This window comes from Prosthecobacter sp. (assembly GCF_044222345.1).
In the GTDB taxonomy this organism is placed as follows: Bacteria; Verrucomicrobiota; Verrucomicrobiia; order Verrucomicrobiales; family Verrucomicrobiaceae; genus Prosthecobacter.
Genome location: NZ_JBGANL010000031.1, coordinates 28,721 through 74,802, shown reverse-complemented (window position 1 = coordinate 74,802; position 46,082 = coordinate 28,721). Strand labels below are relative to the sequence as shown.

The following is a 46,082-nucleotide window of genomic DNA, read 5'->3' as shown; positions in this document are numbered from 1 at the left end:
AATATTTTTCGCCGAGGAGGTTTTCGACGCGGGCGAAGAGCTCGACGTTGGGATTGAGCTGATAGCTGGCAGTGAGGCGGAGACGCAGGTAATCTTCGACATCGGCCTGGGCGGCACCGAAGCCGTCTTCGCGATCGATGAGATAGATGGCACCGATGCCGAGACGGAATTTTTCGACCGGTTTGACCCAGGCGTCGCCGGAGAGCGTGTGACGGGGACGGCGGACGAGACGAACGCCGGCGGTCAGGTCATTGGCATCAAGGTAGGTGTACTGGGCGGTGAAGCCGTAGCGGGTGCTGGGCTGATAGCTGAAGGCTGCCTCAAGGCCTGAGGTGCGGGCGTTGTTGATCTGCTGAAGTGGGCCGAAGGGTGGGAGGAAGACGATGAGGTTCTCGATGCTGTTGCGGAAGTAGGTGAGGCTGACGCTGCCTTTCTTGTTGGCGAAGGGCTGCTCGATGCCGAATTCCAGGCCCTTGCTTTTTTCAGGCCTGATGAAGGTGGGATCGCCAAAGAGGGCTGCCTCGCGGTTTTGGGGGCTGGCAGGTGCGAAGGCGGTGCCGTAGTTGGCATGAAGGACGGTCTGGGTCCAAGGCACGAGCCAGCTGGTGCCCACGCGCCAGGTGGTGGCGTCCTGGAAGTCGGAATAAGTGTCGCGACGGATGCCTGTGTTGATGTTCCAGCCGGTAAGAATTTCGGCCTGAGACTGGAGATAAAGCGCCCAGTTGGTCTCGGCTTGATCCACGTCATAGCTTTGGCCGCCGGGATTGAAGAGGCCTGGAGCGTCATCGTTGTAGCGGGAGTAGCCGATGTCCTGGAGCCACGCACCTGCGGTGATTGTCCACTTGTCCGTGGCCTTGAAGACGCTCTGGTATTCGAAGAAGTGATTGCGGGAGGTGATGCGGTTGTTGCCGCCGCCAAAGTTGAAGTTGGTGGAGGCCTGGCGGAAGTTTCCGAACTGGTAGGTGAGAGTCTGGGTCCAGCGGTCATTGGTTTCCCAGACGATGCGAGGGGAGATGCTCCAGTATTCGCTGAGGACGTGGGCATCGGGATCATTGGCACCAAAGCCAGTGGTGGCACCGGGGGCACCGACGTCTGCATTGTAGTAGCGAAGGTCGACATCAAAGCGGAGTGTGTCAGCTAGCTGGGCACCAAACTTGGCGGCGACGTTGCTGAGCTGGAACTGGCTGTTGATGCGGTAGCCCTGGGTATCTTGACGGCTGAGTTCAAGGCTCCAGTCGAAGATGCCTGCCGCACCACGGGTGCCGAGGCTCTCGCGGAAGCTGCCATAGCTGCCTGCCTCAAAGGAGAGGCTGGTCTCTGGCTTTTTGAGGCCTTTACCACTGCGGGTGATGATGTTGATGACGCCGCCGAGGGTCTTGCCTCCATAGAGGCTGGCGGCAGGGCCGCGAAGGACTTCAATGCGCTCGACGTTGTCGAGCGTCATGGTCTCAATGTTGTAGAGGCCGGCGAGATTGGCAGGGACGGGGCGGCCATCGATGACGACGAGGGTTTGGTCGCTGTTGGTTCCTCGGAGGAAGATGCCATTGACTGAGCCCGGGGTGCCGCGGTCCGCGATGGTGAGGCCAGGGACTTGGCGGAGGGCATCTGGGACGAGCTTGTATTGCTGCTCCTCGATTCGCTGGCGGTCAATGACCGTCACACTGCTGGCGGTGCGCCAGCGCTCGGTTTCCGTCTTGGTGGCGGTGATGACGACCTCGGTCAGGGGTGACGGAGCAGAGGCTCTCTCTTTGGTTTTTTCGTCCGGCTTTTTGACCGGTTCGGCTCTTAGCAAGGAGAGGGTACTGAGGAGCAGGGACAGGGACGCGAGCGTGAGGCTGCGTCCACGGGATATGTGGATGAACATGTGTGTGTGGGTTTCATTGGTTCGATGAAATCATCCGCGCACTGCCCAAAAGAGCGGTGGAGAGGATGATGTGTTCGCAGCGAGATGTTCGGACTCCGGGTTTGTGCGACGTTTGACCGCCGCTCCTCGCCTCCGCCTTCACCAAAGATTGCTCCCGATTGGCTTTGCTCCATGTCCGCAGACATGAATGGAGGGTCGTTACCCGATACCGCAGCGCCACTGTGGCCGGTTCTCACGGCCTTCCCTGCATCTGCGAACGGCTGCATGGGCGTTGTGCACGCACATGCAGATAAAGAAAACGGGGGGCTCCACGAAGGGTGCCCGCCGCCATGGATTGTCATAGGCTCCGAGTGAAGCCGGGGCAACCGGAAACTCAGCCTTGCAGAAAGCCGCATCACCACTCATGCAAAGCGCACCCATGAAACGCATTCAAGACGCACGGCTCTACGGCATCGTTGACCTCGGTTATGTCACGGCGGAAAACGTCGAACCCATGACCAATCAGCTCTGCGTCGGCGGTGTGGATGTCCTCCAGCTCCGCGCCAAGAAACTGACCTCGATGGAAATCGAACGCCTCGCCCGCCTGATGCTTCCCATCACCCGCTCCCATGGCGTGCCGCTGGTGATCAATGATCATCTCGAAATCGCCGCCGCCATTGGCAGTGAAGGCGTGCACGTGGGGCAGGATGACGATGCCGTGGCTAAAGCACGCGCCGTCGTAGGCCCGGCATGCTTTGTCGGCAAATCCACCCACAGCCTCGCGCAGGCCGTCGCCGCTCAGGCAGAAGGCGCGGACTACATCGGCTTTGGCCCGCTGTATGCCACGGGGACGAAGCCAGACTACGTGCCCATCGGTTTAAACGACATCACCGAAGTCCATCGTCGCGTCACTCTCCCGATCTTCTGCATCGGTGGCGTCAATGCCGCGCGTCTCGATGAAATCATCGCCGCAGGTGCACGCCGCGTGGTGGTGGTGTCCGCGTTTTTGCAGGCAGGAGACGTGAGCGCGGAAGTAAGTTCGCTGAAGGCGCGCTTAGTCTGATCTCTGGGTATTGCAATGCCGGGTTGGCTTCGCGGCTTCGCAGCAGCCGGCACTACAATACTGGGCCAGAAAACGGGGGCGGCTGCGAAGCGAGCCCCCGCCCGCTTATGGATTACTTCTTCTTCTCGATCGGAATGATGTCAGCAGACACCGCGCGCTTGGCACCCAGATATTCCTTCGCGAGGGCTTCCAGCTCCTCCTTCTTGATTCCGGCAAAATCACTGACGAAACTGCGCGCCCAGTCGAGGCGTTCTGGATGCTCCTGCGCACAGCGCAGCACGTTCATGGACCAGTACCGGTTGTCGCGGCGCATCTGCTCCAGTTGGGCCAGCATTGGTTTGATGGCGCGGTCAAATTCATCGTCGGTGATCGGCCCGCCTGAAAGCTTGTCGGCGATTTCAGTCACCAGCTTGGTCAGTGAGACGGCCAGCTCCGGCTTGCACTCGATCATCGTCGTCATGTAGCCGTAGCCGGTGAAGGTGTCGTTGGCCACGTGGTAGCAGGCGGGGCTGTAGGTGTCTCCCAGCTCTTCACGCACCTTGATGCGCAGCCGGTCGTCCAGGATGGAGCCCAGCACCGTCAGGCGGCGGGTGCGCTTGATGTTGAGCATGTCCGTGGTGGGCCAGTAAACAGTGGCGATGGCCTTCGGGATCTCGGTGTCAAAGGGGAAGGTCTTGCTGGCCTCCGGCTTGGGGAAGGCCACCATGCGTTCCTTTTCATACGCAGGCTTCTTCTCCGCACGCTTCGGCAGCGCACCGAGTGTCTTGGCCACGGCGTTGAGCGCGGTTTCAGCATCCACGTCTCCCAGCACCGTGACTTCCAGGTAATCCTGCGTCAGCGCCGGTGTGAGCCAGGCTTTGAGTTCGGCCAGCGTGCGCTTGCGCAGTTCCTCGATTTTCGGGAAGCCCCAGCGTGCATCACCTGAGTGCATGAAGGAGACGACGTCATTGTTCATCACGCCCTCCGCAGTGTGCTGCAGCTGGGTGTACATGGGGTCGATATTTTTTTCAAACTGACGTGCCGCTTCTTCGCGATACCCCGGCGCCACAAGGTAGGCGGTGAGCAGTTGCAGCTGGGCCTCCAGATCCGCCGGCGTGGTCCGGCCGCTGAGCAGGAAAGCTTCATCGCCAATCGCGAAATCACTGCCCACGGTGCGGCTGGCGAAGATGCGGCGGATGTCATCCACCCCATGCTTTTCCAGGCCGCCCAGTTGGAAGGTGCTCTGGGCAAAGGGGATGATGCCCGGCTTGCCAGCAGGGGTGCTGAGCTTGCCACCGCCGAAGTTGATCAGCACGCGGATGGTGCCCTTTTCAAATTCGGTGTGCTTGAAGTTGAAGCGTACATTGTTTTCAAACACCGCCTGGCTGATTTCGAGATCCTTCGCTTCCGAGCGGCTGGCGACCTTGCCCGCAGGGCCAAACTCCGTGTAGGCAAAGGCGGCGGTTTCTTCCTTCGCAGGGGCGGCCACGGGTTTGGCGCGGCTGGCCTTGAAGGTTTCAATGATCTGCTTGGAGGCATCCCCTTCGAGCTTCAAATTGCCGCCGAGGAAGATCTGCACGTCGTCACCCTTCCAGTCGGCCACCAGCGCTGCATGGCTGTCCTCTTCCTTCAGGCTGGCCAGCACCGTGGAGATGCGGGCAAGATCATCCGCCGGATGCGTGAAGACCTTCTTGCTGGCAAGAATGCTCACCAGACCGCTGGCGAGATCCCGTGACTTGCGGCTGTCGGCCTGGTCGGCGCGCAGCTTGGCACCTTTGAGGATGGTGGCCTTGGCTTCTTCAAATTCGGCTTCCGTGAATCCGTGCTCGATGGCGCGGCGCAGCTCAGTTTCCAGCAGCGTGAGCGTGGCCTTCCAGTTCTTGGGATCACACTGGGCCTGGATGCCGTTCACGCTGACGAATTCGAGGTACTCATAGCTGTAGCTTTCTGCGCCCATGAAGGGGGCGCCTTCAGCCTTCGAGAGCTTGGACAGCCGCTGATTGATCATCATGTCCGCGAGATCGCGGATCGTCTTTTCCCGGCGCGTGGCCGCATTGTCCGGCTTGTTTTTGGCAGGGCGGGGGATCTCCACAGAGAGGGTCAGCGCCTCGGCCTGCATCTCCGTGTGCAGCTTGGCGATGATGCCGTAGCCGGAGGTCACCTTGCCAAGATTGGGGTCTTCAGCTTCGCCATGCTTGGGTTTGGCGTCGGCAAATTGCTTTACGATCTCCGCTTTGACGGCGTCAGTGTCTTTGAAATCCCCCACGGCCACAATGATGGCGCGCTTCGGTGTGTAATACTTCTCGTAGAAGTCCGCGAAGCGCGGGCGCTTCATCGTTTTGATCATCTCTTCCGTGCCGATGGGCATGCGGTCGGGCAGGATGGACTCCGGCATGGCAAACTTGTAGCCCGCCATCATGGTGCGGTATTCAATGGAGTCCCGGCTGAGCTTCTCGCTGAGGATGATGCCACGTTCCTTGTCGATCTCGGCTTCATTCAGCAGCATGCCGTCCAGATCATCGCGGAAAAGCTGCAGGCCTTCGGCGATGTACTTCGGCTCCACCTTCGGCAGTTCGAGCATGTACACCGTTTCCTTGAAGGAGGTGTGCGCGTTGGTGTCCGCACCGAATCCCATGCCCAGGCGCTGGAAGTACTCCACCATCTCGCCGCCTTTGAAATGCCGCGAGCCATTGAAGGCCATGTGCTCAAGGTAGTGCGCCATGCCCTGCTGGTCGTCCTGCTCCATGAGCGACCCCACATCCATATAAAGGCGGATGCTCGCGCGTCCGGGCGGTTCATCATGCGGCAGGATGACGTAGCGCACGCCATTTTCGAGCGTGCCGTACTGCGCTTTGGGATCGGCTTTGAGATCGCTGTGGTCCTGCGGCCAGTCGGCGGCATGGGCGGTGGAGACGACTGCTGCGAGAAGGAGAGAGCGGAGCATGGTTTTTCGATGCGTTGGGTTGGAAAGGGTAACGAGTGGCAAACTCAAAATGATGAAAGAATGCGCGAGCGTTCAAATGACGAAACGGCGTGTGAGCGGAAATTCGTCATTTGGTTTTCGGAATTTGTCATTCCTGTCGCAGGCGGTCTATTCCACCTTGCCCAGGCCCGCTTCGGGGTCCGGTTCGAGGAAGCCGAGTTCCACTAGGAGTTCGTCCATCGCCATCAGCGTCGCTTCATACATCTCAAAGGAGAGATTGAAATTGAAGAAGCCGTGGCCCTGGCCTTCGAACTCGATCAGACGGCAGAGGTTCTTCTTCTTGCTCGATTTGCGCGCAAACTGATAGGAACCGTCAAAGGGGACGACGCGATCACCCGTGCCATGCATGATGAGCATGGGCGGCAGGCCGGGGCGTATGGCGCGGATGAGGTCTGCGGCCTTGCAGGTGGACTGGTCCGGCCAGCGGTCACGACCAAAGGCGTACTTGGAGTAGGTGTCCATCACCGGATTGAACAGCACGATGGCATTCGGGGCCGGGCTGCAGTCCAGCGCGTCTGAAGGATCATCGAAACCACTCAGGATGGCTGAAGAGGCAATGGCATGCCCACCCCCGGAACCACCCACACCGACGATCTTGCCGGGGTTGATGCCCAGTTCGACCGCGTTCATGCGGATCCAGCGAATGGCGGAGCGTGCATCTGCCATGGCCTCGACCGGACCCGTGCCGTGACGGCTGGCGACGCGATAATCAAAACAGATCGTCGTCATGCCACGAGAGGCGAAATACACGCAGTGCGGGGCAAACTGTGCCACCTGGCCGTTGTCCCAGCCGCTGCTGAAAAAGAAGGCTGCCACAGATTTGGGGTACGAGGGTGCCTTGTCCATCTCGGGTTCCCAAATATAAGCCGAGAGGTTCACACCACCGACAGTCTTGTAGATTTCTTCTCGGGCGGTCTTCAGCAACTCCCGATTGCGATCAATCGGGGGGGTGCGGGGCTGACCTTCGCTGTGGGACACCATGTTTGGGGGGTAAAGACGTTGACGTTTACCAGAATGACCAAATCGGGCAAATGGTTTTACTCTGGATTAAAACTATCACAGCAAATTTCCCGGGATGCTAATTATAAAATGATGGAGTCCGGTTGTTTTTGCGTAAAACGTGCCCTTGTTTGCAGTCGTCACCGCAACCACCATGCGCCCTTTCCTTTCCCTTCTCCTTGGATTAAGCCTGTTTCAACTTTGCCCTCATGCTTATGCTCAGGAGGACGAGGCCGGACTGCAGGCAGTGCTGGAGAAGGCGTATTACAAATGGAGTGACGCCATGCAGCGCAAGGATGCCAGGGCCTGGGCGGCCAGCATCACCCTCTATCGTCAGACGGTGATTCGCAACATGGTGGTCAGTGAGCGCCAGACCTTTCCTGACGCGGTGTTTGCCTCCGATGTGCAGCCTCCGGTTCTGGCGGGCCTGCGTCTTCTGGAGGCGCAGGCGGTGGGTGATACCGCGCACCTCGTTTATTTTGGCCGGATCGACATGGGCCAGGACAAGGAACTCATCCGCGAAAACCTCCTGAAACTGAAGTTCGGCCGTGAGAACGGAGTGTGGAAGTATGACAGCAACCGCATCTCCCGTCTGGACAGTGCTCCGGAAGTGGTCAAGGAGCTGAAGGCTGGCAAGCGTCCCGACTTTCTCGACACCCCCGAGTACACGCCCCCCGGCAGCATGCCTTCGCCGCCGCCTCTGTGCCGTGTTCCAGATTACAAGGCGGGCAGCAAGCTGCAGAGCTTCGGCTATGAAACGACCATGAGCATGAATGGCATCACGTACGATCCCGTGCGGGACGGGCTGGATCAGCAGATTCTCATCGGCGGCCTCGTCAACGGGCACAACGAAATCACCCTGCACATGAAGCCTGTGCCAAAGCCCGAAGGCGGAAAAGCCGCTTTGGAAATCCGCATCTACAAGCTGTCCAAAGATCCCGCCAAGCCAGGCGCCGAAGTGCTGCGCTGGCAGGCGCCTGAGAGCGGCGCTCCGGCCAAAGTGACCCTCCCCATAGAGGTGAAATAGCAGCAGCTGCGTGGTTCCCCATTCTTTATACCATGCCAACGATCGACCACGAGAACGCGCTGCGCGCTGAGGGGCACCGCATCGTGGCCGGGATTGATGAGGCTGGCCGTGGCCCTCTCGCCGGTCCCGTGTGTGTGGCGGCGGTCGTTCTGCCGGACGACTTCACGCACGCCGTGCTCAATGATTCCAAGCAGCTCAGTGAAGTGAAGCGCGAGCGATTGTACGAAGAGATCACCAGTGATTCTCGCATCCGCTGGCACTGCGTGAGCATCGAGCCTGAGGAAATCGACCGCATCAACATCCTTCAGGCCACCTGGGAGGGCATGCGGCGTGCCGCGCTCGGCTTGCAGCCGGTGCCAGATGCGGCCCTCATTGACGGCAAGCCCGTAAAGCGCTTCCCTCTGCATCAGGTCGCCTTGGTCAAAGGAGACAGCCTCAGCTATTCCATCGCGGCGGCCAGCATCATCGCCAAGGTCACGCGGGATCGCCTCATGGTCGCCATGGCGCGGCAGCATCCGGAGTACGGGTTTGAAATTCACAAGGGCTACCCCACGCCTGCACATCTGGCGGCTTTGAGGCAGTACGGTCCCTGCCCTCATCACCGGCGCAGTTTTGGTCCGGTGGCCCAGCTCGAACTCGGTCTGGCATGAAGCGCCTCCTCTCCCGGCCTCTCAGTCTGTGGCGCTGGCTGCGGCGGCGGGTCACAGGGAATGTGCGGGTGCGGGCAGGGGCGCTCTGGCTGCGCGCCCGGCCGCAGGCTGTGTTTCAGCGCCGGCTGGCCGGACGAAAAATGGCCAGCAGGGAAATCGGCGACATGGGTGAAATCATCGCCGCACGCTGGCTCACCGCGCATGGTCGCAAGGTGCTGTATCGGAACTACCGGGGTGGAAACCGTGGGGAGGTGGACATCGTCGCCCGGCATCGGGATGTGCTCACCTTCATCGAGGTGAAGTCCCGCACCAGTACCGCCTTTGGCCGCCCTGCCGATGCCGTGGGGCCTGACAAACAGCGCCTCATTCAGCGCGGAGCCATGGACTGGCTGCGCCTGCTGGGAAATCCCCGCCTCAAGTTCCGCTTCGACATAGCCGAGGTCATCCTCACTGAGGGCGAGCTGCCGCGCGTCCATGTGATTGAGAACGCCTTTCAGATGCCGGACCGCTCTCTCGCAGGACGGTGAATCGTGCTTTGACAGAGCCCCGGTGTACGCCGTAAAACTGACGTTTCCTTTCCAACCCAGACGATTCAAACCATGAGCCACGCCAATCCTGCCAAGAAGATCATCAACAATCCGCTCAAGTGCGCCGACGAACTCTTTGAAGGTCTCGTGCTTGCTTATGATGGCAAGGCCCGCCGCGTCGGCACGCGTTCCATCGTCATGAATGATCTTCGTCCGGACGCGCCAGCCTTGCTCGTGGGCGGCGGTGCCGGGCATGAGCCGATCTATCACGGCCTCGTCGGCAAAGGCATGGCCGATGGCGCTGCCGTGGGTGAGATCTTCGCCGCTCCGCCGCCGGACATCGTGCTGGAAGCCGCGCAGGCCGTGAACCGTGGCAAGGGCGTGCTCTTCCTCTACGGCAACTACGCCGGGGACGTGATGAATTTCGACATTGGCGCGGAACTGGCCGCAGATGAAGGCATCACTGTGAAGACCGTCATCATCGCCGACGACGTCTGCTCCGCCCCCCCTTCGGAAAAGCACAAGCGTCGTGGCGTCGCCGGCCTCGTGCCGATCACCAAGCTTGCCGGCGCCGCCGCCCAGACGGTGGATTCCCTGGACGAACTCGCCCGCATCGCCCAAAAGGCCTGCGACAACACCCGCACCGTCGGCGTCTCCACCAAGCCCGGCAGCATTCCTGCCACCGGCAAGCCCACCTTCGAACTGGCCGATGACGTGATCGGCCTCGGCATGGGCATCCATGGTGAAAAAGGCGTGGGTCTCATCCCCATGTGCACCGCCGATGAACTCGCCGCCAAGATCCTCGACCTGCTTTTCGCCGATGACCTTCCTCTGGGCGCCGGAGATGAAATCGTGTTCTTCGTCAACAGCCTCGGCTCCACCCACATGATGGAGCTCCTCATCCTCCTGCGCGGCGCGAAGCCCATCCTCGACGCACGCGGCATCAAGATTCACCAGACCATCGTCGACAACATTGTCACCTGCCAGGAAATGGCCGGTGTCAGCTTCAGCATCACCAAGCTGGATGCCGAACTCAAAAAACTCTGGGACCTGCCCTGCGAAAGCGTGGGCTACACCAAACTGTAAACCCGCCCACACCATGAAACTCCCCGAGATCTTCGCCAGCCCTGCCAACGTGCGGTTCGTTCTGCAAGGAACAGCCATTTTTAATGCGGGCGACGACTCGGGGGAGATGTTTGTGGTGCAGAGCGGGGAGGTGGACATCGTCATCAACGGTGTCGTCGTCGAGACCGTTCTGCCCGAAGGGTTCTTTGGCGAAATCTCCCTCATCGAAGACTCCGAGCGCACCGCTGACGCCATTGCCCGCACCGACTGCAAGCTCCTCCCCGTGAACCGGCATCACTTCCTCTACATGGTCGATGAGATGCCGCAGTTTGCCCTGCACGTCATGAAAGGCATGGCCGACCGGCTGCGCCGCGCAGACCAGCGCGCGAAGGGGTAGGGGACGGCCTCTTTCTTCCCTCCGGTTGCCGGTTGCCACCCCTAAGCACGGCAACCGGCAACCATGTTTCCGCCCCCCCCCTGAAAACGGGGCAATGGATGGCAATTCGCTGCAATCTGTGGTGAGAAATGGCATGGAATGGTATTTGATCCGCCCCATTTCAAAAAAACGACGGCAACCATGAGAGGGTGTCTGGTTGCCATGTGGAAACCATGCAGGGCGGGGAACTGACCGGGCCCCACAAGGGTGCTGCAGCCCCCGGGACCATACCTGTGAGTGGCCTGCGGTTAAGGGGGGGCATTCTTGTCACGCGAGGGAAGGCTGGTGTCATGGCATGCTCCATTGAAAATAAGTCTGTCGCTGAGAGTGCATGCGGCTTTCAGGAACGTAGGTCGGTCGTGTTTGGCGTCGAGTGCTGCTCATGCTCCAGCGCCACGTCCGCCAAACCGCCCGACTGCGAGGACGTTCATACGCCACAGCGCCTGTGGATCGCTCAATGCTGCCTCACCCATCGCTCGCAGGCTCAAGACGCTTGCCTCACGCTCTTGGACGCCACGTCCATCCTACGCCCCGGCATGAAGCGTGCCTGATCCTCCGCTTGGAAAACAGGCCTGTTCCTTCAGGCTCGTTTTCAACAGCCCATGGTGTCAGGCCTTCAACGAATATGATTATATTACATCCTTCCATGGCTGCATTCATCCCACCATCGGCGTGCCCAGGGAGTCGCTGTTTGGCATGCGCGGCGCGTTCTTCCACAGTGAGCCAATGCCCAGCCATAAAGCTGACCCTTGGGGGCCTTCCCTCACGCCTCCTCTCCCCGCTGGTTGCCAGTTGCCGTGCTTAGGTGTGGCAACCGGCAACCACGCCGTTCACATGGCCTCCGAAGGCTGCGCAACCTGTGGCAGTCCAGAGCAAGCGGCTGCGATGTGTGGCAAGCGTGTGCAAATCAAGGAAGCTGCTCGGGCCGAGAGCCCGGCAAAAGCGTGGCAACTTGGGAGGGGGCTTGAGTTGCCATGGGATTACAAGTGCTGAAGATCGGGGTAGGGGTTGAAATGGGCGGAATGAGGCATACGTTCCCTCCCATGAACTCAGTGACCACCACGGAAGCTGGCATTTTAAGCCGTCTCATTCAGCCGGGAACGGGCGGATGGGACAAGGCGGCAGCCACTGCCATTCTGAGTTTTTCATTCTCTGCGGATGATCGGGAAAGGATGCTTGTCCTCTTGGAGAAAGCCAAGGCGGCAGAACTGGACGAAGCAGAACAAAACGAACTCACGAGCTTCCAAAAAGCAGGACGCACCTTGGAACTGATGAAGGCCCGGGCGCGCCTCTCGCTGAAACAGGCTGCTGCATGAGTTATGCCGAGACCGTCCCGCAAGCTGGAACGGCAGGTAATCGCGCAGGCTGCGGGCCGTTGCGAGGACTGTCGGTTGCCTGAGCATGTCTCTGATCTTCCGTTTCACACAGATCACATCATCGCGGAGAAGCATCGTGGTCCCACTGTTCTGGAGAATCTGGCGTGGGCGTGCTTTTCCTGCAACATGCACAAGGGGGCCAATGTGGCAGGAATTGATCCAGTGACAGGCGAGGTGGTCAGGCTGTTTCGTCCGCGTCAGGATGTCTGGACGGAGCATTTCAAATGGCAGGGCGCGTGGCTGCATGGACAGACACCCATCGGACGCACGACGGTGATGGTTTTGGAAATGAATGATCCTGACTCCGTCCTGTTGCGTGAACTGCTGTTGCTTGAAGGCACTTTTTAACGAGCTGCCGCCCTCCTCAGGGGCTCCGCCGGGTCAGGCTTCGCATTTGACTTCCCCGCCAGCGCGCCAACAATCGCGGTCCCATGCCCAAAGCCACCCTTTCCAAAGACGAAGTCAAAGCCATGCTCCTGCTCGCCTGCGAGCGTATCATCGCTGCCGAGCCGATGCTGTCCCAGGCCGACCGTGATCTCGGAGACGGGGATCATGGCATGGGCATGGAGCGCGGCATGCGTGCGGCCACGGAAAAGCTCAACGCCGGCGAAGTCGAAAGCATCGAGAAAGCCTTCGCCACCGTCGGCATGGCGATGATGAGCAGCATGGGCGGCGCCAGCGGTGCCATCTTCGGCACCTTCTTCCGCAACGGCGGCAAAGCCCTCAATGGCAAAGAATCCTTCGATGCCGCCGCACTGGCCGCATTCCTCCAGGCCGGTGTGGATGGCGTGAAGCAGCGCGGCGGTGCCGCCATCGGCGACAAAACCTGCGTGGATGCCATGGAGCCTGCCGCCACCAAGGCCGCCGAAGTCTCCGCTCAATCTCTGCCAGAGTCCATCACCGCCGTGGCCGCCGCCGCGGAAGCCGGCAAGGAAGCCAGCAAAGCCATGGTGGCCAAGTTCGGCCGTGCCAAGACCCTCGGCGAGGCCTGCATCGGCTTCCCCGACGCTGGCGCCTGCTCCGTGGTGGTGATCATCACCGCCTTCCGCGATTACATCGTGGCCTGATTCGCCGGACTCTTTTTTCCCGTAGGTCGGCCGTGTTTGGCGTCGAGCACGCACCATGCTCTATAACTCCTCCACCAAACCGCCCGACTACGAGGACGTCCTTACGCCATCGTGATTGCGGTACGCTGACAGACGGGCGGGCTGTCGCCACACCCGTCCATGCGCCGCGTAGGTTCTAAGTCACGCTGCTTCACAGCAGCCTCACCGTGGCCGGATCACCGGCTTCTGCCAGTCCTTCCAGAACGCTTCCGTTTGCAGCGGATCGGGCCGGATTTCGATCACCATGGGCACTGGCAGCAGGTCGGCGAGATCATGGGCATCAGCCGTCTGAAGATACTCCATGCCCCAGAGCTGCGCCCAAGGCTCAAAGCCCAGCGCGTGGCGGTTTTCGATCACGTTCCGCGCGGCCTCAGGCAGGGCGCGCATGCTGGCCACGCGGGAGAAAATCTTGCCGCCCCCGTTGTTGATCACCACGATGCGCAATTGCGGATGCTCCATCTGGGAGATCACCCACGGCGCGGCGAGATCATACAGCGCGCTCAGGTCCCCGAGGATCAGCCAGCATTCGCCGCCATGCACTGCGCTGGTGCCGAGAAAGGTCGAAACGAGTCCGTCGATGCCGTTCGCTCCACGATTGGCAAAAAGCTCGATGCCCGACTTCGTTGTCTGCAGCGCCAGGTTGAATTCACGAATCGGCAGGCTGTTGCCCAGAAACACCCGCGAACCTGCCGGAATCGCCTTCGCGATTTTGCTCACCCAGGCCGGTTCTGACTCCGGGAATTTCTCGAAGTCAGGCTCAAAGCGCAGGATGCCGCAGGGCGGATCGACGCGGGTCAGCTCCGTGCTGCGGATGTTCTCCCACGCCAGCGTTTCCACATTCTCCATCCGCGCCAGTCCGCTGAACCCGGTGCGCGTGATGTTGGTGACCTTGATCTTCGCCAGATCCTCCAGATCCCGCCACCAGCGCCACGAAGGCACCGCGCCGATGCGCAGCACGTGCGCCGGGCGTGCGGATTGCAGCGCCCGTTCACCACCGGGAATCAGCAGCGGCTGCAGTTCAGGGAACCCATGCAGATTGGAGGTCGCTTCGGCGATGATCGGCGCGCCGAGCCGGGCCAGCAAAGCGGCAGCCTCGGCAGCTTCACGCGGGTGCATCCCCGCAGCCAGGACCAGATCACACTGCAGAGGTCCGGGCGGCCCTTCTTCAGAGGCGGGCAGCTGCTGGGCGGCGGAAAAATCCACGCCCGCCACGTTCGTCTCCAGCGGTTCGTCCAGGCACACGTTGAGGTGCATCGGCCCGTCGGAGCAGTGGCCTTCATGGGATTCATCCGTGGCATCCCAGTCGCCCACGATGGTCGCATAGACGCCAAACAAACCCGCCTGTTCAATGGCCTGTGGCGCTCCGCTGCCACGGTATCTCTTCGGCCGGTCCGCCGTCACCAGCACCAGCGGCAGATGTTGATAATGCGCTTCGATCACGGCCGGCAGCAGCTCCGCCGCCGCAGTCCCTGAAGTCGTCACCACCGCCACCGGCTGGCGGTCGGCCATGATGCGGCCCAGCGCAAAGAAGGCCGCGCTGCGTTCTTCAAAGAAATTCCAGATCTTCACGCCGCTGCACGCCAGCAGGGCGGAAACCAGCGGCGCATTGCGAGCTCCGGCTGCCACACACACCTCCCGCACGCCCAGGTACGCGATGGTGTGCAGCGTTTGTTGAATGAGCTGGGTCTGCGTCATGATTGAAGAGCCAGCAGTCGCAGCACGGCCTCGCGCTTGAGGCGCAGTTCACGCCATTCATGGTCAAAGGCGCTGCCTCCCACGATGCCGCAGCCGGAGGGCAGGCTGATCTGATTCCCCTCCCAGCAGATGCCACGGATGGAGACGACGATGTGCGTGGTGCCATCGGTTTCGGCAAAGCCAAACGGTGCGCCAAAAAATCCCGGCACCTTCAGCTGCTGCCGGTACTCCCGCAGTTTTTCCATCGACTCAGCATCACGCGGCAGGCAGCCCACCGCTGGTGTGGGGTGCAGCAGCGGCACCAGTTGCGCCGGATCGGCGGCAGAGTTCAGGTGCACGCTGAGCTTGGACTGAAAGTGCACAAGACCGGAGGTCTGGCACAAAACGCGCGGATCACGCGTCACGGCCCCCAGGGCCTGCAACTGCTGCGTGAGGTAGCGCACCACGATCTCATGCTCCTCGATCTCCTTCACATCCGTCAGAAACGCGTCCTGATTGCCGGGCTTGGCCGTGCCCGCCAGCGCCATCGTTTCCAGCTGCTGCCCTTTCACCTTGAACAGCAGTTCAGGCGTGGCACCGAGAAACCCGCCGCTCTCTTTCACATGCGCATAGCCCCACATGTTCGCCGGGGCTTGCATGATGGACTCCAGCAGCCGTCGCGGGTCACCCGCAGTCAAAGTGCCGGATTCGGTCAGCACAGGCACCATCTTTTCCAGCCGCTTGGCCTGGACGTCCCGGCGGATGCGGCGGAAGGCCATCTTGAACCATTCTGTGGCGGGTTTAGCCCATTGAATCTGAGGCTTTTGGGAGCCATTGAGGTGAATCTTTTCCGCCAGGCTGCCGGCGGTGATCTCATGCAGCCGGGCAGGCGCTTTCCAGGGCTTGGGGTCCTTCAGGTCGAAGTCATTGATATAGAAGGCTCCTCCCGCTGCCGGCGCGGTGGCCAGCGCGGTGAAGGGGCCTTCTCCCAGCCATGCCCGCCCATCGGGCAGCCTGAACAATGCGAATTCCATCATGCGATATTGCATGCATAGTGAAACGCACCGCGCTGCGTGCAAGATGGGAAACAGTCACATGTGAACATCCTTCCTGCTTCGCCAGTCGAATCACTATTGCATGAAAGCTGCCGACGAATTCCTCAAGGTCGCCACCGACTATCAGCTCGGCGCGCTTGATACGGAATCACAGCATCCCTTCACCACGTCTCTGTCCCAGATGGCGCGTTCGGATGTGGGGGAGGCGGTCAAGCTCATGCACCAGGTGGATGTGCTCGCCTTGCGCCAGTTTGCCGCGAAATCCGCCCCTCTGGCAGACCTCGCACGTGCCATCGCCGCCACCCTCGCCTCAGGGCACCGGGTCTTCCTCTGCGGCTGCGGCGCCACCGGGCGGCTCTCACTCAGCATCGAAGTCTTCTGTCGCATGGGGGTCCTGCCCGTGACCGATCCGGAGCGCATCGTCGCCTTCATGGCCGGCGGGGATCTCGCCCTGATCAAGGCCATCGAGACCTTCGAAGACCACCCCGAATACGGCGCACGACAGCTCGAAGAACTCGGCTTCGCCAATGGCGATCTGCTCATCGCCACCACCGAAGGCGGCGAAACGCCCTTTGTCATCGGCGCGGCAGAACGCGCTGCGGAGCTCTCCACCAATCCCCCCTGGTTTCTCTACTGCAATCCGGACGAGCAGCTCGTCAAAGCCGCCGCGCGCTCCAAGCGCGTGATCGAAAATCCGGCGATTCATAAGCTCAATCTCTCGGTGGGTGCCATGGCCGTCTCCGGCAGCACCCGCCTGCAGGCCAGCACCGTGCTCATGGCCGCCATCGGCTTCGCCTTCATGCACCAGCACGATCCCGAGCACGCCCCTGCGGAGGTGCTGCAGCTCCTGCGCCACGTCGCGCATTGCGACGGCCAGTTCCTCGTGCCCTTCATCGAGCACGAGGCGGCGGTCTATGCACGGGGTGACTATGTTTTTTACAGCAGCGCACGCTTTGGCATCACCGTCGTCACAGACACCACGGAGCGCGCACCCACCTTCAGCCTCGTGCCCTTTGAAAAGCAGGACGATCCCGCCGCCCTCGCCTCATGGTCTCATTTCCTCATGCCTGAGCAGCCCGGCGCGCATGCCGCCTGGCAGGCCCTGCTGCACCGTGAGCCGCGCACCCTGGAATGGCCGGACGTGCGCCACGTCGCCGGTGCCGAGGTGCTGGCCTCCTATGATTTCTCCGCGCAGCTCGCGGCCCGACGACGCATCCGCACGCATGACGCCGCGCATCTGCTGTTTCACATCGACAGCGGGGCAGGGGAGATGGTCTGGGAGTTCGATGGTCTCAGGCATCAGATCGACCTCACCGGCATCCACGAATTCCACGCCCATCTGCTGCTCAAGCTCCTCATCAACATCCACTCCACCCTCGTCATGGGCCGTCTGGGTCGCTACCTCGACAACCTCATGACCTACGTCAAGCCCAGCAACAACAAGCTCATCGACCGCGCCGTCCGCTACGTCCGCCTCCTCGCTCAGCGCCGCACCGGCAAGCTCCCCGGCTATGAAAAAGTGACGCGCCTCCTGTTCGAAGAACGCGACAAACTCCAGCCCGGCGAACCCATCGTGCTGAAGACCCTGGAGGCACTGGGCGTGAAGGTTTGACTGGGCATTGGCAACGAGGTCTGCGCAGGCTTTCAAAGAAGTTTCTTCAGAACGAATAACACCGATGAGGACAGGATTCACAGGATGACGGAATTCACAGGATTCTCTGATGAGAAATCCTGCAGCATCCTGTAATTTTGTTAATCCTGTCTTCTTTGCGCCGCTTTGAAATGGGATCCTCATCCCTCCAGCGCACCTGGCCCGAAGGTTCCCAGAGAAACGTCCGGCCGTCCTAAAGCCGCCGTCAGCGCGCTTTGCCACATTCTCACATCACCGTATTTGCTGTTTGCGGTGTGAAACATGACTGTCCTTGCCTTCGTAAGCCCTTGAGATGCTCCCCCCCTCCGAAACCGCTCTCCGCGATCAGACCCGCCGCCACTTCTTCAGCCAGTGCGGCATGGGCATCGGATCCGTCGCGCTTGCATCGCTGATGGCGGAGCGAGGACTGCATGCCGCCAGCGCCGCCGCCGCCCCCGGGCCGGGCGTCATGAAAAAAGGCGACGTCACGCCACGCGCCAAAAACGTCATCTACCTTTTCATGGCCGGCGGGCCCTCACAGCTGGAGCTCTTCGACTACAAGCCCAAGCTCGTCGAGCTGAACGGCCAGCCCATCCCGCAGAGCTACATCGAGGGCAAGCGCTTTGCCTTCATGGGCACCAGCAACGGCTTCAAGCTCCTCGGCACCCGCCGCGAGTTCCAGCAGCGCGGCCAGAGTGGTGCCTGGATGAGCGACATGCTGCCTTACATGCAGGGCGTGGCCGATGACATCAGCATCGTCACCACCTGCAAAACGGAACTCTTCAATCACGCCCCGGCCAAGCTCTTCATGAACACCGGCAGCGGCCAGTTCGGCCGCCCCTCCATGGGTTCCTGGGTCACCTACGGCATCGGCAGTGAATCGAGCGATCTCCCCGGCTTCGTCGTGCTGCAGAGCGGTCCGCGCGGCCCCCGTGGTGGTGCCGTGCTCTGGGGCAGCGGCTTCCTTCCCACCACCTACCAGGGCGTGCCATTGCGTGGCACCGGCGAGCCGATCCTGAACCTCTCCACGCCCGCCGCCTACAGCGCCGCCAGCCAGCGCCGCGTCATCGACACCGCACGCGAGCTGAATCTCTCCCGCCTCGTGGAAACCGGTGACGACGAAATCCAAACCCGCATCAACGCCTACGAAATGGCCTGGCGCATGCAGAGCAGCGCCCCGGAGCTGATCAACCTCAAGGGCGAATCCAAGGCCACGCTCGATCTCTACGGCGTCGATCCCACCCAGCCGTCCTTCGCACGCAACTGCCTCCTCGCCCGCCGCCTTGTGGAGCGTGGCACTCGCTTCGTGCAGCTCTACCACACCAGTTGGGACAATCACGGCGGCAAAGGCGAAACCCTCGAAGACGATTTCCCCAAGGTCGTCAAAGACGTCGATCAAGCCTGCGCCGCCCTCATTCGCGACCTCAAATCACGCGGCCTGCTCGAAGAAACCCTCGTCATCTGGGGCGGCGAATTTGGCCGCACCCCCATGGGCGAAAACCGCGACAAAACCGGCCGCAATCACCACATCGACGCCTTCACCATGTGGTTCGCCGGCGGTGGAGTGAAAGCCGGCCAGACTCTCGGCAAGACCGACGAGCTCGGCTTCGGCGTCGCCGAAGACCCCGCCCATGTGCATGACCTTCACGCCACCATCCTGCACCTCCTCGGCCTGGAACACGAAAAGCTCACCTTCAAATTCCAAGGCCGCGACTTCCGACTCACCGATGTGCACGGCAAAGTCCTGCACAAGCTGCTGGCATGATGCTGGCCGCAGCGTGAGTGCCACTTCGCGTTGGGTGGCTTGAAGCAGTGACTACTCCACCAGATACAAAATGCGCCCGCAGCTCTCGCACTGCGTGAGCTTTTCCGACTGCTTCAGCGACTGGATGACACCCACGACCACCTTCATGTGGCAGCCGCCGCACATGGCGTTTTCCATCGGCACGATGGCGGCATCGCCCTTCTTGGTGAAGATGCGGGTGTAAAGATCAAGAGCATCGGGATCGATCGGTGCAGCCAGCGTGGCACGCTCGGCGTTGAGATCGTCGAGGCGCTTTTTCACACCCACGCCACGTTCTTCCAGAGATTTGAGTTCCTCGTTCACGCGCACCTGGGTGGCGGCCAGCTTGGCCTGCGCTTCCTTCAGCTTCTCCTTGGCGGCTTCGAGGGCTTCCATCTGCTCCAGTTCGCCGTCTTCCAGCTTGGTCACATCAGCCTCGTAGCGTTTGATCTCATGGCCGAGGGCGGCGAATTCGTCGTTCTTGCGCGTCTCGAACTGCTGGTCCTGCAGGCGCTTGATGGAGGTCTGGCGCGTCTGCACATCGAGCTGGATGTTTTTGATCTTCACCTCGACTTCCTTCATTGCCAGATTCGCGGCATCCACGGCGGCCTGGTCTCCCGCGAGCTGCATTTTGGCCCGGGCTTGCATCGTGGGGATGTCCTTGAGGTCTTTCTGCAGGGCACGAATGCGCTGGTCACGTTCCTGAAGCTGAATGAGTTTCGTGATGTCTTGAAGCATGTGTGCTGGATGTAAGCCGATGCCGGGAAAAAGCACAAGCTCTCTGTTGTTCGGTTCAGGGCCTGTCTTGACCTCAGCACTTCGCCTTGACCAGACCCTCACCCGACGAAAAGGTACGCCTCATCCATTTCTCCCTCACTCCATCCCTCCATTCCCTCGTGAAACCCACTCTCCTCATCCTCGCTGCCGGTATGGGCAGCCGTTACGGCGGCCTCAAACAACTCGATGCGATGGGCCCTGCGGGTGAGGTGGTGCTGGATTACTCCGTCTTTGACGCGATCCGCGCGGGCTTCGGCAAGGTGGTCTTCGTCATCCGCCGTGACTTTGAGGAACTCTTCCGCACTCAGATCGGCTCCAAGTATGCAGGTCGCATCGAGGTGGACTATGCGTTTCAGGATCTGCACGATCTCCCCGCCGGATTCACCGTGCCGGAAGGCCGCACCAAGCCCTGGGGCACCGCGCACGCGCTGCTCGCTGCGGAAAAGGTGGTGAACGAGCCCTTCCTCATGATCAATGCCGATGACTTCTACGGCCAGGACGCCTTCAAAAAGATCGCGGCAGACCTCATCCAGCCGCGTCCGCGGGACGGCAAAAGCCACTGGTCCATGGTGGGCTTCTATCTGAAGAACACCCTTTCGGATCACGGCAGTGTGTCCCGTGGCGTCTGCACCTGCGATGCCAGCGGCATGCTCAAAACGGTTCTGGAAATGACCAAGATTTTCAAATGCGACACCGGTGCGGAAAACCGCGAGGTGGAGGGCGCCTACGTCCCGCTCACTGGCAATGAAGTCGTGTCGATGAACTTCTTCGGCTTCACGCCCGACATCTTCGCGCACCTGCGCGCCGCCTTCACCGCCTTCCTGACCGAGCGCGGCACCGAGCAAAAATCCGAATGCTACGTTCCCGCCCAGGTGGATGCCCTCATCGCCGCCGGCAAAGCCGATGTGCGTGTGCTGGAGACCACAGGAAAATGGTTCGGCGTCACCTATCCTGAAGACAAGGCGGAGGTGGTGGCCAGCATCCGCGCGTTGATTGATGCGGGTGAGTACCCGCAGTCACTCTGGGGCTGAAGTAGTGCGGGCAATCCTGCCCGCATCCGCAGCGCTCAACACGGGCAGGATTGCCCGTGCTACTGAGCGCGGAGTGGTCCGCACACTCCGTGTGCGGAAATGGGAGTCAGGAGACCTCTCCACCTTGGAGCAGCCTCTCCACACTCCGCAGCGTCGCGCCTTCGTGAATCGTCAGCGCATCGTGGCCGGCCTGCGCCATTCGCCTGGCCTTCGCTTCATCCTTCAGCAGCACACGGCACGCCGCTTCCAGCTCCGTGAAATCCGCTACCTGCTGGGCGCCTCCGTGCTTCAGCAGCAGATTCACCAGGGGTGTGAAGTTCTCCATGTGCGGGCCAAACAGCACGGGCTTCTGCGCCAGCGCGGCCTCGGCGGGATTCTGGCCACCTTCAGCGAGAAAACTTTTTCCGACCACCACCAGCGTGGCGAGATGCTGCCACGCGGCGAGTTCGCCTGTGGTGTCGATCAGGAAGACCGGTGCACCGGCATCGACCCGTGAGTTAGGGGCGCTCCGCAGGGCAGGGGAGATGCCGATGCTCTGCAAATCAGCGCTGATCTCCGCACGGCGCTCCACATGACGCGGCACAATGAGCAGCGCGAGATTGCTCACCTGCTCACGCAGACGCAGGAAGACGCGCGCGAGCTCGATCTCCTCGCCTGCATGCGTGCTGGCGGCGAGCAGCGTGGGCTGCGCCTCGGCAATGCCGGCCAGCGCGCGTACCGCATGCAGTTCCTCGATTTTGATGGCGGGCACGACCGCGCCTTCAGGATCGTATTTGATGCTGCCGGTCAGGTGGACGCGCTCCGCATCGACTCCAAAGCCCTGCCAGCGAGCCACGTCCGCAGCTTCTTGTACGAGGACCTGCTTCAGCATGCGAAAAATCGGGCCGATGAACCAGCTGAACCTGCGGTAGCGACGCTCGCTGCGCGGAGAGAGCCGCGCATTGACCAGTGAAATGGGAATACCGAGGCGTGAGGCGGAGGTCGTGAGGTTGGGCCACACTTCCGCCTCCACGAGCACCAGTTGCGTGGGCTGGATGCGCTCCAGCATGAGACGGCCCACACCGGGCAGATCGATGGGGCTGTAGATGGCCACCACGCGGCCCGCATGCTGCGCCGCCAGTTCCGCGGCGAGCGCATGACCCGTGGGCGTCGTCGTGCTGAGCACGATGCCGAGGTCGGCATTCGTTTTCAGCAGTCGGGTGATGAGTTTTTTCGCCACTCCCACTTCTCCCACGCTCACGGCATGCACCCAGAAGCGTTCGCGCTGGGGCAGGGCGTTGATGGCGGCCTGAGTCTCCTGGGGAAAGAAGCCGAAGCGCTGGGCGAGATCCTGCCAGCGGCCATTGCGGCGGCGCATCTTGCGGATGGCTCCCGGCAGCATCAGCACGAGCCCCAGAGGCAGCGCCAGATTGTACAGAGTGAGGCTAAGCGCTTTCGATGCCATGCGGAAGTTTGCGCAGCCAGACGATGCGGGTGGAGCCGTAGTTGCGATCCGTCAGCACCTCCCAGCCGGGCCAGTGTTTCGTTTCGCGGTTGAAGTGGTGGCTTTCCAGAATGAGGTGGCTCTCCGCATGCAGCAGCGCAGGCAGGGATGGTTCGGCCAGAAGTTTGGCCACGAAGTCCGTGTCTTCATCGCAGTGCGTGTAGGGCGGATCAGCGAAGATGAGATCGAACTGCTTGCCGTCTTTTTCCAGCAGCGGCAGCATGCGGAAGACATCGCTGTGGCGCACCGTGGCCCCGGTGAGGCGGGTCTTGGCGATGTTCCGGCGGATCACCTCGCAGGCCCCCTTGTTTTCATCCACCAGCACGGCCGATGCCGCGCCCCGGCTCAGGCATTCCAGGCCGAGAGCCCCTGTGCCGGCAAAGAGGTCCAGCACATGCGCGCCCGGAACGAGTTCCCCGAGCATCGAGAACACAGCCTGCCGCACCCGATCCTGCGTGGGCCGGGTGACGGTTTTGGGGACTTCGAGAGCGAGCCCTCCTGCACTACCTGAAATGATACGCACCCAGTTCCTTTAGCGGTGGGCGGAAGGGATGCAAGAAGGGGCTGCAGCGGGAGGAACTGACAATGGAAAAATACCTGATGGCAGGGCAGTCGAATCGTCGTGTGCTCCGGCTGCTGGCAGGTTCGCCCTTAGCTCAAGTAAAGAATCAGTCAGGCCGCCAAATCAGGGTTCCGCTACACAGGTTTTCTCGACAATAGGCGATTTGGCTATTATATTTAAAGATGGAAAATATGGAAAAAGCCATTCATTCACCATTTGGGTTCAACGACAGCGCCACCGCCCGCCCTGCTAACCGAACGCCCAGCACCTTCCCCCTGATTCAAACGGGCTCCATCCATCAGCAAGATCTCCAGCCGGCTCCCATCAATCCCGACTGGATTCTGGAAGGCAACCCGATTGCCCGGGCCACCACCCTGGCGATTGCTCCGGACAGAACGCTTTCCTGCGCAGTCTGGGAGTGCCATGCGGGCAGCTTCAAATGGGTGTTTGGTCTGGATGAAATTATCCAGATCCTGGAAGGCGAGGTGGTGATCGAAGAACAGAATGAGGGTCGCAAAGTCCACACCCTGCGCGCCGGTGACACCGCCTTTTTTCCGGACGGCCTGACCACGCGCTGGACCGTGACCAAGTATGTGAAGAAATTCGCCATCCACCGCACCATTCCCCGTTCCTTCTTCTGGCGTCTCAAGCGCAAAATGCGCCACCTTTTAGGACTGGTGACAAAAGCTGGCATGGGTTGCTACGGGGCCATGATCCACTTTGAGACAGCCGTGGAGACACTGAGCATGGCGTGATTTCGGCAAAGGCGTGCCCTCACTTTCCATTCTTAAACACATACAGCACCCCGTCATCCGCGCCAAACAGCACGTAGCTCCCGGCCACCGCCGCTGAGGTCTTCACCGGGGCGCCGATTTCGTTGTGCCAGACTTCCTTGCCGGTCTTGAGATCGAGGGCGTAGATGTAGCCGTCATCGCAGCCGAAAATCGCCACCTTCCCGGCGCAGATGACGGCGCTGCTGTCGATGCGGTCCCGGGCGCGGAATTCCCAGAGCTGCGCGCCGGTGACGCGGTCGATCGCGTGGAAGCGTTTGTCTCGGCCGCCGACATAGGCGCCCTTTTCCCAGATGGCGGGGGCGGCGTAGTACTCGAAGTCGCGCTCGCCGTATTCCCACACCTTGGTGCCGTCGGCGATGCGGTAGGCGCCCACGCGGTTGCCGTAGTGGCTGACGTAGATGACGCCGTCGGCGATGGCGACGTTGTTGCCGATGTAGGCCCCCACTTCAATCTGGCGCTCCTCTTTGCCGGTCTTCACGTCATGCACGTGCAGCACGCTGTCGCAGCCGCCGAAGACGACCTTGCCATCGCCCACGGCGGAGCCGCCGTTGATGTAGTAGCCGGTTTCTGCGGCCCACTCTTTCACGCCCGTTTTGGCATCGAGGCAGTAGATGGAGTAGTCGTAGCTGCCGATGATGATTTTCTGCGCCTTGGTTTCGGGATTCGTCCACACATTCGCGGCGGCGTGGATCTCGGCCTGAGTTTCAAACTTCCAGACTTCCTTGCCGGTGTCGGCGTTCCGGGCATAGACGAAGCCATCCTGGCAGCCCACGACGACGAGTTCGCCCGCAAAGGCGGCGGCTCCGTCAAAGGCCCCCTTGGCCTCGGCCTTCCAAATCTCCTTGCCGGTGGCGAGGTCGAGGCAGAAGAATTTGCCGTCCTTGCTGCCCAGATAGACCTTGCCGCTGCGTACGACGGCGCTGGAGACGAGCATCTCGGACTGCCCCTTCGGCTTGTCCATGAGCTTGAACTGCCAGGCGAGCTCCAGCGGGAACTTCAGCTCGACGGGGGATGTGCCTGTCATGGCCGCGTTGCCACGGGAGTCAGGCCAGTCTGCCGTTTGGGCATGCAGAAGGGCGGGGAGGAGGAGGCTGAGGAAAAGCGAGGCACGCATGAGTTTGCACTGTGAAACTGCCATGGTGTGCGCTTTGTTGCAAACAAGCCGATGTCTGATCACGATCTCCAACAGCCGCCGCCCATTCCGCCCGACCTGCGGTGTGAGTATGAAGAGCGCCCGTTTCAGAACTGCACGCGCTGTGGCGAGTCCCTGCCAGACTTCCCCGGCGGCTTTCAAATCTCCAAGGCTTACAAGCGCGGTGAATGCGTGATGGAGTATGCGCTGTGCGATCACTGCCGCACACAGATGATGGAGGAGTTTTCCCAGGAGTCGAAAAAGCGGCTGGCGCAGTTTCAGGACGAGCAGGTCACGCTGGAGCACGGCCTGGAATCATGCGCAGTGTGCAATGCACGGCGTGATGCGCCGGGCATGGATGATTTTGTGATCACGGGTGTGTGCGAGGGACTCTCCCTGCTGCACAGCGTGATGATCTGCGGCAAGTGCGGCGACACCGTGCAGGGCTTCATCTCCACCAAAACGCGCGACACCTGGCGGCGCTTTGTGGATGACAATTTCCCCGGGCCGCCGCCTATGGACTCGCTGCCGGAACCGGTGGCGGTTTATCGCCCCCCGGTGTCGGTGATCTCCAAGGCGTGATGGGTGCGGAGCTGGAGATCCAGTCCGCGCTCAATGCCCGCAGCTCTCTCCTTCAGGATTGGTGTCTTCCAGCTTGGCGGCGGCTTTGAGTTCTTCGAGCAGGGCGTTGAACTTTTTGTCGCGGTATTCTTCGAGGAAGCGGTGTCTCACGTCGGCCTTCACTTCATCGAACGGACGCGCCACGGACGGGCGGCGGCCGGTGACGGTGCAGACATGGAAGCCGAGCTGGGTGCTGAAGACGGGGCTGATCTCCCCCTCGCCCATGGAGAAGGCGATGGTTTCAAACTCCTCCATGAATTCGCCGCGCTTGAACCAGCCGAGGTCAATCTGCTGCTGGTCGCCGGAGCGGTGCTCTTCCGCGAGCTTGGCGAAGTCTGCCCCGGCAAGAAGCTGGGAGCGTACATCGCGCATGGCCTGATAGATCTCCTGGCGGCTGGTCGCACCTGAGAGACCCTTGGTGATGTGGGAGGCCTGGATCTCTTCGTCGGTCATGTAGTGCTTGAGATTGGCCTCGTAGCAGGCTCTCAGCTCGGCCTCGGTCGGCTCCGGCTCAGGGGCGTAGATTTCTTGCAGCGTTTTGTCCAGCCGGACTCCGCCTGCCACGTTCTCGCGGACGAGCGCCTCGTCTTTGACCTGCATGCCGATGTTCATGTAGAACTGGGTTTCGCCACCGGCCTCGGCGATGAGCTTGGTCAGGCGCGCCGTGATGTCTTCCTCAGAAACCTCAGGATGGCGGCGGCGGCTTTCCTGACCCAGGAGGGCGCGGGAGATGAGGTTGTCCTTGGCGATGCCGCGGAATTCCGGGTCACGCTCACAGCAGGCCACCTGGAGGGTGCGCTCGTAGTGACTTTTGATGTGGCGGAATTCCGCTTCAATGATTTCGTCGTCGATGTGTTCGCCGTTGATGATTAGTGCCATATGGGGCTGAACATGGAGCGCGGCGCGGAGGGCGCAAGGTTTGACAACAAACCCGGGGTGGCCTAGATGCAGCGCGCCATGGTTGCTTGGCCCGGCGTGAAAACTGCGGGCTGGTCTGGCGTTCCTTCACGATGATGAGATTGATCCACCTTTTGATGACAGGAGTGGCCGCAGGGCTGCTGGCAAGTTGTGCAGAGCAGGGCGTGGCACGTGCCATCCCGGTCGCACCGAATACTCAGCACATGTATGCCGAGGGGGACAGCGCGCAGATCATGCCCGTGATGCTCCCGGAGCGGCCCATGCTCGTGGCCACCTCCGGTCCCGCGATCCGTGCCGCCTCCTACCTGCTGCTGGATGCGCGTACCGGGCAGCATCTGGCAGGGCGCAGTTTTGAAACCTCACGCGGCGTGGCCAGCACCCAAAAGCTGGTGACCGCCCTGGTGGTGCTGGATGCGGGAAACCTCGACAAGATGGTGCGTGTGCAGTCCTCCGACGTGGCCGTGGAGCCCACCCGGCTGGGCATCAGGCCGGGTGAGGTCTACTCACGCCGCGAACTGCTCTATGCCTTTCTGGTGAAGAGCGCGAATGATGTGGCCAATGTGCTGGCGCGGGACAACGCGGGCAGCATCAGCGCCTTCACGGCCAAAATGAATGCCAAAGCGCGCGCGCTGGGCTGCGTGAACTCCAATTTCAAAAACCCCCACGGCCTCACCGTGGGCGGGCAGCACTCCACCGCACGCGACATGGCCCGGGTGGCGATGGCGGCCTATCGCAACACGGTGATCCGTGATGTGGTGCGGCGGAAGCACTTTAGCTTCCGGCGTGCGGACGGGCGGGTGGTCACGCTCACGAACACCAATGAACTGCTGGGCGTCATGCCCGAGTGCAACGGCATGAAAACCGGCTACACCGTGGCCAGCGGGCGCTGTTTGATCTCCAGTGCTGCCAGCGGCGGGCGGGAGGTCATCCTCGTGCAGCTTGGCACCAAGACGAAGTACATCTGGCAGGATGCCCGCATCATGATGAGCTGGGGCCTGCAGCGGCTGCGCTCCGGTGGCAGATTCACGGCGGATGCGTGGACGGGAAATTGACCAACCACAAGTTGCGGCGGTTCATGGCAGCCGCCAGAGTGCCCACCCTTCCTCAACGTCCAGCCAAGAATGCCGGCCACCACCCTCGTCTGTCCTCACTGCGAAAAAACTGTCGAAATCCAGGTTTCTTCAGTGACGCGTTCGCGCCCCTGTCCTGAGTGCGGGCAGGTGGTGATGCTGCAGATGGCGGAGAAGACCACCAAGACCAAGCGCCGTGCGCTGCTGATGTCGCAGAATGAACCGGCCGGCACCCCTGCTTCGAGTCCTGGTCCGGCTGCTTTCCAGGAACCGCAGCCGCTGCCTGGGGATGCCTTTGACCGCATGCGCATGGATCCCGAGATCCAGCAGTTTCGACGGCGCTTGATGATCGGCGCGAGCGTGGTGGGCCTCATCCTTGTCATCCTTGTGGTCTGGAGCCTGCTGCCTTCTCCGGCGAAGAAAGCTGAATCACTGGCTTCCAAGCTGGCCAAGGCGGGTGAGTCGCCGTCGCAGAATGATGGGAAGAAGGTGCTTCCGTCTGACGTGCCACTGATGCAGCCTGAAGATCCGCTGCCCCCGGTGAACTCGGGCAATCTGGTGTTTCGCCCACCCGGCAGTGAGAACCTCAAAACCGCCAGCGCACTGCCCAAAGTCACAGGCGGAGATCTGGCGAAGCTGGCTGCCGCAGAGGAAGTGATTGGGAAGTTTCTCGAAACTCCCACCTGGAAAGAACGTGTGCTCCTGGTGCGCGACCGCCTGCGTGTGGCGCCGCTGATGAGCCTCTACTATTCAAAAAATGCGGATGGTCCGCAGGCGTTTGATTCCATCGTCGAGGCGACGGAGCTCTCCCCCAAGTTCAGCCAGCATGTGGTGGTTTTCGAAGGTGGCGGCCGGCGCGTTGCCACGGTGGAGCACTCCGCGGCAGGGCCGCGTGTGGACTGGGAGTCCTTCGTGGGCGCAGGCGAGACGGGCTGGTCGGATTTCCTCAATTTAAAACAGGCGGCCCCCATGCTCTTTCGGGTGCTCGTTTCTCCTGCGGGACACTTCGAAAATCAGTTTGGGGATCCCTCCAAGCTCCAGTGCTACAGCCTGCGCAACATTTCCGAACCCGGGGCCAAAGTGGTCTATGGCTATGCCGAGAAGGGCGGCCCGATTGCCAAGGCACTGGATTACCAGCTTCAGTTGAGCGCGGATGCCACGGTGCCGATGATTCTGCGGCTCAAATTTCCCCGGGATGCCCCGGTGGATTTTCAAGTGTGGATCAGTGAGCTGGTGCAGTCTGGCTGGGTGACTCCCTGATGGCTGAAAAACAAGATTCGCATCATTTTGCGCAAGATGTGCAAGAACCCCGGGGGTGACCCGTAATTCCTCTCGAATCCAGCAACCCCCCCCTCTATCTCATTTTATGAAAATGCACTCACTCTGCCAAGGCAATCACCTTGATTTGCGCTCCGGTGCCAGCCGTCGTGACTTCCTCTACGTCGGCATGCTCGGTGGTCTCGGCCTGACATTGCCTGAGATGCTTCGCCTGCAAGCCGCGCAGGTCATGCCTGAAGTGGAAACCTTCAAGCCCGTCGCCGACTCGATCATTCACATCTACCTTCCAGGTGGCATGGCGCAGCATGAGTCCTGGGATCCGAAGCCCTTTGCCTCGCCCGACTATCGCGGCCCGTTCACCCCGATCAAGACTTCCATCCCCGGCGAATACGTCGGTGAGAAGTTCGCGAACATCGCCAAGATCATGAACAAGCTCACCGTCATCCGTTCGATGACCCACGGTGAAGCCGCTCATGAGCGCGGCACGCACAACATGTTCACCGGCTACCGTCCAAGCCCGGCGATCAAATTCCCAAGCTTTGGCTCCGTCATTTCCCACGAGCAGGGCAGCCGCAACAACCTGCCTCCTTATGTGGTGGTGCCAAACATGGTCGCTCCTGACCAGGGCACCGGCTACATGAGCAGCGCCTTCGGTCCCTTCGCCCTGGGCAGCGATCCTGCTGACAAAGGCTTCACCGTGCGCGATCTCCTCACTCCGAAAGACGTGGATGAAAAGCGCTTTGATCGCCGCCGCAACCTTCTGGGCACCGTGGACGAGCACTTCAAAGCCGTGGAAAAAGCCGACTCCATCAGCGCCATGGACAGCTTCTACCAGGCCGCTTATGGCCTGATCAGCAGCAAGCAGGCCCGTGAAGCCTTTGACCTCACCAAGGAGACCGACAAACTGCGTGACGAATACGGCCGCAACACCGCTGGTCAGCGCTTCCTGCTGGCCCGCCGTCTTGTGGAAGCCGGTGTCCGCATGGTGTCCGTCAACTACGGCAGCTGGGATCATCACTCCAACATCAAGGACGCCTTCAACGGTCAGGCTCCGAACTTCGACCAGGCCTTCGCCCGCCTCATCACCGACCTCGCGGATCGCGGCATGCTCAAGCGCACGCTCGTCATGGTCAGCTCCGAGTTCGGCCGCACACCCAAGGTCAACGGCACCAACGGCCGTGACCACTGGCCACGCGTGTTCTCCGTCGCCATGGCTGGCGGTGGCATGAAGGAAGGCTACATCCACGGTGCGTCTGACGCCCTCGGTGGTGAGCCCGACCGCGATGCCGTGGGCCCTGAAGATCTTGCCAAGACCATGTACCGCCTCCTCGGCATCAACAGCGAGAAGCGCATCATGGCCGATGGCGGTCGCCCCATCGACATCGTCAACGGCGGTCGCATCCTCACGGAAGCCCTCGCGTAATTCGAGGTCGCCAGCTGATTCAGAGAACCCGGACAGCGATGTCCGGGTTTTTTGTGTCTTGAAATATCTGTAGGAGTGGGACCATCCTGGTCCCTCACGCTCTCGCTGGGGATGAGGCTCTCGATCTTTCCCGAACTAGAACCGGGATATTCCCAATCCTGCCGGACGCGAAGAGAGGGTGGGCGTCGGGCGTTGCGAATGTAAAAGGGATCAGGATGATCCCTCTCCTTTCTTTGCCATCTCACGCCAGATGCCCCAACGCCAGCATGCCGTAGTAGGTGTACTCGCAGTCCAGCATGTCGTCGGTCCAGTTGCCGTGGAAGCCGCCGGTGGCATTCCAGAGTGAATCGACAAAGTCGAGGCATGGCTCCTTGAGCCGGGAATAATCCGCCTGCACGGCATCCAGCGCGTGCAGCGCCACAGCGGTGGAAAGCAGGTCGGGCAGGGGGGCGGCGGGGAGGGCCAGGAAGCCGCCGGCGGGCAGGCACTGGCGCATCAGCCAGTCCACCGCCTCAGCAGGCGGAGGCATGTCCATGTGGCGGTGCAGGGCCACCATGGCAGCCGTGGCTGTGGTGGAGCCCACGGGGATGCCGGGCTCGTTGGACCACGCACCATCCGGCGTGCGCAGGCCGCCCATGCATTCCACCAGCCGCCAGGGTTCGGGCGGGATGCCGCCGAGGTCCTGGTAGGCACCCCAGGCTAGCAGACAGCCATAGGCGCTGCCCTTGGCCCGCTTCGGTGCCTGATGGTAGCCGCCGTCCGGACAGCGAAAAGCCTCGATGCGTGCCGCCAGCGCTTCACGCGAGGCCATCGGAAAATCCTGCATGCCGGCATTCGCCCAGCAGCGTGCCAGGCAGCACAGATGTACGAAGTCCTGCCGCTCCCCATCACCAAACGGCGCCAACCATGGGCGCACATCGGGAATCGTGGCGGCATCCACAGACAGCGCCTGCAGGCCTTCCAGCCCAAACACGGTGTAATAGAGATCCGGCTTGTCATTGCGATCCAGGAACCCGCCCTCAGGCGACAGGCGTGAACGCAGGAAAGACTCCACCAGCTCCGCCGACTCACCGAGGAGCTTGGGGGCCAGGCGTGCGACTTGCAGCATCTCAAGACGAAAGGACATGCCTACGCGCCTAACCCGAAGCTCGCCACGTCGCCAGAAGAAAGTCATTTTCTCGCTTGAGTATTCTCCGGCTTGGTCAAAACTCTCGACCCGGTTAACCCGACTCCTTTGCTCACGTGGCGGAATTGGTAGACGCGCTAGATTCAGGTTCTAGTAAGTAACATTGTGCTGGTTCGAGTCCAGTCGTGAGCACCATCCAGCGGCAACAGTGCCGCCTCGGGTAACCGGTTAAACAGAAAGTCACATGCAAGACGCAGGATTCGTGAGGCAGGCATTTGCGGGAATCGCATCGCGTTATGTGCTGGCAAATCACGTCCTCAGTCTCGGCATCGACTGCCTCTGGCGCCGCACCACGGCCCGGCGCATTGCGGAACTGAAACCGCAGCGCGTGCTCGATCTCGCCACCGGCAGCGGGGATCTCGCCCAGGCCATCCAGGCCGCCTGCCCGCAGGCGAAAGTGCTGGGGGCTGATTTCTCCGTGCCCATGATGCGTGAGGCGCAGAAGCGTCAGTTCAGCAGCCTCATTGCCGCAGACGGGCTCGCACTGCCCTTTCAGGACGGCGTCTTCGATGTGCTCACCGTCGCTTTCGGTCTGCGCAACATGGCCTCCTGGCCCGCCGCCCTTCAGGAAATGAGTCGCGTTCTCCGCCCCGGCGGCCGCCTCTTCGTCCTCGACTTCTCCATCCCCCGCATCCCCGGCATCCGCCAGCTGTACCTGTTTTATCTCAAGCAGATCATGACCCGCATCGCTGGCTGGATCACCGGCAAGCGCGAGGCCTATGTGTACCTCTGCGGTTCCATCGAACGCTTTCCCTCAGGCCGTGAGATGGAGGCTTTGATCTGCGAGAATGGTTTCAGCAGCGCGAGCTCGCGCCAGCTCACGCTGGGAATTGCTTCGCTGTATGAGGCGGTGAAGTGAGTGGGGGACAGGTTAAAAGTTTATCGGAGACTCGTTCGCGGAACAACGCGGCTAGTGCAGTAGATAAAGTTTGATTCTTAATAAAGTCCACCAATTCATCCCATCAGCTTTCTAGGAATCTTCCAAGGGCGCAATCGCTTTTTCAAGGTTTGCCAAAGCTATGTTGAGTTCAGTTAATGCACCTTTTATTTTTGACGGTTCGAGCATGGCAATCATCCCAGACTTGATCATGTTTTCACTGTTTTGTGCATGTTCAGAAACCTGTTCCAGGAGCGCCTTCGAAATAAAAATCAGATCAAACCAATGCAACAAATCTGACCATAAGACTCGATGTTGCTGATTAGTAATGGCAACTTTCAAAACAGGCACATAGGGTGCCACGTGACCCATGAGAAAAGGAGTACAGGTGACTCCTTCCACGGTTGCAATCGGCTCCAATCCCTCCTGGTTACTATTTTTATCTGTCTGCTGAGCATTATTGATCTTGCGCCGCAGCTTCTCTCTGGCTGCCAAAAAACTGGGATGATTAATCACCTGCGCCAACTCTTCATTATAAATTTCATGTGCAGCCTTGATAATCTCATCTGCAACAGGCACCGGTAAGATCCGCTTTGACCGCTCCAGATAATCGGGTGCAGCAAGTGATTGTGCCAGGAGAATCAGCATATCAGGCAAGGCCGCGTTTGACTCTTGCTCGTCAGTTTTGCGTGTTTCCACAAGCCTGCCAATCGCCTTGAGTTGCGCTTCGTCTTTGATGCCGAGAAGGCGCAAGGCATTTTCACGAAGTTCCGCTGCAGATAGATTCATATGGGATAAAATGATTCCTTTGAAATCATTAAGCTGGGTATTGCTCTTTGAGTTTGGCGTTGTGAGTTGTGAAATATCCGACTCTGTTGCTGGGCACTTTTATAGAAAAAGATGTTTTGCGATTCGTATTCTTTATTCCGGGACACTGGGCTGGCGTCGAATCCTAATGGATTTCTTAATTCAAGCGCAGAACTATGAATCAAATAGTGTTCGTCTGTTGGAAACGATTCTCGTTTTTCATCTGAATGAATAGGCCAGTCTGAATTCTGAATCCAAACGGGGTTGAAGTTCATTACAATATCAGCACCTTCATATTCTTCCAAAGTAGGTTGCGACACCATGTCACAACCAATTTGAAAATCGGCTGATGAAATATACTTTTTGACATCTAAAATTTGACTCTCAATCACGTTAGACCACAAGTTTTGATGCCTCCAGATTGCTGTCTTGACTTGATTAGCGCGGTGAAAAGTTCTCATCGTTTTCAGCAATCCAATCACTTTAGCATCTTTTGAAGGTTTGAGTTCTTCCTCAACCTCCATGCTCAAGCCTGCCTTATCAATTAATCTAGCGAGAACCGAAGCGGAATTTGAGTCTGAAGGTGCCTTATTCAGAAGGGCTGCCGTTAGCAGGCGCATGTTCGTGGGCCAGCGCTCTTTGACCCGGTTTCTGAAGAGTATCACCCAATAATGGGCAGCTTGTTCAAAAGGCTCAACGCTTAGGAGGCGTCGGAATGCAAGGGCAGCTGTGTTTCGATTTTCGAGCAACTTATTCCAAAACAGAATATCGTGACCGTTTGGTTCAGCAAATGCAGTCGCTGCAGCCGCAAGGGACGGCAATGCGGCTGAATCTGGAGCAAGCATGCATGCGTCCAAAAACGAACGCGCATCATTGCGAAGTTCTCTGGGTTTGGCGAGTTCCACAACCTCAGCCCAATGACGTGCCTGCTCGACCTGATTGGATGTTGGGTTTCCCTCAATCAATGCTTCTGAAACAGAGCGGCGAACCTCCTTGAGGCACCCAATGACGGCCTTTCTTTTCTCTAGAGTCAGAACCTCGCTGCCGAGCTCGAATAGCGCTGCCACAGCTTCATGAGGGTGCTCGACTTCTTTGCCTTGATAAAGCATGGGCATGGAATCCTCTCCGCTAAGGCGGAGCAACACCCAGTTTTTCAAATCATCCGGGGGCTTGGCAGCCACCAGGGAACGGAGCATTTCAGACGGACGGGTCACGGTATCAGGAGTTTAACTTCAAAACTCATTACGTTGCAACCATCATGAACGGCTTCAGGAAGTCCAGCACCAAGGTTCGGAGTCAAGGGTTCAGTCGTGCCGTACGGCCCGCCACATGGGGTCCGGGGCCGAAATTGATCGTTATCAATCCCGTCCAATGCACTGGGAACATGGAGTGTGATTCCCGAAGGCAGTGACGCCCTGTCATACTGAATTTCGACACAACATTTTCCATCCTGGATTTGATCCCGATGCAGGCGCAGGCCCAGGCGATCCATGAGGTTTTGTGGATATGGTCTGATCGAATCCAGCTCTGAGGACTGCTCGGTGCCCCAAACCAAATACAGAAGTCTCATTTCGGCAAAAGTAGATGCCTCGTCCACAAGCTCCTGAATCTCAGCCTGTGACGCTTTTTCCAGCGCAGCTCTTGTCAGGCCTGAAGCAGTCAGATCCAAGGCGGGAAACATGTCAGGCAGTTTTTCTGGCAAAGTGAATCGCACAATGCGGTCGAAGTGGCCTGAAGACACCCCATTTACTTTTCGATTGAGGCAGGGAGACGCCCACACGGAATTTTTCGCCGCACTCCAAGCCGAATAAAAATCGGCAGGGGGACCTGAGATGTCCACACGATTCCAGAACTCGGCTTCGTCGGCAGGATCCAGACAGATCTCATCCATCAAGTTCTGCAGGACCTGGGCAGACGCGGGAGACATATTCATCATGTTCTTCCAAGGTGCTAGATGAGGAGGTGGAGTCATGACTGGGTTGATCTTGATGCAATATCGCTGGATGACGCATGTTTCTTCAACACTTTCATTTTGCAGGCCTCTAATTTTCTTTGCCATCCTTGACTTAGTGTCTTCAAAACCGCCCTTCCTTCAGATCCTGCAGCGCACCACCCAGATGCGCCGTGACATCGCTCGCGCCCACAGACTCCATGGCCGCGCGTTCCTGAGTGACATACCGCTCCGCCGCACGACCGCACAGCCATGCTCCCAGCCCCGCCGCCTCATGCAACGTGAGCCGCTGCGCAGCAAACGCGGCGCACACACCGGATAAAACATCCCCCATGCCGCCGCTGGCCATGCCGGCGTGCCCCGTGGAGTTGAACAACGTGGGCTGCCCCGGCGTGGCGATCACGGTCCGTGTCCCCTTCAGCAGCAGCGTGCGCCCCGGCGCGTTTTCTGTGAGTGCCTCGACAAGCTTGCGGCGGCTCATGCCGTGCCAGCCGGGAAAATTGCGCAGCAGCCGGTCCATCTCACCCGGGTGCGGCGTCATCAGGCGCGGCAGCCTGCCCGTGGCATCCATCACCTCGGGATGCTGTGCCAGCATCGTCAGCGCATCCGCATCCACGACGGTGGGATTCTTCGCTTTCTTCAGCACCTCCAGAACTTCCTTCTGATGCGCAAAGCCCAGGCCAGGCCCGATGGCCAGTGCATCAAAGCGCATCTCCAGCACATCGCGATAATCGTCGATCACCTTCACCATCACCTCCGCAGGCATGCGCGGAGCGATCAGCGGATACACATCCTCCTTCACCAGCAGCGTGACGAGTCCCGCACCCGCGCGAATGGCACCCCGGCAGGCCAGCTCGGCTGCGCCCAGAAATCCTGGTGAGCCGGCCAGGATGCCGATGCGTCCCGCATCTCCTTTGTGCATGCCGTTGGCCCGGCGTGGCAGCCAGCCGCGCAGCAGCCCGGGCGTCAGCACTTCGGCCTGCGCATCGCCATCCGTCTGCGACAAATCAGGCAGCGGCACCAGCGCGATGCGTCCCACATAATGATCGGCCCCGTCCTCCAGCAGCCCCGCTTTGATCTGCGCTACCACGGCGGTCACATCCGCCTCCACCGCATCCTCGCAGGCGTCACCATGATCGCCGTCGAGACCGGAGGGAATATCCATCGCAATCGTCACCGCATGCCGCTGCGTGCGCAGCGTGTTCATTTCTCGCGCCAGCACCTGCAGCTCCGGCTTCATCGGCCCTTGGGCTCCGATGCCGAGCAGGCCGTCCAGACTCACAATTGGCCCTGCTGGAAAATGAAAGGTCGAGGCATCTTCCAAAATGCGGACCAGACTGCCCAGCACGGCCAGATGCTCACGCGGCAGCGCCTTCATCATAGTGGGCTCCGCACTCAGCCTTGCATACAACCGCCAGCCATCCGCCACCAGTTCACGCGCCGCGACGAGCGCATCACCCGCATTGTTGCCTTTGCCAAGAAACAGCACCAGCGATCCCGCACGCGGCGCAAACTGACGCACCACATTCGCGATCCCACGTCCCGCCTCCTCCATCAATGCCGCCGCACTCACACCGCGTGTAAAGGCGGCCTCCTCGCACTGCTGCATCTGGCGGCACGTGACGATCATGGGATCTCCGCTGCTTCCAGCAGCATGCCTTTGAGTTGATGGGCCGACTGCACCGTTTCCTGCGTCGTTTTTGTCGCCGGCAGAGACAGCACCCGCGTGCCTTTGGCCGTCGTGTCCAAGGCTTTGGAGATGCCCTCAATGCCTGCCACTTCGGGCCCGCCGAGCACCAGCAGATGCATCAGCCGTTCACCATCGCGCTGCAGTCCTTCCTTCAACTGCTTCAGCGCTTCCGGCGTGTCGGGGATGAAGGCAAAGCGCAACGAGCGCACCACTTTCTCACCCGTCAGTTCATGCGCCACAGACAACGATTCGGCGATGGCTTGCACCGTGTTTTCCTGCGGCTCCGTGCCGCCGTACAGAGCCAGCACCATCACGATTTCCAGCGGTCGTTTCGTTCCAGTCAGCTCAGCGTCAACGACCGACTTCTCGTCACCAAAGCGCTCGCGCCGCACCGTGTAGCCCATGTTCTCCGCGCCCATCGTGGACTCAAGATAGCCGGGAATGCTCAGGTCCCGGTCCGCCTTGCCCAAGGCCGTGCGCACGATCCCCGCATAGCGTTCGATGCCCTCCGGGCTGATCTGCCGCCGCAGCGCCAGCGCATATTTGAACGAACGGTCCGCCGCCTGGTCCTTCTTCCACTGCCAGATGCCAAAGGAGGCAATCCCCAGCAGAATCGTGCCGACGGGCAGCATGACGAGCGCGAATCGAATCCAGCGTCCAGAATCAGCAGAGGTGGGTTGGGCTTCAGTCATGGTCCGTCATTCCATAGCAAGAATCCGCGTCATGCCACGCAGAATCCGCGAAGTGATGCAGGCACTCCTGCCTGCAATTCTGGCCTCCGGGGTCTTCTTTGAGTGCAAGCCCCCGGCTCACTCCAAACCCGCCAAAAGCTCGGCCACCGACACCTTCTGCCCCGGCAGCACCAGCTCAGGCCGGATGTCCGCCAGCGGCTCCAGCACAAAACGCCGCAGGTGCATGCGCGGGTGCGGCAGCGTCAGCACCGGATCATCGCTCACCACATCATCCGCATACAGCAGGTCCAAATCGAGCGTGCGCGGCGAGTTCCTCTCCCGCTGCTCCGGCCTCCCCAGCGCCTGCTCGATGGCCTTCAAATGCTCATGCAGTTCCTCCGGCCTGCACCCCGCCTCCACCTCAATCACCGTATTCAAAAACGCCTGCGTCCCCGGCGCACAATCCACCGGCTCCGTCTCATACACCCGCGCACTCGCATGGAGCCTGATCCCCGGCACACGCGCCATCAGCAGCTCAATCCCACGCCGCATGTTCTCAGCGCGATCACCAAGATTAGAGCCAAGAGCGATGCCGAAGTTCATGGTTTGCGATTCAGGGTTATGGTTTGGGAGCGTTTGGAAACCATTGCAAACAATGGCAAACCACTGCCAGCCACCGCAAACTCTTACTTCAGTCCCAGCACATCCTGCATGTCATACAGCCCCGCCGGTTTCCCAGCCAGCCAGCGGGCGGCTCGGACGGAACCGGTGGCAAACGTATCCCGGCTGCTGGCCTTGTGCGTGAGTTCCACGCGCTCGCCTACATTGGCAAAGATCACCGTGTGATCGCCCACGACATCGCCGCCACGGATCGCATGCACGCCGATTTCCTTCGGCGTGCGGGCTCCCACATCGCCAAAGCGGCCGTGCTTGCAGTCCTTGTCATATTCCAGTCCGCGCACATCCGCGAGGATCTCGACCAGCGTGCGTGCGGTGCCGCTGGGGGAGTCCTTCTTCATGCGGTGATGCATCTCCACGACTTCGAGATCGAAGTCCGGTCCGAGCAACTCGGTGGCTTTGCGCGTCAGCCAGAACAGGGTGTTCACACCGATGCTGTAATTCGAGGCAAAGACGATCGGCAGGGCCTTGGACGCTTCGCGAATGTGCGCCAGTTCCTCGTTGGTGTGGCCGGTGGTGCCGATCACCAGGCTCTTCCCTTGCTTGAGGCATTCGCCCAGCAGTTCATCGCAGAAGGTGTGGGAGGAGAAGTCGATCACGATGTCCGCTTTTTCGAGCGCCGGTGACAATGCATCGCCCACATCCACGGTGGAGGCGACGGTGACGTTTTGAGCCTCGGCGGCACGGATGATGGCCTGGCCCATGCGGCCTTTGCTGCCGGTGATGAGGAGTTTGATGTCGGACATGATGAGCGGGGTTGATAAACGGGGAGCCGCCATCATGCAAGGGGCGGCTGAACACTGTGCAGCGGGTCGTGCAGCAGGATTTCGTCAAAACTGGCATTGGGAGAGCGCTCTGCCGGAGGCCAGAACTGACCACTGCGGATGCGCTGCACCGCCTCGGCGGCACACTGATGCGCGGCCTCGATCAGCGCTGCATCAAACCCCTCCCACGGCAGGATGGCCGTGTCCTGAATGCTCTTGGGCAGCGCAAAGTAGGCCACGCTGCTCACCTCCTGACCGCGCAGTTTCAGCGCGGCGGCGTAGAGCGGCAGTTGCAGATCCAGCCACATTCCGCGTCTGCCATCGGGCAGGTCAAAGCACTTCCATTCATCCGCCTCGCTCAGTTTCGTGCGGGCCGTGATCACTTTGACATGCGCCTCCTGCGGCGTGCGCGGTTTGTCCGAGCTTTTGAAATCGACGATGCGCAGCGTGCCGTCCACATGGCGTTCCACCCGGTCAATGCGGCCCCTCAAGCGAGCCTCGGCGATGAGGAAGGGCATGGCATCTTCCTTGTCGCCGATCAGCAGCTCCGCATCAAGGCACTGCCAGCCTTCCTGCCGGTTCCTGGCTTCGATCTCCGCCGCCTTCCGCAGCCGCTGCAAGATGCTTTCCAGCTGTAGCGTGATCAGTGGCGCAGGGCGCTGCCCATGGATTTTCCTCACCCGGTCACGTGCGGCGGCTTCCAGGCAGTCAGCAATGTGGGCGGGGTGTGTGCTGTCACGCATGCCGGGGTCCAGACTCAGCCGATGAAACGCATGATGGATCAGATTGCCAAACTCAGCGGCATCCAGCTCACGCTTGCCCGTCTCGATGGCGCTCATGTTTTTCGTGCAGCCCAGGTAGTAGCGGAACGGGCAGCTCAGATACTCGCGCAGGCGGGAAGGGGAGATCGTGTCCAGCGGCTTCGCGCTCCAGTCCGGCTGCAGCTTCCACGCCAGCGTGCGCGGCGGCTCGGCGACGGACGATTGATCCTCCTCTTTCGGGAACAGATGCGCCACACGCTGTGGCAGCACCGCGTTGTCGCATAAAAAAAGCAGCCGGGAGGGTCTCAGCGCATCGCCATCCTCGCTCCACTGCCCGCACAGCAGCCGCAGGCGTCCGCGTTTACCCAGTCGCTGCTGCGCCAGCGCGGCCAGGATGAATGCATCACGCGCAAAGCGGGTGTTTTGACACGGCAGTCCCAGCGCTTTGCGCAGGCTGTCCGGCAGAAACGGATGGCTGATGAAGATGCCCGGCACATGTTCCTCATTGAGACCGGTGACGATCAGGTTCGGTGCCTTTTCCCACAGCAGTTCCAGCCAGCCCTGAAGCACGAGATCAATGTCCCCACGCGGCTCGGCGAGCCGACTTTGCGCGAGGCATTCCAGTGACAGCGAGAACATGTCTTCGGCTTTCGGCTGCAAACCAAAACGTTGCGCCTCCTGCTCCAGCTCCTCCGTGATGCGCAGCCACTCGGTGGCCAGCTCCGTGCGTTCCCGGTCACCCGGTGCATCGGGATTGAACTCCTGCTCACCGAGCAGCTTCAAAATCAGCGTGCGCGCCGCCTGGGCCGGAGTGAGCCGGCGCAGCGATTCAAGCAAGGCGAGCGTGTTCTCAATCGCTGGCAGCAGGGCAGGGCAGTCTGTCAGCGGCAGCTCCAGCGCATGCGCCAGAGTCACGGGCAGATGCTCGCTGGCAAAGTCATCCGCTTCACGCAGCAGTGCGGCGGTGCTTTCATTGCCGGGAATAACGGCTTGGCGAAATTCATCAATCCTCAGCAGTGCCGCAAAGGCACGCCAGGCCCCCGAGCTGAGCAGCAGGCGGAAGCAGTCCAGCACATGCCACAGGCCCTCACGCTGCACCGGAATGCCACCCGGTTCAAAACTGCGCGCTTCCTCCAGCGTCAGTTTTTCCAGCAGCAGACTGCCGACTTCCGCATCGCACACGCCCAGCGCCGTGCGGCCCGTCGGCACGAGTTCGCGCATGAGATCCAGCGTCAGCGCCGCCTGCGTGGCCGGATCACGTGCCACATGGATCTGCTCATCTTGAAACGGCAGGCTGCACCCCGCGTCTTCGCCCCAGCATTCCGGCAGGGGACGTCCGCAGGCGTCAAAGGTGTGCGCCATCGACTGCGGGGCCTGTATCGCAATGTCCACCTGCAGTCCGCGTTTGGCACAGCCTGCGATCCAGTCATCCAGCAATGGCGGCAAATCCGGCGAGGCGAGCACGACAATACGCTTGATACCTTCCGGCAGCGCCGGTTCGTGCGCATGCCGGCGCTTAAGCATCTGCGCGTCCGCCACCTTGGCCTGTGCAAGCTCCGCGAAATACACACGCTCGATCTTCGCCAGATCTTGCCAGCGTGCAGCCTCCCGCTGTGCGGCAGGATGCTCGGCTGTGTCGGCAAAAGTAAGCCCCCCCGTGCCGAGCAGCATCTTGAGTTCCGCCAGCATGCGTGCGGTCTCCGCCTGCCAGCCCCAGCCAGCGGAAGTGGGAGGCTTGGGAAACAGCGCCGTGAGCGAATCCAGCGGCACCCGTTCCAGCGCCCGCTGCCACGCCATCTGGCACTGCACCGGAGTCGCTGCTTCAAATCGGCGCGTCTGCGGCAGCAGCGCCTGCTCCGGCAGCCAGAGATGCGGCACGATGGCTGCCGTCCCCGTCTCATTCGTCACCACCGCCAGCGCCTCACGCAGCCTGCGGCCGGCTTCACCGTTCGGCACCAGCAGCAGCGTGCTGCTGAGATCCAGCGCACGCGCAGAATCCCAGTCGCGGCACAGCAGCTCTACGGCCTGATCCAGCACGGGTGCCTTCCAGCCCCAGAACAGCCGCTGGATTTCGGCACTCATGAGTCTCCCAGCTTCTTGAGGATGTCGTTCACGATCTCTTCGGGCGTTTGATCAATCGAAACACGAATGATGTCAGGTGTCGGGTCCAGCGTGGCCAGCTGACTGTCCAGCAGCGTGGGCGGCATGAAGTGCCCTTTGCGTCCCGCCAGCCGGGTGGCGATCAGTTCCTTCGTGCCGTCCAGCAGCACAAAGCGCAGCGTCTCGGGCTGATCATGCGCGCGCAGTTTGTCACGATAGACCGGCTTCAGCGCCGAGCAGGCCTGCACGTAAACCGGCGTCAGGTGGCGCATGTCTTCGATGCGCTGGCGCAGCGTCGCATACCAGGGCCAGCGGTCGTCATCATTCAGCGGTGTCCCGGCGGACATCTTCGCCTTGTTGGCGGGCGGGTGAAAATCGTCGCCGTCTTCAAAGACGCCTTCCAGCCTGGCGGCCAGCAGGCTGCCGACGACGGACTTTCCGCTGCCGGAGACGCCCATGATGATGATGGTTTTTAGATCGGGGTGGAGCATGTGTGAAGGTGATTTTTGTGAAGCTTGACCGTGGGGCATGCCACGCTGAGGGTGCAGGCCGAAGCCATGAAATACTCGATCCTGACCGCTCTTCTGGTGCTCGGCACCGCCTTTGCCACTGCTGAAGACAAACCTGCCGCTGCCAAGGAGATCATGCTCTTCAACGGCAAATCACTCGACGACTGGGAGTCCGTGGACGTCGGCGGCAGCGGTGAGGTGGAACTGGAGGGTGGTCTCATGATCATCAATCAGGGAGAGAATGTGAGCGGTGCCATTTACAAGAAAGCAGCCGCACTGCCAACGACCAACTACGAGATCACGCTGGAAGCCAAGCGTATGCAGGGCGTCGATTTCTTCGTCGGCCTCACCTTTCCCGTCGGCGATCTCAAGCACTGCGCCAGCCTCATCTGCGGCGGCTGGGGCGGCAGCGTCACCGGCATCTCCTGCATCGACGGCATGGACGCCTCAGACAACAACACCTCCAGCTACCAGCGTTACAAAGATGACGAATGGTATGCCATCAGGCTCCGTGTCACCCCGAAAAACATCAGCGTCTGGCTCGGTGACAAGCAGATCATCGACGAGGACATCGAGGGCAAAAAAATCAGCGTGCGTGCCGGCCCCATCGAAAGCTACCTGCCGCTCTCGCTCACGACATTCAACACCATGGCTGCGATTCGCAACGTCAAGCTGACTCCGATCACAGAGCCGAAGTGATGCCACCCACCTCCGTGCTGCGCCTGTTCGCGCTCCTCTTCTGCGGAGCCCTGACCTCCTGCCACTCCGTCCTGCGCGTGGAGGTCACGCGCGCCGAGACCGAGCTCACCGCACGCGAGAGGCGGCACATGGCCGCGCTGCTGGATGAAGTGGCGTCAGGCTGGGACGCCATGCAGCACGGCAAGTCCTCCGCGCGGCGGGCCGCCGAAGATCGGTATGAAAATGCACTCGCCAAATTTTTGCGTGAATGGGACTCCCATCAGTGCCCGCGCTACTGGCAGAGCGGCACCGAGTTCACCTCCAGGCAGCAGTCGTTTCAGATCGAAATCGCCACCGTGGCCAGCCCCAAAACGGAGGTGCCACCCAAGCAGCTGGATCAGCTCCTGCTCGCTTCGCGGAAAAAATCACGCGGGGACGACACGCTCTCGGAGCGGCCCGGCCTGGGCGTGCCCGTCGTCGGTCATATTTACCGCACCGACACCGCCCGCAAAGAGCAGCCCTTCCTGCCGCCCAACGGTGGCAATCTCACCCTCACCGCCGTGATGGAAATGGCGGACGACGACGCCGATCCCGCCACCCCGAGGCGCTGCCGCCTGCATTTGCACAATGCCCTCAATGTGGAGACCGTGAAGGTGCGGAGCGATGAGCGCCTCCTCGCGGCCAATTTCACCGCCGCCAAGGATCTGGCCCTGTCCAAAAAATCCCTCGGCCTCTTTTCGTTGCTTGGGTTGTTCTATCCCGAGCGCACCCTTGGAGACAGCCATCTCTACTGCATGGACGTCTATGATCCGAAGCGCATTCCCGTCGTCTTTGTGCATGGCCTCATGTCTGATCCGCACATCTGGCTGAACGCCGTCAATGCCATCAGCTCAGACCCCGAACTGCGCTCCAGGTATCAGCCCTGGTACTTTCTCTACCCCACCGGCTTGAGTGTGCCGCAGACGTCCGCACGCCTGCGCGCCTCCCTGCAGCAGGCCCGTGACTACTTCGATCCTGATCACAACGACCCCGGCTTGAACCGCACGGTTCTGGTCGGCCACAGCATGGGCGGACTGCTCAGCCGCATGCAGGCCGTTGATCCCCAGGACAAGTTGTGGAATGCCATCTTTAGCAAGCCACCGGAGCAGTTGGACGTCTCCGAGCCCGTGCGTGAGCGCCTCGTCAGCACCCTCAAATTCAAGCCTCAGCCCGAGGTGAAGCGTCTCGTTTTCATCACCACGCCACAGCGTGGCAGCAATCTCGCCGGCAAGAACATCGTACGCCGCCTCGCCTCCTTCATTCGCATGCCGGTTGATACGCTGCTCATAACACAGCAGTTGCTCACCGGGAATACCGACGCGCTCTCGCCACAGATTCGCGACTGGGGCTTCTTCGCCTTCCTCAGCATCGGCACGCTTTCCAATGAGCATCCCTTTTATGATGGGCTGAACGCCGTCCCCATTCCCGTGCCGTACCACTCCATCATCGGTCAATTCGGGAACAAACCCCTCCTCGACAGCTCCGATGGCGCAGTCCCTTACTGGAGCTCCCATCTCGACGGCGCGAAGTCCGAAAAAATCGTCCCCTGCTGGCACGGCTGCGTCGAGCGCCCCGAAGTCGTGAAGGAAGTCGTCCGCATCCTCCGCGAACATCTGCAGGAAAGCGGGCGCTGATCGCGTCTCTTGCTCCTGGCTCGGGCTTTAGCCAGATGAGGTTCCCGCTCAGATTTTTTCAGGATCCCGTTTGCGTATTTTTGCGGCCATACATTTCCGGCCCCACCGACTTGTCCGCATGGAATCGCCGCGAAGTCACGTTCTTGGAATACCAAACCCATGAAACCTTTCCTCCTTTCCGGTCTGCTGGCCGCCGCAGTGCTGTCTCATGCCGAAGATCTTCCCTTCACCCGTGTCCCCGCTGAATTCGCCGGCCAGTTCTCCCCGGGCAAATCGCCCCTCGCTTTCAAGGACGGCAGCCAGGTGAAAAAAGCGGAGGACTGGCCCAAACGCCGTGCCGAAATCCTCGCGGACTGGCATGCCATCATGGGCGCATGGCCTGCGGTCATTGCGCAGCCAAAAATCGAAGTGCTGGAAACCACCCGGAGGGAGGGGAGCATCACCCAGCGCAAGATCCGCATCGAAATCGCCCCTGGACAAACCGGCGATGGCTACCTGCTGCTCCCTGCGAACGAGGGCAAACGCCCTGCCGTGTTCGTGCCCTACTATGATCCCGAAACCAGCGCCGGCCTCAGCACCAAACCACTTCGCGACTTCGCCTGGCAGCTTGCACGGCGCGGCTTCGTCACGCTCTCCATCGGCTCACCCGGCGGTGATGCACGCAAACCCGTCCTGAGTGAGGCTGCCAAGTGCCAGCCCCTTTCCTACCTCGGCTACATCAGCGCCAACATGTGGCAGGCCCTCGCCTCGCTGCCTGAGGTTGACTCCACACGCATCGGCATCGTCGGCCATTCCTACGGCGGCAAGTGGTCCCTCTTCGGCTCCTGCCTCTGGGACAAGTACGCCTGCGCCGTGTGGAGTGATCCCGGCATCGTCTTTGATGAAACACGCGGCAGCATCAATTACCAGGAACCCTGGTACCTCGGCCTGGACTCAGCCATCACCCGCAAACCGGGCCTCGTCAGTGCCGAAAGCCCGCGCACCGGTGCTTACAAGACCCTCATCGAAAAAGGTCACGATCTGCAGGAACTGCACGCCCTCATGGCGCCGCGTCCCTTCCTAGTCTCCGGCGGCGCCGAAGATCCGCCAAAACGCTGGGCCGCACTCAATCACGCCATCGCCGTGAATCAGCTCCTCGGCGTCACCAGCCGCGTGGCGATGACGAACCGCGAGAAGCACGATCCCAACGAGGAATCCAACGAGCAGATCTACCGCTTCTTCGAATACTGGCTCAAACCTTGAGTCGGGGGGGGCTGGCCGCTCGTCCAGTCTGCCCGAGTTTTGTGCTTTGGGGCAAACGCGGCACTTGACGGGAGGCGGCTGCGTCCACGAAGGTACGACACACCCCCGACCATTTTTTGTCGAGATCATGCCCGAAAACACTTCTTTAGCTGCCACTGCCGATTCTGTCATCCAAGCCGCTCGCAAGGCGGTGGAGGTTCAGCGTGAAGC

41 protein-coding genes, 1 tRNA gene and 1 riboswitch are annotated in these 46,082 nt (G+C 60.8%); of the genes, 22 read left to right on the top strand and 20 right to left on the bottom strand.

Annotation, left to right across the window (positions count from 1 at the left end; all coding sequences use genetic code 11):
• On the bottom strand, positions 1-1,864 hold a 1,864-nt coding region (locus ACILSL_RS16780), incomplete at its 3' end, for a TonB-dependent receptor plug domain-containing protein (RefSeq protein WP_395733206.1).
• Positions 1,865-1,925: 61 nt separating this feature from the next.
• Positions 1,926-2,143: riboswitch (cobalamin riboswitch) on the bottom strand.
• Positions 2,144-2,282: 139 nt separating this feature from the next.
• Here ACILSL_RS16780 and thiE point away from each other — a divergent pair.
• The gene (thiE, locus tag ACILSL_RS16775; RefSeq protein WP_395733205.1) at positions 2,283-2,906 is read left to right on the top strand and encodes a thiamine phosphate synthase; all 624 of its coding nucleotides are present in this window, start codon (positions 2,283-2,285) and stop codon (positions 2,904-2,906) included.
• A gap of 112 nt (positions 2,907-3,018) precedes the next feature.
• On the opposite strand, the gene ACILSL_RS16770 is transcribed toward thiE, so the two are convergent.
• Together ACILSL_RS16770 and ACILSL_RS16765 are read right to left on the bottom strand one after the other, a co-directional pair.
• Complete coding sequence (locus ACILSL_RS16770; protein WP_395733204.1) at positions 3,019-5,829, bottom strand: M16 family metallopeptidase; 2,811 nt, start codon at positions 5,827-5,829, stop codon at positions 3,019-3,021.
• A 147-nt stretch (positions 5,830-5,976) separates the two neighbouring features.
• Positions 5,977-6,849, bottom strand: coding sequence for an alpha/beta hydrolase (locus ACILSL_RS16765; RefSeq protein WP_395733203.1), 873 nt, complete (start codon positions 6,847-6,849; stop codon positions 5,977-5,979).
• Between the two features lie 172 nt (positions 6,850-7,021).
• Here ACILSL_RS16765 and ACILSL_RS16760 point away from each other — a divergent pair, with 172 nt between their 5' ends.
• The 8 genes from ACILSL_RS16760 (at position 7,022) to dhaL (ending at position 13,015) form a co-directional block, all read left to right on the top strand.
• A complete protein-coding gene (locus ACILSL_RS16760) occupies positions 7,022-7,894 on the top strand; it encodes a hypothetical protein (protein WP_395733202.1) in 873 nt (290 codons plus the stop codon).
• A gap of 32 nt (positions 7,895-7,926) precedes the next feature.
• Positions 7,927-8,544, top strand: coding sequence for a ribonuclease HII (locus ACILSL_RS16755; RefSeq protein ID WP_395733201.1), 618 nt, complete (start codon positions 7,927-7,929; stop codon positions 8,542-8,544).
• Positions 8,541-9,071 carry a YraN family protein gene (locus tag ACILSL_RS16750; RefSeq protein ID WP_395733200.1) on the top strand — a complete coding sequence of 177 codons (531 nt, stop codon included), beginning with the start codon at positions 8,541-8,543 and terminating at the stop codon, positions 9,069-9,071. Before ACILSL_RS16755 ends, ACILSL_RS16750 begins: the two co-directional genes overlap by 4 nt.
• A 72-nt stretch (positions 9,072-9,143) precedes the next feature.
• Positions 9,144-10,157: a dihydroxyacetone kinase subunit DhaK gene (locus tag ACILSL_RS16745; protein ID WP_395733199.1), complete on the top strand. Its 1,014-nt coding sequence runs from the start codon at positions 9,144-9,146 to the stop codon at positions 10,155-10,157.
• A 13-nt stretch (positions 10,158-10,170) separates the two neighbouring features.
• Complete coding sequence (locus ACILSL_RS16740) at positions 10,171-10,533, top strand: Crp/Fnr family transcriptional regulator (RefSeq protein WP_395733198.1); 363 nt, start codon at positions 10,171-10,173, stop codon at positions 10,531-10,533.
• Between the two features lie 1,013 nt (positions 10,534-11,546).
• Positions 11,547-11,888, top strand: a complete 342-nt coding sequence (locus tag ACILSL_RS16735) for a hypothetical protein (RefSeq protein ID WP_395733197.1) — start codon at positions 11,547-11,549, stop codon at positions 11,886-11,888.
• A gap of 3 nt (positions 11,889-11,891) precedes the next feature.
• Positions 11,892-12,296, top strand: coding sequence for an HNH endonuclease (locus ACILSL_RS16730; RefSeq protein ID WP_395733196.1), 405 nt, complete (start codon positions 11,892-11,894; stop codon positions 12,294-12,296).
• A gap of 83 nt (positions 12,297-12,379) precedes the next feature.
• Positions 12,380-13,015 carry a dihydroxyacetone kinase subunit DhaL gene (gene dhaL / locus ACILSL_RS16725; protein ID WP_395733195.1) on the top strand — a complete coding sequence of 212 codons (636 nt, stop codon included), beginning with the start codon at positions 12,380-12,382 and terminating at the stop codon, positions 13,013-13,015.
• A 201-nt stretch (positions 13,016-13,216) separates the two neighbouring features.
• Here the strand turns inward: dhaL and ACILSL_RS16720 are convergent, their stop codons facing one another.
• Positions 13,217-14,749 carry a thiamine pyrophosphate-binding protein gene (locus tag ACILSL_RS16720; protein ID WP_395733194.1) on the bottom strand — a complete coding sequence of 511 codons (1,533 nt, stop codon included), beginning with the start codon at positions 14,747-14,749 and terminating at the stop codon, positions 13,217-13,219.
• Positions 14,746-15,765: a chorismate-binding protein gene (locus tag ACILSL_RS16715; protein ID WP_395733193.1), complete on the bottom strand. Its 1,020-nt coding sequence runs from the start codon at positions 15,763-15,765 to the stop codon at positions 14,746-14,748. Before ACILSL_RS16715 ends, ACILSL_RS16720 begins: the two co-directional genes overlap by 4 nt.
• A 100-nt stretch (positions 15,766-15,865) precedes the next feature.
• Here ACILSL_RS16715 and ACILSL_RS16710 point away from each other — a divergent pair, with 100 nt between their 5' ends.
• Complete coding sequence (locus ACILSL_RS16710) at positions 15,866-17,395, top strand: SIS domain-containing protein (protein WP_395733192.1); 1,530 nt, start codon at positions 15,866-15,868, stop codon at positions 17,393-17,395.
• A gap of 331 nt (positions 17,396-17,726) precedes the next feature.
• Positions 17,727-19,178, top strand: a complete 1,452-nt coding sequence (locus ACILSL_RS16705; RefSeq protein WP_395733191.1) for a DUF1501 domain-containing protein — start codon at positions 17,727-17,729, stop codon at positions 19,176-19,178.
• 51 nt (positions 19,179-19,229) lie between these two features.
• Here the strand turns inward: ACILSL_RS16705 and ACILSL_RS16700 are convergent, their stop codons facing one another.
• A complete protein-coding gene (locus ACILSL_RS16700) occupies positions 19,230-19,934 on the bottom strand; it encodes a zinc ribbon domain-containing protein (RefSeq protein WP_395733190.1) in 705 nt (234 codons plus the stop codon).
• Positions 19,935-20,092: 158 nt separating this feature from the next.
• Between ACILSL_RS16700 and ACILSL_RS16695 the strand changes: the two genes are divergently transcribed.
• Positions 20,093-21,004 carry an NDP-sugar synthase gene (locus ACILSL_RS16695; RefSeq protein ID WP_395733189.1) on the top strand — a complete coding sequence of 304 codons (912 nt, stop codon included), beginning with the start codon at positions 20,093-20,095 and terminating at the stop codon, positions 21,002-21,004.
• Positions 21,005-21,110: 106 nt separating this feature from the next.
• On the opposite strand, the gene ACILSL_RS16690 is transcribed toward ACILSL_RS16695, so the two are convergent.
• Entirely contained in the window at positions 21,111-22,448 is a 1,338-nt protein-coding gene (locus tag ACILSL_RS16690) for a 3-deoxy-D-manno-octulosonic acid transferase (protein WP_395733188.1), read from the bottom strand.
• Positions 22,429-23,010 (bottom strand): 16S rRNA (guanine(966)-N(2))-methyltransferase RsmD, encoded by a 582-nt coding sequence (rsmD, locus tag ACILSL_RS16685; protein WP_395733187.1) that lies wholly within the window; start codon positions 23,008-23,010, stop codon positions 22,429-22,431. The genes ACILSL_RS16690 and rsmD overlap by 20 nt, the downstream gene beginning before the upstream one ends.
• 230 nt (positions 23,011-23,240) lie before the next feature.
• Here rsmD and ACILSL_RS16680 point away from each other — a divergent pair, with 230 nt between their 5' ends.
• Positions 23,241-23,804 carry a cupin domain-containing protein gene (locus ACILSL_RS16680; RefSeq protein ID WP_395733186.1) on the top strand — a complete coding sequence of 188 codons (564 nt, stop codon included), beginning with the start codon at positions 23,241-23,243 and terminating at the stop codon, positions 23,802-23,804.
• A gap of 19 nt (positions 23,805-23,823) precedes the next feature.
• Here the strand turns inward: ACILSL_RS16680 and ACILSL_RS16675 are convergent, their stop codons facing one another.
• Positions 23,824-24,957 (bottom strand): PQQ-binding-like beta-propeller repeat protein, encoded by a 1,134-nt coding sequence (locus tag ACILSL_RS16675; RefSeq protein ID WP_395733185.1) that lies wholly within the window; start codon positions 24,955-24,957, stop codon positions 23,824-23,826.
• A gap of 51 nt (positions 24,958-25,008) precedes the next feature.
• Between ACILSL_RS16675 and ACILSL_RS16670 the strand changes: the two genes are divergently transcribed.
• Positions 25,009-25,557: a hypothetical protein gene (locus ACILSL_RS16670; RefSeq protein ID WP_395733184.1), complete on the top strand. Its 549-nt coding sequence runs from the start codon at positions 25,009-25,011 to the stop codon at positions 25,555-25,557.
• A gap of 30 nt (positions 25,558-25,587) precedes the next feature.
• On the opposite strand, the gene ACILSL_RS16665 is transcribed toward ACILSL_RS16670, so the two are convergent.
• A complete protein-coding gene (locus ACILSL_RS16665) occupies positions 25,588-26,475 on the bottom strand; it encodes a peptidylprolyl isomerase (RefSeq protein WP_395733183.1) in 888 nt (295 codons plus the stop codon).
• A 140-nt stretch (positions 26,476-26,615) separates the two neighbouring features.
• Here ACILSL_RS16665 and ACILSL_RS16660 point away from each other — a divergent pair, with 140 nt between their 5' ends.
• The 3 genes from ACILSL_RS16660 (at position 26,616) to ACILSL_RS16650 (ending at position 30,285) form a co-directional block, all read left to right on the top strand.
• Complete coding sequence (locus tag ACILSL_RS16660) at positions 26,616-27,566, top strand: D-alanyl-D-alanine carboxypeptidase family protein (protein WP_395733182.1); 951 nt, start codon at positions 26,616-26,618, stop codon at positions 27,564-27,566.
• Positions 27,567-27,635: 69 nt separating this feature from the next.
• The gene (locus tag ACILSL_RS16655) at positions 27,636-28,844 is read left to right on the top strand and encodes a hypothetical protein (protein WP_395733181.1); all 1,209 of its coding nucleotides are present in this window, start codon (positions 27,636-27,638) and stop codon (positions 28,842-28,844) included.
• A 112-nt stretch (positions 28,845-28,956) separates the two neighbouring features.
• Positions 28,957-30,285, top strand: a complete 1,329-nt coding sequence (locus tag ACILSL_RS16650; protein WP_395733180.1) for a DUF1501 domain-containing protein — start codon at positions 28,957-28,959, stop codon at positions 30,283-30,285.
• A gap of 241 nt (positions 30,286-30,526) precedes the next feature.
• Here ACILSL_RS16650 and ACILSL_RS16645 read toward each other — a convergent pair whose 3' ends face one another.
• On the bottom strand, positions 30,527-31,411 hold the full coding sequence (locus ACILSL_RS16645; protein ID WP_395733179.1) for a prenyltransferase/squalene oxidase repeat-containing protein: 885 nt from the start codon (positions 31,409-31,411) through the stop codon (positions 30,527-30,529).
• 110 nt (positions 31,412-31,521) lie between these two features.
• On the opposite strand from ACILSL_RS16645, the gene ACILSL_RS16640 reads away from it, so the two are divergent.
• Both ACILSL_RS16640 and ACILSL_RS16635 read left to right on the top strand, forming a co-directional pair.
• A tRNA-Leu gene (locus ACILSL_RS16640) sits at positions 31,522-31,606 on the top strand.
• 49 nt (positions 31,607-31,655) lie between these two features.
• Positions 31,656-32,330, top strand: coding sequence for a ubiquinone/menaquinone biosynthesis methyltransferase (locus ACILSL_RS16635; RefSeq protein ID WP_395733178.1), 675 nt, complete (start codon positions 31,656-31,658; stop codon positions 32,328-32,330).
• 111 nt (positions 32,331-32,441) lie between these two features.
• On the opposite strand, the gene ACILSL_RS16630 is transcribed toward ACILSL_RS16635, so the two are convergent.
• From ACILSL_RS16630 to ACILSL_RS16590, 9 genes are all read right to left on the bottom strand, one after another.
• On the bottom strand, positions 32,442-33,137 hold the full coding sequence (locus ACILSL_RS16630) for a hypothetical protein (RefSeq protein WP_395733177.1): 696 nt from the start codon (positions 33,135-33,137) through the stop codon (positions 32,442-32,444).
• Entirely contained in the window at positions 33,134-34,369 is a 1,236-nt protein-coding gene (locus ACILSL_RS16625) for a hypothetical protein (RefSeq protein WP_395733176.1), read from the bottom strand. Before ACILSL_RS16625 ends, ACILSL_RS16630 begins: the two co-directional genes overlap by 4 nt.
• Positions 34,366-35,214: a hypothetical protein gene (locus ACILSL_RS16620; RefSeq protein WP_395733175.1), complete on the bottom strand. Its 849-nt coding sequence runs from the start codon at positions 35,212-35,214 to the stop codon at positions 34,366-34,368. The genes ACILSL_RS16625 and ACILSL_RS16620 overlap by 4 nt, the downstream gene beginning before the upstream one ends.
• 16 nt (positions 35,215-35,230) lie before the next feature.
• A complete protein-coding gene (locus tag ACILSL_RS16615; protein ID WP_395733174.1) occupies positions 35,231-36,736 on the bottom strand; it encodes an NAD(P)H-hydrate dehydratase in 1,506 nt (501 codons plus the stop codon).
• The gene (locus ACILSL_RS16610; RefSeq protein ID WP_395733173.1) at positions 36,733-37,488 is read right to left on the bottom strand and encodes a hypothetical protein; all 756 of its coding nucleotides are present in this window, start codon (positions 37,486-37,488) and stop codon (positions 36,733-36,735) included. The genes ACILSL_RS16615 and ACILSL_RS16610 overlap by 4 nt, the downstream gene beginning before the upstream one ends.
• Positions 37,489-37,605: 117 nt before the next feature.
• Complete coding sequence (gene folK / locus ACILSL_RS16605; protein ID WP_395733172.1) at positions 37,606-38,070, bottom strand: 2-amino-4-hydroxy-6-hydroxymethyldihydropteridine diphosphokinase; 465 nt, start codon at positions 38,068-38,070, stop codon at positions 37,606-37,608.
• An 83-nt stretch (positions 38,071-38,153) separates the two neighbouring features.
• The gene (gene dapB / locus ACILSL_RS16600) at positions 38,154-38,891 is read right to left on the bottom strand and encodes a 4-hydroxy-tetrahydrodipicolinate reductase (protein WP_395733171.1); all 738 of its coding nucleotides are present in this window, start codon (positions 38,889-38,891) and stop codon (positions 38,154-38,156) included.
• A 32-nt stretch (positions 38,892-38,923) separates the two neighbouring features.
• Positions 38,924-41,752, bottom strand: a complete 2,829-nt coding sequence (locus ACILSL_RS16595; protein WP_395733170.1) for a PD-(D/E)XK nuclease family protein — start codon at positions 41,750-41,752, stop codon at positions 38,924-38,926.
• A complete protein-coding gene (locus ACILSL_RS16590) occupies positions 41,749-42,261 on the bottom strand; it encodes a gluconokinase (protein WP_395733169.1) in 513 nt (170 codons plus the stop codon). The genes ACILSL_RS16595 and ACILSL_RS16590 overlap by 4 nt, the downstream gene beginning before the upstream one ends.
• 66 nt (positions 42,262-42,327) lie before the next feature.
• On the opposite strand from ACILSL_RS16590, the gene ACILSL_RS16585 reads away from it, so the two are divergent.
• The 3 genes from ACILSL_RS16585 (at position 42,328) to ACILSL_RS16575 (ending at position 45,872) form a co-directional block, all read left to right on the top strand.
• Positions 42,328-42,978: a DUF1080 domain-containing protein gene (locus tag ACILSL_RS16585; protein WP_395733168.1), complete on the top strand. Its 651-nt coding sequence runs from the start codon at positions 42,328-42,330 to the stop codon at positions 42,976-42,978.
• Positions 42,978-44,630, top strand: a complete 1,653-nt coding sequence (locus tag ACILSL_RS16580) for an esterase/lipase family protein (protein WP_395733167.1) — start codon at positions 42,978-42,980, stop codon at positions 44,628-44,630. Before ACILSL_RS16585 ends, ACILSL_RS16580 begins: the two co-directional genes overlap by 1 nt.
• 159 nt (positions 44,631-44,789) lie before the next feature.
• Entirely contained in the window at positions 44,790-45,872 is a 1,083-nt protein-coding gene (locus ACILSL_RS16575; protein ID WP_395733166.1) for a prolyl oligopeptidase family serine peptidase, read from the top strand.
• Positions 45,873-46,082: the final 210 nt, after the last annotated feature.

Bases quoted from the DNA above. Each gene is read 5' to 3' on its own strand.
- thiE (WP_395733205.1), top strand. From the start codon at position 2,283: ATGAAACGCATTCAAGACGCACGGCTCTACGGCATCGTTGACCTCGGT.
- ACILSL_RS16770 (WP_395733204.1), bottom strand. From the start codon at position 5,829: ATGCTCCGCTCTCTCCTTCTCGCAGCAGTCGTCTCCACCGCCCATGCC.
- ACILSL_RS16765 (WP_395733203.1), bottom strand. From the start codon at position 6,849: ATGGTGTCCCACAGCGAAGGTCAGCCCCGCACCCCCCCGATTGATCGC.
- ACILSL_RS16760 (WP_395733202.1), top strand. From the start codon at position 7,022: ATGCGCCCTTTCCTTTCCCTTCTCCTTGGATTAAGCCTGTTTCAACTT.
- ACILSL_RS16755 (WP_395733201.1), top strand. From the start codon at position 7,927: ATGCCAACGATCGACCACGAGAACGCGCTGCGCGCTGAGGGGCACCGC.
- ACILSL_RS16750 (WP_395733200.1), top strand. From the start codon at position 8,541: ATGAAGCGCCTCCTCTCCCGGCCTCTCAGTCTGTGGCGCTGGCTGCGG.
- ACILSL_RS16745 (WP_395733199.1), top strand. From the start codon at position 9,144: ATGAGCCACGCCAATCCTGCCAAGAAGATCATCAACAATCCGCTCAAG.
- ACILSL_RS16740 (WP_395733198.1), top strand. From the start codon at position 10,171: ATGAAACTCCCCGAGATCTTCGCCAGCCCTGCCAACGTGCGGTTCGTT.
- ACILSL_RS16735 (WP_395733197.1), top strand. From the start codon at position 11,547: ATGGGATTACAAGTGCTGAAGATCGGGGTAGGGGTTGAAATGGGCGGA.
- ACILSL_RS16730 (WP_395733196.1), top strand. From the start codon at position 11,892: ATGCCGAGACCGTCCCGCAAGCTGGAACGGCAGGTAATCGCGCAGGCT.
- dhaL (WP_395733195.1), top strand. From the start codon at position 12,380: ATGCCCAAAGCCACCCTTTCCAAAGACGAAGTCAAAGCCATGCTCCTG.
- ACILSL_RS16720 (WP_395733194.1), bottom strand. From the start codon at position 14,749: ATGACGCAGACCCAGCTCATTCAACAAACGCTGCACACCATCGCGTAC.
- ACILSL_RS16715 (WP_395733193.1), bottom strand. From the start codon at position 15,765: ATGATGGAATTCGCATTGTTCAGGCTGCCCGATGGGCGGGCATGGCTG.
- ACILSL_RS16710 (WP_395733192.1), top strand. From the start codon at position 15,866: ATGAAAGCTGCCGACGAATTCCTCAAGGTCGCCACCGACTATCAGCTC.
- ACILSL_RS16705 (WP_395733191.1), top strand. From the start codon at position 17,727: ATGCTCCCCCCCTCCGAAACCGCTCTCCGCGATCAGACCCGCCGCCAC.
- ACILSL_RS16700 (WP_395733190.1), bottom strand. From the start codon at position 19,934: ATGCTTCAAGACATCACGAAACTCATTCAGCTTCAGGAACGTGACCAG.
- ACILSL_RS16690 (WP_395733188.1), bottom strand. From the start codon at position 22,448: ATGGCATCGAAAGCGCTTAGCCTCACTCTGTACAATCTGGCGCTGCCT.
- ACILSL_RS16680 (WP_395733186.1), top strand. From the start codon at position 23,241: ATGGAAAAAGCCATTCATTCACCATTTGGGTTCAACGACAGCGCCACC.
- ACILSL_RS16675 (WP_395733185.1), bottom strand. From the start codon at position 24,957: ATGCGTGCCTCGCTTTTCCTCAGCCTCCTCCTCCCCGCCCTTCTGCAT.
- ACILSL_RS16670 (WP_395733184.1), top strand. From the start codon at position 25,009: ATGTCTGATCACGATCTCCAACAGCCGCCGCCCATTCCGCCCGACCTG.
- ACILSL_RS16665 (WP_395733183.1), bottom strand. From the start codon at position 26,475: ATGGCACTAATCATCAACGGCGAACACATCGACGACGAAATCATTGAA.
- ACILSL_RS16655 (WP_395733181.1), top strand. From the start codon at position 27,636: ATGCCGGCCACCACCCTCGTCTGTCCTCACTGCGAAAAAACTGTCGAA.
- ACILSL_RS16650 (WP_395733180.1), top strand. From the start codon at position 28,957: ATGCACTCACTCTGCCAAGGCAATCACCTTGATTTGCGCTCCGGTGCC.
- ACILSL_RS16645 (WP_395733179.1), bottom strand. From the start codon at position 31,411: ATGTCCTTTCGTCTTGAGATGCTGCAAGTCGCACGCCTGGCCCCCAAG.
- ACILSL_RS16635 (WP_395733178.1), top strand. From the start codon at position 31,656: ATGCAAGACGCAGGATTCGTGAGGCAGGCATTTGCGGGAATCGCATCG.
- ACILSL_RS16630 (WP_395733177.1), bottom strand. From the start codon at position 33,137: ATGAATCTATCTGCAGCGGAACTTCGTGAAAATGCCTTGCGCCTTCTC.
- ACILSL_RS16620 (WP_395733175.1), bottom strand. From the start codon at position 35,214: ATGGCAAAGAAAATTAGAGGCCTGCAAAATGAAAGTGTTGAAGAAACA.
- ACILSL_RS16615 (WP_395733174.1), bottom strand. From the start codon at position 36,736: ATGATCGTCACGTGCCGCCAGATGCAGCAGTGCGAGGAGGCCGCCTTT.
- ACILSL_RS16610 (WP_395733173.1), bottom strand. From the start codon at position 37,488: ATGACTGAAGCCCAACCCACCTCTGCTGATTCTGGACGCTGGATTCGA.
- folK (WP_395733172.1), bottom strand. From the start codon at position 38,070: ATGAACTTCGGCATCGCTCTTGGCTCTAATCTTGGTGATCGCGCTGAG.
- dapB (WP_395733171.1), bottom strand. From the start codon at position 38,891: ATGTCCGACATCAAACTCCTCATCACCGGCAGCAAAGGCCGCATGGGC.
- ACILSL_RS16595 (WP_395733170.1), bottom strand. From the start codon at position 41,752: ATGAGTGCCGAAATCCAGCGGCTGTTCTGGGGCTGGAAGGCACCCGTG.
- ACILSL_RS16590 (WP_395733169.1), bottom strand. From the start codon at position 42,261: ATGCTCCACCCCGATCTAAAAACCATCATCATCATGGGCGTCTCCGGC.
- ACILSL_RS16585 (WP_395733168.1), top strand. From the start codon at position 42,328: ATGAAATACTCGATCCTGACCGCTCTTCTGGTGCTCGGCACCGCCTTT.
- ACILSL_RS16580 (WP_395733167.1), top strand. From the start codon at position 42,978: ATGCCACCCACCTCCGTGCTGCGCCTGTTCGCGCTCCTCTTCTGCGGA.
- ACILSL_RS16575 (WP_395733166.1), top strand. From the start codon at position 44,790: ATGAAACCTTTCCTCCTTTCCGGTCTGCTGGCCGCCGCAGTGCTGTCT.